Below are 57,671 nucleotides of genomic sequence, written 5' to 3' on the forward strand. Positions count from 1 at the left end.
CTAGCAAGTGGATAACAGAATCGGGCTATGAAGGAACTACATTTTACTTTACAGTAGAAGGATTTAACAAATGGTTTACTTACACTATATCTAGAAATTCATCCTATAATAATAAAAACAGCTATAGCAGAGAAAGCTGTCCTTGGGGAATTGCTTCTGATATAGAAAGCTTCTCTAAATCTAGAATAAAGCTAATTGATGGAAAGATAAATGGAGATTTTAGGTTATCTTCTAGTGAAAATAGCAAAGGAGAAATTGTAGGTACCACAGATATTCAAAGTATTTATCTTAAGGACAAGACATTTAATTCTTGGAAGGATTTATTTTCAGCAGTTTCTAATAACTCAGGATTATATTTTAATGAAAGAGAAGAAAATTATAATTTATTTCTCATAAAGCCAACAAAGTTTGGAGAAAGCAGCTTTGATAAAATACAGCAGCTCTTCAAAATGCCATTATATGATGAAAAAGAAGAATGTGTAACCATTGAGGTTAAGTATTCTAGTCATAATAAGAAGCTTATAGAAAAGCTTGAGAGAATGGAAAGAATGAAAAACTATCCATTTATGCTCTTGACTAAAGTATTCCTTAAAGAAACTGGACTTACAGCAGTCCCTATAACAGCTTATTATAAAAATGGTACATTAGTGAATTTGACTATGTAGATAGTAATTGAGTTAACTTGCCTTGCCTTATTATCTTACAGAAAAGATAGCGTAATATAGCTATCAATATGTATACGGTAGTCTATTTAATTCAATTACATAAAGGATGTGATTTTATGGAAAATAATCAAGACTTAAAAATTGTGATTGATGATATTGAAGTGCTTTTGGATGGAATTTTATTAAGTGGAGTAAGTGTAACTTTGGATAGTACTTTAAGAGAAGTGAATAGACTTGCGGTAAGTTGCGATAAATTTGGATTAAAGGAAGGAGCATCAATGCTTTTTAGGCTGGATGAAGCTCTAAAAATGAAAAGACACACTTTAAACTTTGACCTAGATGAAGTGGTGAAAATTCTTGCGGTGCTTGGAAGTTATGTTAGCTTGATTAAGGAGAAGATGAAAAAGCTTTAAGTTTATAAACAACATTAAATTTATGCCATACTCCACCGAAAGCAGAAACATTGTTATTTCGCAGGACTATGAAAACTTCGCTGAAAGTGCTAAATTGCAGTTTGCATCACTAATGCTTGCTCCCAATTTAATTGTGACAAGCATTAGTAGAACAAACTACAATTAAGAACTTTTAACAGCTTATTTTCAAATGCCTACTGCATAAAAATGTTTCTGCTTTCTAGTTGGGCTATATTTAATAGTATAAATCTATTATTGTTAAACTTTCTGAGTGCTTATACAGAAATGCATGTAAATTCGGTTTATTATATAGAAATATTTTCATAGATAAATATATAATGTTTATCTAAATTTAAAGTCATTTAATTATAGATAAGAATATTTAAGCCTATTCTTATTTTTATAGATTTAGAAATTTTTCATATCTAATTTGATCTCTATTATCAATAAATACTCTGTCTACCATCTTAAAACCATTGAATTCGTAAAAGTTTCTTAACCTATCTCTAAATGTACCACAATTTAACCTTAACCAGTTTACATTATGATCTTTACAAATTAATTCAGCAGATTGTATTAGTTTGCGTCCATATCCCTTTTTTAAAATTTCTCTACAAACAGCTAATTTGTGTAGTATTCCGGATTCATTTTTCTGTAAGTTTGCCCAAAATAGAGGATCATACCATTGCAAAATATATACTCCAATTAAGGTTCCGTTCTCATAGCATAATTTCATATCATCGATGCTATATTTCTTTAGCAATTCTTCACTTGTTATATCTTTATACTTCCACATTGGTTGATTTATAGAATTAAGCCATGTGGCAGAGTCATTTAAAACCTTTGAAAAAATATCGATACTTTTGTGGGTTGCATTTACTACTTCCAAATATATTCCTCTTTTCTATATAGTTTTTAATTTACTTCATTATATAAATTTTGAAAAATCATATTATCCATTAGATTATAGCTTCATATAATAATTATTATATCACTACCAAATGATACAAGCTTATAAAAATAGATTATTAAAAACTACAAAATTGCCACAATCGAAATGAAATATATTGAGCTTTACTGGTGGTTACTTGGAATATATAATTGGGTTATAAAGTAAAACAAGTAATTTGATGGAGGAGATAAATGGATTTTAGGGATTTAAATATTAAAATATTTGCAGATGGGGCAAATTTAAATGAAATGTTGGAGGTTTATAAGGGAGGTATTGTTAAAGGCTTTACTACAAATCCCTCGCTTATGAAAAAGGCAGGAATTGATGATTATAAGAAATTTGCCAAAAATGTTTTAGAAGAAATTAAAGATTTACCAGTATCTTTCGAAGTTTTCTCAGATGATTTCGAGACTATGGAAAGGGAGGCAGACGTTTTATCTGAACTAGGTGAAAACGTTTATGTAAAGATACCTATCATGAATACTAAGGGAGAATCTTCAATTCCGCTAATTAAAAAGTTATCGGAAAAAGGATACCATCTTAATGTTACTGCAATTTTCACTTTGGATCAGGTAAAAGATGCGGTAACTTCATTAAATCCAGAAGTTAAGAGTATTGTGTCTGTATTTGCAGGAAGAATAGCAGATGCTGGAACTAATCCAATGAAGCTTATGATGACTAGTAGCAGGCTATGTAAAGCCAATAAAGGTGTAGAACTTTTATGGGCAAGCTGTAGGGAATTATACAATATTGTTGAAGCAGATGAATGTGGTTGTGAAATAATTACTGTAACTAATGATATATTAAAGAAACTCCCTACTATGGGAAAAGATTTATACGAATATTCTTTGGAAACTGTACGAAGTTTTTATAAGGATGCATCAAGTTTAGGATTTTCTATTTTGTAGCATTAAGGAAGGTGGCGAGGCTATGATTGAAAAGTTATTTAACAAAGAAACAATTGAATTAAATGTTGAAGTAAATGATTGGGTAGATGCTATAAGATTTTGTGGAAGTCTATTTGTTAAGAATGGAAATACTGAAGCGAAATATACTGATGCAATGATAAATACAGTAAAAAATATGGGACAATACATTGTTATTGAAAAGGGAATAGCTATGCCGCATGCAAGACCAGAAGATGGAGTCAAGAAAATTGGTATGGGGCTTATAAAACTTAAGAAGCCTATAGAATTCGGTAATGAAGAATATGATCCTGTTGATATATTGATTTTTATATGTGCAATAGATAAGACTTCGCATTTAAAAGCCTTGGCCGAACTTATGACACTTATTGAGGATAATGAATTTTTAAGCATTGTAAGAAATTCATCTTCAAAAGAAGATGTTCTTAGTTATATTAATTCAAAAAGCTTTTAAATTAGCTTAAAGGATTTTTAGTAATATTATAAAGGAGATAGAAAAATGGAAATATTAACGGTTTGTGGCAATGGAATTGGAAGCAGTTTAATGTTAGCTATGAAGATTGAGGAAATCTGTAGGGAAAATAATATAAAAGCTAATGTTGAATCAACTGATTTTAATTCTGCACAAGGGAAGAAGGCAGATTTGATAATTACTGTCAAGGAACTTGCTCAGCAGTTTGATAATAGAGATGTTGCAGTAGTGAGAAGTTATATAAATAAAAAGAAGATAACAGAAGATGTTTTGGAAGTTATTAAAAAGAAGTATATGGAATTAAATAAATAGGGGGTAAGTATATGTCAGTTCTTGAGTTTTTTAGAGACGTATTGAAACAGCCGGCTTTATTAATGGGAATTATGTCATTCGTTGGACTTATTGCACTTAAGAAACCTGGTCATAAAATTATGACGGGAACTTTAAAACCTATACTTGGTTACTTGATGCTTGGCGCTGGAGCAGATTTTATTACCTCTAACCTAGATCCTCTTGGAAAAATGATACAAGAGGGATTTCATATAAATGGAGTTGTTCCAAATAATGAAGCTATTGTTTCTGTTGCACAAAAAGTATTAGGCGTAGAGACAATGACAATTTTAATTGTAGGACTTTTAATTAATTTATTGATAGCAAGATTTACAAAATTTAAATATGTCTTTTTAACAGGTCATCATAGTTTTTTCATGGCTTGCCTTTTATCAGCTGTTCTTGGGACAACAGGTATGAGCGGAACTGAATTAATATTATTCGGTGGATTCTTACTTGGAGCATGGAGTTCAATATCTCCTGCGATAGGACAAAGATTTACTAGAAAAGTAACTGATGGTGACGATATTGCACTAGGTCACTTTGGTAGTTTAGCGTACTATATTTCAGCATGGGTAGGATCTAAGGTAGGAAAACCTGAAGAAAGTACTGAAAAAATTGAAATACCAGAGAAATGGGGATTTTTAAGAGATACAACTATTTCTACTGCATTAACAATGATGATATTTTATTTAATTGCAGCAATAGCGGCAGGTCCAACTTTTGTAGCAACTATTTCAGATGGTACTTCACCTATATTATTTGCTCTTATGGCAGGATTAAAATTTGCAGTTGGAGTAACAATTGTTTACAGTGGTGTTAGAATGATTCTTGGTGATCTTATTCCAGCATTCCAAGGTATTGCAACTAGAATTATCCCTGATGCCGTACCAGCTGTTGACTGTGCAGTATTCTTTACTTATGCACCTACAGCTGTTGTTATAGGATTTGTATCTTCTTTCATTGGTGGTGTTATTGGCATGATTCTTTTAGGATTTGCAGGAGGAGTATTGATAATTCCAGGACTAGTACCTCACTTTTTCTGTGGAGCAACTGCTGGAATATTTGGTAATGCAACTGGTGGTCGTAAAGGTGCTATGGTAGGTTCATTTGTAAACGGGCTTTTGATTACTTTTGCACCAGCATTACTTTTACCTGTACTTGGTTCATTAGGATTCCAAAACACAACTTTTGGTGATTTTGATTTTGGAGTTTTAGGTATTATACTTGGTAAAGCATCAGAATTAATAGGTAAATTTGGTGTTATAGCTATTGTTGTTATATTACTAGTAGTTTTAATTGTTCCTAATTTCATAAAAACTAAATCAAAAGCAATTAATAATTTAGATTGATATTTCTAATAAATTAAAGGAATTTATCTTAATGACATAATATCCTTTCTCTTCAATATAAATAATATTAGTGGGTTGAAAGTAAATTAAGCTTTCAACTCATTTGCTTAAGTTAATGAATATTTAAGGTATTATCAAAGGAATAGCAAGTCGATGGTATATTTAGGGCAGTTATTTTCTTTCATAGTCATAAAAAAGTGAGTGATCTTATTAAAAGCAGGTGTATAATATGCTAAATAGCAGGTGTTCAGATATACTAAAACTCATAGCAAACAGCAGTGTACCTATAACTATAAAGGATATTGCTCTTAAGTTTAAAATAAGTTCTAGAAGTATAAGATATGATTTAGATAGAATAGATGAATATTTAAAAGAAATAAATTTAAAACCATTAGTTAGGAAACCTAATGAGGGAATATCAATAGATTTAAGGCAAGATGAGAATAAGAGACTTTTAAACTTAATGGAATCCATAAACAGCTATGATTATGTTATGTCTCAAAAGGAAAGAATAATTTATATAATCTATAAGTTATTAGAAAAAAATAGCTATCTAAAAATAAACAGCCTGGCTGAAAATATGTTCGTCAGCAGGGGAACTATTAATAATGACCTTAAAGAAGTAAGAAAATTACTTGAAGGTAATAATATAAAGCTTCAAAGTGAAAAATCCAAAGGAATAAAAGCTATTGGAGATGAGAAAGATCTTAGAAAAAAGTTGTTTCGAATCTTATGCTTGAAAATGTAGCTGACTCAGATTTGATTGGTGTTAATTTTAAAAAGTTATTTAAGGATATGGATATAGAATTTATTGGTAATGTAATAAAGACTGCAGAAGATCAATTGGAAAGTACATTATCTGATTATTCATTTAACAATTTATTAATTCATATTGCAATTGCCATAAAGAGGATTGAACTTGCTAAAGATATTGTGATGGATGATAATGAGCTTAAAAATTTAAGTAAAACTTGTGAATTTTCTATAGCTTCTGCAATGGCAAGAATGCTGGAGAATAGATATGATATAAAAATACCAAAAAGTGAAATTGGGTATATGACAATACATCTTCTTGGAAGTAACGTAATGTTAAAAGAAGAAAAAAATGATGATCTAGTATATATACAGCTTATTTCCGCTACATTGATAAGTGAAGTTGGAAAAAGGACAAAGTATAATTTTGAAGCGGATGAGCATCTTTTAGAAGGATTAATTCAGCATATAAGACCAATGATTTATAGATTAAAACATGGAGTCAGTATAAATAATCCTCTTCTTGATGAAATTATATATAAATATAAGGAAGTTTTTACTTTAGTAGAAGAAAGTCTGATATTTTTGGAAAAGGATTTAAATGCAGAAATAAGCAAAGAAGAAATTGGCTATATAACTTTGCACTTTATGGCATCTTTAGAGAGGATAAAGAATTTAAACAAGATAAAGCCTAGAGTTTTAGTGGTATGCGCTACTGGAGCTGGGACATCAAAATTTGTATCAATAAAGCTTAAATCCATATTTGACATAAACATAATAGATACAGTTTCAAGCCACGATATTGAAAAGATAGCAAAAAGAGAACCTATAGATTTAATTATAACAACAATCCCAATTAATATAATAGGTATAAGATGTATTTTAGTAAGTCCATTTTTGACAGAAAAAAATATCAGTGAGTTAAGCTTATTCTTTTCAAAATATTCACAAGCACTTGATGATATTGAAAATAAGAAAGAGTCTGAAAGTGAAGAAAGTTTTTCTGAATGTTTTAATGAAGATGATGAATATTATAATATGAATTTGGAATCAAAAAGAAGTGTCATAAAAAATATACTAAATATAGTTGATAAGAACTGCATAATAAATAACTACTCAAATTTAGAAAAAGAAATAGTGACATGCTTAAGTTCATACAAAGAAATAATTCAGCCTTCATTAAGTGAAATAATAAATGATAAATACATTAAACTAAATGAAGAAGCAGAAAACTGGAAAGATGCAATAGTAAAAGGTGGACAAATCCTTAAAAGAAACAGTTGCATAAATGACTCTTATATTGATGCTATGATAAATAATGTTGAAAAATTGGGCTCGTATATAGTTATTTTACCAGGAATAGCAATGCCTCATGCAAGGCCAGAAGATGGAGTATATAAAATTGGCTTTAGTATTATGACATTAAAATATCCAATTAAATTTGGAAACCTTGAAAATGATCCGGTAAAGGTAATAATAACTATGTCAGTAATAGATAATAAAAGTCACATGAAGGCTTTGAAGGAATTAATGAAAATAATAGAACAAGATGATTTTATAGATGAAATGAATAGAACTAATTCTGTGGAAGAAGTTTTGAGAATATTTAATTTATCTAGATAAAAAGATAAATGACGATGAGAAGTTCTATAATGATGACAAAAGCAAGTAAGCGTGATTCTTTAAAGCTCAACAGTATAATTGAATAAAACTATTTTTAATATGTAAGCATTGTACTAAAATAATATATTTAGTGCAGTGCTTTTCATTATTTGGGAACTACCTATTAAGGCAAAGCTTTCAGAAACTATAATAATAGCTTTATCTCGTAGTAAATTATAATTTAGTTAAGTTTGCTGCTGTTGTACTTTATTTGAAGTTATAACTTATATAATATGATTTTCAATTGTTTTGAAAAGAACCAATTGAATAAAGATGGAAAAAAGTATTCATATTCGTATTATATGGTATAATAACTACAATAAAAGCGTAACATTAATGATAGATGTTAAGGCTTAAACAAATTATATCTATACTGTTTACAATTTTAATACGCATGTTGGAATCAAGTTTCTACATTCCAGGCTTAAGTAAGCATTTAGTGCAGATTTATTATTTCAATATAGATAACCCAACTAAGACCTGAACTTATGCATATAACTCGCCGAAATGAATAATATACTTTTGTTCCAGTTTCTAGGTAATTCTGATGGGTGATTCTAAGAATATAAAGTTGCACCCAAAGTGCTAGCCTCAAAGAACAAGCTGTGAACTAGCACATTTGGAATAGTTCAAAGGAAACTCGACTCACTTCGTTCACTGAGTGATTTCAATTGACCAAATCATAGATTTGGAATTTCAATTAAGAATCATATCCATCAAAATTACCAATGAAACATTCCACAAAAGTATATTACCTATTTCTAGTTGGAAGATATTTCATAGCTTATGATTGTGTTATCTATAACATATAAAAAGTTTATGATTGAAATAATAAACTATAAAGGAATGAAATACTTCCAGTGTTTGTACACGCAGTGAACAGTAGATATAAAATTACGAATATAAACTAACTTTTATAGATGGAGGGAATAGTATGGAATTTAAAATTAATACAATTAAAGTTAATGAAGCTGACTTAGTTATGCTTCCTGTTTATCGTGAAAATAAAGATTTACAAGATGAAAAGCTTACAGTGATATATAAGCACTTTAAAGAAAGCAATAAATTTAAAGGTAATGCTGGGGAAATATGTGTGGCTACCACTGTAGTTGAAAGTGGAGTTCAAGACATAATATTTATTGGACTTGGAAGCAAGGATGAGTTGACAACAGAAATTATAAGAGGCTCTTTTGGAAAGGCAATAAAAAAGGCAATTGAATTAAAAGCTAAAAAAATAGCATTAAATATGATATCTAATGAGAAGTTATCAGTTGAAGATATTACGAAGTCTATGGTTGAAGGAATTGGTTTTGGAGAATATAGATTTGACAAATACAAGACTGAAGCTAATGAAAATTCGGAAATTGAAGTAAGTATCTGTACTGATGAAAATGGAAAGCCAAACTCAATAGATGAATATATAGATGAAGCTTTGATACTTGTTGAAACAACTAAATTTGCAAGGGATTTAGTTAATGAACCAGCTAATGTATTATATCCAGAAACTCTTGCAGAAAAGGTTATTGGTTCTGGAAACAAATATGGATTTGAAGTTGAAGTATTAGATGAAAAGAAAATTAATGAACTTGGAATGGAATCTTTCCTATCAGTGGCTAAAGGATCAGAACTTCCTCCTCGACTTATTGTAATGCGATATTTTGGAGATGAAAGCAAAAAGGACGAAATATTAGGTTTAGTTGGAAAGGGAGTCACTTATGATTCAGGTGGATATTCTATCAAGCCAACTAGCAGCATGGATTCAATGAAATCAGACATGGGTGGAGCTGCATCAGTTATTGGAGCAATAAGTGCTATTGCAAAGAAAAAGCTAAAGATAAATGTTGTAGGAGTAATTGCTGCATGTGAAAATTTAATATCTGGCAAAGCATATAAACCAGGAGATATAATTGGTTCTATGGCTGGTAAATATATTGAAGTTTTAAATACAGATGCAGAAGGAAGACTTACTCTTATAGATGCAGTACATTATATAATTGAAAAGGAAAAAGCTAATAAGGTTATAGATTTAGCTACATTAACAGGAGCTGCATTAGTTGCACTTGGAGTTACTACAACAGCTGTAGTATCTAATAACGATGAGTTTTATAAAGAGTTAGAAAGCGCATCACTTAAAGCTGATGAAAAAGTTTGGAGATTACCTAACTTTGATGATTATAAAAAACTTATTAAGTCCGATATAGCAGATTTAAAAAATACTGGAGGCAGGCATGCAGGAACTATTACTGCTGGATTATTTATAGGTGAATTTGTACAAAATAAGCCTTGGTTACATTTAGATATTGCAGGTACTGCATGGACTGAAAAGGAAAGTAGCTATTGTTCTAAAGGCGGTACAGGAGTTGGTGTAAGGACTCTTTACTATTTAGCAAAGAATAAGTGTTAAAATCAGTAAAAGCATTCTAATAGTTTATATTAAATTTCTTCGATAAAATAGAACTTATTAGCTTCTAAAAAGCTAGTAAGTTTTTTTATATTTATAGGGCAAACTAGAAATATGATTACATACCTAAAATACTAATTTATAAAAAAATGTTATTGTTGAGCAATTTTATCATGTATAATAGTAATAACATATAAGTTAAAATAGACCAGAGGAGGGGATATGAAGTGGATTTACTAATGACGATATTATTGTTGATGGGATGTTTATTAATTTCAAATATTATTAGTCACTATGTTCCATCTATACCTACAGCTTTGACACAAATTGTTTTTGGTGTAATTATTGCATTTGCATTTAAACACACTTCTTTTGAATTAGAAGAAGAATGGTTTTTTCTCTTATTCGTAGCACCGATTTTATATAATGATGGAAAATACTTTCCAAGAGAAGAGTTATGGAAAATGAGGCGTTCAATATTTGGAAATTCTTTAATATTAGTTTTATTAACAACTATAGGTGGAGGATATTTCATTCATTGGATGATACCAGGAATTCCTCTTGCAGCTGCCTTTGCATTAGCAGCTATTTTATCACCAACTGATCCAGTGGCTGTAAATGGTATAGCAAAGAGAATTCATATACCTGAAAAAGTGCTAAATCTTGTTAAAGGAGAATCTTTGATTAATGATGCATCAGGTATAGTAGCCTTTAATTATGCTATAGCTGCTGTAGTAACAGGCTATTTCTCATTAAAAGACGCAATTTTAAATTTTTCATATTTATTTTTAGCAGGGGCAGTCTTAGGGGTGATTTTTGCCTTGATCTTGACATTAATAAGATTTAATTTGCGTAAAGAGGGAATAAATGATGTTGTCTTTCACTCCCTTCTGCAGATATTAGCTCCATTTGTAATATTTATAATTACTGAGGAATTTTTACACGCATCAGGAGTAATTGCTGTGGTGGTTGCAGGTATTGTTCATTCACTTATCAGCAGAAGATTTGAAACTAGTATAGCGGAAGAGCAGGTACTTACAGAAAATATATGGTCCATTATTTTATTTGTATTAAATGGAATTGTATTCTTATTATTAGGATTAAATATTCCCTTATCAATGAGTGAAACAATAGCTGATCCCAATATAGGAAATTTAAAGGCTATTGGATATGTTATTGCAATTGGATTTGTTATTTTGGCAATTCGTTTTATTTGGTCTTATATTTCAGCTTTTTATGAATATCGCTTAAGCAAAAGTAAAAATATAGAAGTGCCTAATGTAAAAATAGCGCTATTAACTAGTTTAACAGGTGTTAGAGGTACGGTTACAATGGCTGGAGTTCTATCAATGCCTTTTTTCTTGGATAACGGAGATACATTTCCAGAACGCTCACTGATACTTTTTTTAACTGCTGGCGTAATATTATTCACATTAATATGCGCAACAATATTTCTACCGTTTTTATGTAAAGGTGAATTAGAAGAAGACAAACAGATTGGGGATAAAAACCTAATTGAAGCCAAAAATAAACTTTTACTTGCTGGTATTAAAGCTGTTGAGTCAGAAATAAATGATGAAAATGAATCAGTAGCTTATGAATTAATTCATGAATATAAACTTATATCTCAAAATCTTAGATTTGAGCAAACATCAAGCGCAGTCGAGAAAAATTTTAATCATCAAGAAATGGTTGAAATACAATTAATAGCATTAAAGGCAGAACGAAAATATATTAATGAATTAATGGGTAAAAGTGAGATTGATGAGCAAGTATTTAAAGCACTTGATAAATCTTTAGATTATAGAGAAGAAGTCTTTCTAGGAAATCCTAGTCAAGATACTATGTTTCTTGTAAGAAAATTAACGAGAGCAATGAAGATTCTTTACAAAAAGTTCAAAAAGAGGAAAGAAATCAAGCTAAATAATTTGAAATTAGTAAAAGATATTCAATTAAAATCCTTTCAAGCTGCAATTGAAGCCTTAGAGGAATATCTAAGAAGTCATGAAGGATCAAACGCTGCACAAGACGTAATTCTATATTATAGAACCATGATTAATAGATTTAAAGGAAACGTAGTTAAATATAATGAGGAAAGCATAAAACAAAAGGAAGAACTAAGAATTAAAGCCATGGATATAGAGCGTTCAGCAGTTCGTAATATGTATGAATCAGGAGAAATTACTAGAGAAGAATCAAATGAATTAAGAAGGTATATAAATTATATTGAAAGTGTGATTTTGTATAAGCATGCAGAATAATTCATATAGATAAAGCAGTTTTTTATGATATGCAATTGCATTCTCCGTTTTAATGTTAAAGAGAACAGTGAAACGGAGAATAGAGCAGTAGCTTGATTGGCTACTGCTTCATTATGCATTTGTGACAAGCGTTACTCCAATGTCAAAGGCTTTTTGACAATCAGCAGGAAATTGTTCAGCTTTATGTTTTGCTTTTTCTTTTTCAGAGAATTTAGAAGCCTCATATTTATCATAATCAGTGAATTGATAAGTATTATAACTATATAATGATTCTAGTGGATTTCCTGTAGTTCTTGCAATCATATTTTCACGTAAAGTAAAACTTTGCTTAACTCCAAATTGATCAATTTGTTCTTCTGTAGCATTCATAGTGTAAATAAATCCAACTGGTATTTTCTTAGGATAAACAGTTGGTATTTCATCGCTATATATGCTATTAGAAAATAAGAAACGCTCTAAAAGTGCGGTCATTCCAGCTGTAATATTCATGTAATAAATCGGAGAACCCAAAATAACTGCATCTGCTGTTTTTAATTTTTCAAGAATAGGGGTTAAATCATCTTTTAGTGCACATTTACCATGCTCAACATTTTTTCTTTTACATGCAAAACAGCTTATACACCCACTATATTTTAAATCATATAGGTTTATAAGTTCAGTTTCTGCACCCTTTGACGCTGCACCCTCAAGAGACTTATTTAACAATGTTGCTGTATTCCAGTTCTTACGTGGACTCCCGTTAATAGCGATAATTTTCATAAATGTTTTGCTCCTTTTCATTTAAAATAAAATTTATATTATGATATAATTATATTACTAAATCAAAAATATACTAGTACGCAACTTTTTTTGACTAGGTATATTTAATTTTACTAAGGAGATTATTTATTATGAACGATGAAAGAAAGGATAAGTCCATAAATACTCATCTACAATATTTACTTAAAGTAATTGGTGGTAAATGGAAATTGCCTATACTATGTATATTAACCAAAAAAGAAGTAGTACGTTTTAATGAATTAAAAAGAGAACTAAATGGAATTACTAATATGTCACTAAGTAACTGCTTGCAGGAATTAGAACAGTATAAAATAGTGAAACGTATACAATACCTGGAAATGCCTCCTCGTGTAGAATATTCATTAACGGAGAATAGTAAGAAATTGATTCCTTCATTAAAAGGTCTCAGTGATTGGGCAAAGGAGCAAATAGAAATTAATGATGAAGATTAAACGTTAAAATTAATATTGATGAAAGGCAACGAAGGAGCAAATTAAGCTATAAGAATACTTTTATAAAAATAGAATAATAGAGTAGCATAAAAGCTACTCTATTATTCTAAATAAAATGAAATTTTTACTATCATAAATTCAGTTTTAAGATTAATGGGTGTTTAATAAAAAAACTATAGAAATATACAATCTATGGTTTATTTAGAAATTTGTATTTCACTTCCTAGATTATATCTATCTATTTGTTCTATATTATCTCTGGAAATTATATCTAATGATTTATCTTTTTCTACATCATTAAACTCTACGATATATCCAAGAGCAACATTTGGATCTTTATAAAAACTCATATGTTTATCGCTATCATAATTAGAGTAATAAACTTGACCTTCTGTAAAATTATAATACATACTCATGCTACTTGCCATTAATAAACTTGCCTTTTCTGAACTTCCCTTACAATATACTTTTACAGTATTATCATTTCTTTCAATATTATATATTTCTCCTTTACTTCCATCAGAGAAATCGAAAGATTTTGAATAGGTTACATTATTAGTTGTTTCTTTATTTGTATCTTCTTTTTTACTACCATTTTCATATGTTTTTCTAAATTCGTCCCAAGTTATATTACAAGTTAAAGGTATTACACTTATATCTTTTTGATCTTTAAGAATATCATAGGTAGCCGACTTTGATTCATAAGTTCCTTTTGTTTCTTTATCATCTGAAGAACTTCCAGAAGCGCTTAACTTATACATTTTATCGCCAACCTTTAAGATCATTGAAGAATACATATACCTATCATCATGGTCTTTTCGAGGTTCGCTATAAGTAACTGTTGTTCCTAAAACATCAGACTCCAACTTATTTAAGATCCGATCAGATCCAGAGATTTTTGTTGATAAATCTTTTTCAATTATGTTCTTAAATGATTCCGAAAAATCTGCGTTTGCATCCATTCCTATGTTAACTTTATAATTAGGAAATACTACATCTAGCCTTAAATCACCACTTTCAGGAAATTCTTCATCGTCATTGTCTTGATCTATAGTAATTAATAGAGTTTTATCATCTATAAAATCAGTGGACATACCTTCTCCGCCTCGATGAGTTTCACCATAAAGTAATTGAAATATTGAATTATCATTGTATTTGGTTTTATCAAAAGGTTGTGTGCTTTCTACTTTAATTACTGCATTTAACTTATGCTTTGTTACCGTTGCCTTTTCTAATGTTACTTTTAATCCATTTTGAGTAACGCTCTTATTTATATCAACTGAATAATATTTATAAGTTGCAGCAGCTGAAGTTGTACTACTTGTGTAAGAAGAAATTGCTTGTACATTATCATCTGCTAAAGCTGGCATTTCTAATGCACCCATGGTTAACATAAATCCCATAATTCCAAGAACTGGTCCTAATAATTTACTAATTTTTTTGTTTGTCATTGATAATTTTCCCCCTAACTAAATACTTAATAAGTGAGAGTCCAAATTTTATATTTGGTTACTCGAACTTAGTTAAGTCGCGCAAGTGACCTAACTTCCTTTACTATATTTGGTTCTTTGAACTTAGCCAAGAACAGTATGGTATTAGCTTTATTTGTAGTTCTTTTGGTATATGAAACTTAGATAATAATATTTAAATTCGACTAAGTTTGTCTTTTTTATCATACAATTAATTATATCCCTATAATGGAAAACAATCAATTAATTTACATAATATTCATTTTACTATTATACAAAATCCATATATTCAACCATTAATTAAGAAATTGATTGGCATTTACACATATTTTATTTGTGATTGAGGGATTAAGTTAAATAATAGTAATATTTTTATATGATAAATCAAAGCGTTTAAAAGCAAGTCACAAATAAATATTTTTTTGAACAAACATTTTTTAAAATAAAACTTTTTTACAATTTAGAAAGGAAAAAGTTAAGAAGTTAGAAACAAAAAAAGTTAACAATGTAACAATTTTTATTAGATATAGGGTTAAGATGCATTAAAAGATTTTCTAAAAGACAATTATTATGAATTATGAAAATAGTAAAGATAGTTGAAAAATTATTTCTGCTAATTTGAATAATTTTCATGTAATATTGGTTACAATTTTACATTTTTTTTGAGATTTTAAAAACGTGAAATATAAAATATATATGAATTTATTGTAAATTATGAAATTAATTAGAATAAATATTCCGATAATAGAAACTTAGTGATATAATAGTTGGGTAAATTATGTAAAAAAGTGAATTGATATACATAAATTACTAAAGATTTCTTTTGAGGAGGCAATATACGTTGCAAGATATAGATGAACAAGAAGCTGATTATATTATAGAATCAAAAAAGAAGTGTAGAAAATTAGGATTAGATCCCAACAAACCTAGAGTGTCTCCTAATGCTATATCAGAATTCGAATTAGCTAAAAAGAAAGATATATATAAAGAAGTTTTAGATGTTGTTAAATTTTTTGGCAATAAAATGATTAAATCTTTAGAAGGTACTCCTATATTAGTTACTATTACTGATGAGAATGGGTATTTATTAGAAATTCTTGGGGACGAAGCTATAGGCGAAACAATGTTTGAATTTGGAGTTAAGCCAGGTATTCAATTTCGTGAGGAAGATATGGGAACAAATGTTGTTAGTTTGACTCTTAAACAAAATCATCCAATACAGATAATAGGAAAGGATCATTATCATAATTCTTTACAGAAGAGCGCATGTTATGGAGTACCATTTCACTATTCAGATGATGATAATTTGCTTGGAACTATATGTATAATGACTGCTGTTATACTCCATAATCCATTTTTCCTAATGACATTAACTACTGTAGTTGATGCCATAGAACGAGAGCTATTGCTTAGAAAACAAAATCGTAAGATTAATAAGCAAAAAGAACTATTATATGAATCCGAAAAAAAGCAAAGGGAGCTTTTAGAAAAAGACCTTGTGATGAAGGATGAATTTATAACCCTTATTACTCATGAATTCAAAACACCAATAAATGTAATTTATTCAGCTATTCAATTGATTGAACAGGTATATATTAATCAGATTCCTCAATCAGTCAAAAACTTAATAGGAAGCATAAAGCGAAATGCTTTCAGGCAGTTGAGGCTTGTAAATAACTTGTTAGATATTACCAAGTTAAAAGCAGATCAATTTAAATTAAACCAAAAGAACATAGATATTGTATTTATAACACAATTGATTGCAGAATCTATAAAAATATATGCAGATCAAAAAAAGATTATGTTTGGATTTAAAACTAATACATATAGCATAAATACTTCAATAGATGATGAAAAATATGAACGCATAATTTTGAATCTTTTATCAAATGCTATAAAATTCACACCAGAAGGTGGAAATATAACAGTTGAAATTACAGAAAATATGAAGAATAAAACAGTGTCAATTGCTGTGATTGATACTGGGGTAGGGATTCCAGAAGATAAGCGTGAAGTGATTTTTGAACGATTTGGACAAGTTGATAATAATCTTTCAAGACAGGCAGAAGGTAGTGGGATTGGTTTAGCATTAGTAAAGATGCTGGTAGAAATATTAGAAGGAAGCATTGAGGTAGAAAGTGAATTAGGAATTGGCAGTAAATTCACAATAACCCTACCTATTAAAGAAGTTACATTTGAGGAGAAAAATAGAGCATTTATATCTTCAGATAATGGATTAGTAAATGCCATTAATGTTGAATTTTCTGATATTTATTTTTAAAGGGATATTTATAAAAGTAATATATGAAAAAATTTTATAAACTAAGCTATTTAAGTAGTGAGTTATGTATTTAATGTATCTATATAGATTGTGATAGGTATCCAGAAGGGAATGACAGAGTTATTATGGACTATAAGAAGTTATTTACACCATTTAAAATTGGAAGCATGGAGGTTAAAAATAGAATAGTTTTTTCGCCTATAGGAATTAATGCATCCAATAGTGATGGTACTATTTCAAATGATGAAATTGATTATTATGAAGAACGTGCAAGAGGCGGAGCTGGACTTATAATTATGGGCGCTCAGTTTATCTCACATGATATAGCACAAGGTCCTCTTTCAGGTATATTAGAGCATACGTATGTAATACCAAAACTTACTACTCTTTGTGAAACTGTGCAAAGATACGGGGCAAGAATAGCTGCCCAATTATGTTGTGGTACAGGACGTGATGCACTTCCAAACGAATATGGAGAGCCACCGATGTCAGCATCACCTATACCAGCAGCATATAATAGAAAAGTTAATTGTAGGCCTATGAGTCATTACGATATAAAAAAAATTATTAAAAAATTTGCATGTTCTGCCAAAAATGTCAAAAATGCAGGTTTCGATGCTATTGAGATTCATGGACATGCTGGAGATTTAATAGATCAATTTATGTCTCCAATATGGAACAAACGTGAAGATGAGTATGGTGGAACATATGAAAAACGCGCTCGCTTTCCTATGGAGATTGTTAGTTCAATAAGAAATGCGGTTGGACCAGATATGCCAATATTATTTCGTATATCACTTGATCATCGCTTTGAAGGTGGGCGTACTATAGAGGACAGCATGCATCTTATTAAACTACTAGAAGAGGCAGGAGTTGATGCAATAGATATAGATGCAGGGTCGTCTGAAGCAATTGAATATGTTTTTCCACCTTCATATTTAGGAGATGCATGTATGGAATATTTATGTGAGCCTACACGCAAAGCTGTTAATCTTCCAATACTTAATTCGGGAAATCATACGCCTGAAACAGCAGTTAGGTTAATAGAATCTGGAAATGCTGATTTTATCATGTTTGGACGTCCTATAATAGCAGATCCAGAAATGCCAAATAAGCTTATGTGTGGTAATCGTGAAGATATAAGACCATGCATTCGCTGCAATGAGGGATGTATAGGACGTATTGCAGGTAGATTTACTAAGTTAAGCTGTTCTGTAAATCCGCAAGCTTGTAATGAAAATCGTTTTAAAATTAAGCATACTAAAATCCCACAAAATGTCGTAGTTATAGGAGCGGGACCAGCAGGGTTAGAGGCAGCACGTGTTGCTGCAATTGAGGGACATAAGGTTACTCTCTTTGAAAAAGAAAAAGTAATTGGGGGACAGATTGCAGCAGTTTCAATACCTGCTTTTAAGAGTCAGTTGCGCAGATTAATAGATTGGTATGATGTTCAGCTTAAAAAATTGAATGTTAAAATTCAGCTGGACACAGAAGTTTCAGCTACTGATGATATATTGGCAAAGTGCGATAAAATCGTTGTAGGAACGGGAGCAGTCCCAGCTAATCCTCAAATTACTGGCAGCGACGGTTCAAATGTTATTAATTTATTTGAAACACATAAAAATAAAGAATTATTAAAAGGTGAAAATATTGTTATATGTGGGGGCGGCTTATCAGGCTGTGATAGTGCTTTGGAACTCGCTACTGAAGATGGTAAGAAAGTTACGATTATTGAAATAACAGATGCAGTTGCAAATGATGCTTTGTTTGTTAATGCAGCATCATTAATACCTATGCTTTATAAGGCTGGAGTGAAAATTTATACAAATAGTAAAGTTACATCAATTGATAGTAACGGCGTTTATATAGAAACACATGATGGATCATCTAAATTTATAAAAGTTGATAGTGTGATTAACGCTTTGGGCATGGTAGTGAACAATAAACTGGCAGAGGAAATAAAAGCAAAATATTATACAAAAACTAGGGTTATAGGCGATTGTGAAAAAGTTGGGAACGTTGGTACAGCTGTGCGTATGGGATTTTATGCAGCAATTAGTTTGGAATAAGGTAAAACTTGATTCAGGAAGCATATAAGTGTTAGTGTAGCTGGGCATCGGATAAGATGATTAATATTCTAAAATTACTTTTTAGAATATTAATATTAATTATAAAAGGAGAGATACATATGAGAAACATAGCATCTATTTTAGTATCCAATTTTAGAAAATGGGGGATTAATAATGTTTTTGGAGTACCAGGAAGACCTCTTGCTTCTTTGATTATGGAATTGGATAGACAAGATATTAATTTTATTTTAAGTAAACATGAAAGTGGCGCTGGTTACGCAGCAGCAGGTTACTCGTTAATTAACAAGAAATTGGGGGTTGCTCTTGTAACTTCTGGTCCAGGTGGTACAAATGCTCTAACTGCTGCAGGACAGGCTAAAGCTTACCATGTACCAGTACTATTTATTACTGGGCAGCAATCTATGCATAATGTTGGAAAAGCTATAGGACAAGATTCAACAATTTTTGGTACAGATTTAGTTAGGATGTTTGAATCAGTTACTAAATTTAGTGCTAGAGTCGAAAGAGCTGATCAGTTTCAAATATTATTAAAACATGCATTAGAAAAAGCTTATTCAGGTGCCAAAGGGCCAGTTCATTTATCAATACCTCTTGACATACTTGATGAAGAAATAGATGAATTTGAACTTGATTTACCTAACAATATGGATAAACTAATATCCTCGAGATTAGATGAATTTGTTAGTAAACTAAATAATGCTAGAAAACCTGTTATATTGGCAGGCAAAGGAGTACATTCAAGTCTAGCTTACGAAGAAGTTAAAAACATAGCTGAAATTTGGGACATACCAGTTATGACGACTCCAGGAGGAAAAGGAACATTTTCTGAGAACCATCCTTTATCACTTGGCGCATTAGGCTTAGGCGGTACAGATAAATCAAGTGAATATATTAAGAATGATACAGACTTAATGATAGTCATAGGAAGTAAACTATCCGATATGTCTTTAGTAGGAATATCACCAGACAATTATCCTAAAGAAGTAGTTCATTTAGATTATGATAATACATTCATAGAAAAAGCATTACCAGTTAAAACTCTACCTATTATTGGCGATATCAAAGCTAATCTACATCTAGTATTAGATAAAGCTAAAGATAAGAGAAGGAAAGAATATACTTTATTAGAAGAGATTTATGAATTTAAAAATAATATTAAAGAAAACAATAAGTATCTTTCATCTGCTCATGCTATGGAAATAATAAGAAAAGTATTACCAGATGATGCTGTCGTTTTTGGCGATGATGGTAGTCATTCTTTTTATGCAATAAGATATTTTAATATCAGAAAACCAGGTACATTCTTTTTTGATGACGTATTTGGAGCTATGGGACATGCCATAGGTTACTCAATTGGAGCACAACTAGCAAACTATAATTCTAGAATTGTTTGCATAACTGGTGATGGATGTACTTTTATGCAGGGAGCTGAAATTTCAACAGCAGCAAATTATAATATTCCAGTTACCTTTATAGTAATAAATAATGGAAGGTTAGATATGCCAGAAAAAGCTATGATAAAGTTTTTTGGAAAGACAGTAGGGACCAATTATAATGTACCATTAGATGGTAAAAAATTTGGTGAATCACTTGGTGTAAAATCATATAGATGCTGCAATGAACTTGAATTAAAAGAAGCATTAGAAATTTCAAATTTACATAAGGAAGCAATTCTAATAGAAGTTATGGTTGATCCAAATGAAATACCACCAACTATGAAAAGGGGATAGTAAAATGAATAAAGATTATGAAAACGGAATTAATATGTTAAAACAAATGACAGATGAAAATGGTGAACAGATGATAAATTCTGTAGGAGAGATATTTCCAGACTTTTTGGATAAAATGATTTCTTTTGGATTTGGTCAAATATATGCAAGACCAAATTTGGATTTAAAAACAAGAGAAATTGTAACAATAACTGCCCTTATAACACAAGGCGCATTTGAACAATTAGATTTCCATATAAAAGGTGCTCTTAAAGCTGGATTAAAACAAGAAGAAATCTTAGAAATTATTTTGCAATGTGCAGCATATGTAGGATTCCCTAAAGCTTGTAGCGCATTAGGAATTGCAGGAAAAATTTTCGCTGGAAAGCTCTAAATTGAGGATTGCATTCCATAACTTCATGTTTCTACTTTTAGTGTGACAAGTACTAAATGAAATAAGCTCTAGCAGAAAATTTACTCGCGTTTGTTCGCTGATTAAGTCATTATCACACAATCAAAAGTTAGGTTTCTATACTTGGGAGATTTTAAATACAACATATTTTTGCGTACTTCTAAGCCATTAATATAAGTACCAAGTTAAACAAGTGCTTACTAATAAATTTAAGTGGTCAAATTTCAAATGATTATTTCTTGAAATTAAAAATGCATATGATATCTGATTAGGATACACAAAAAGTGTAATAGAAAATTAGTTGAGCTGAGGCTTTCTCGTATTTAGAAAGTCTCAGCTTTATTTATTTTATATAAGTTTTTAGGTTTAAGTTACTTTTATTTGACAAAAAATAGAAAAAATAAAGATATTTCTAAAGATAGAATATAATTTATTGCGTAATAAGTTATAAATAAATGTAAAGTTGAAGGATTTTGGTATTTGATGTAGAAATTATAGTAATATAAAAGAATATTTAAAAATGGGGTTGAGTTTTTATGGAAATGAAATATTTATTTGAGACTATAATCAAAAATATCAAGCAGTCTTTACTAATTACCGATTCTAATGGAAAATTAGAATTCTTTAATGCTTCAACAGAGAAAATGTGGAATTATTCTGAGGAAGAGCTTAAAAATATGAATATTAATGATTTATTTTATTTTGAAAGTAGTTATGCAGAGGATAATAAGATACTTCAAATAAGCGATCTATTTCTATTTGAAAATTGGAATGGTGAAATTTATGCTAAAAATAAAGAAAGTTCTGTATTTTGTCTAAAGGTATCTATATGCCAAATTTTTGAGGAAAATTCAAATGTTAAGAAATATCTTATTATTTCTGAAAATATTGAAGAAAAGGTAAACCTCCTAAGTCAATTGAAACTTAAAGATGAAGAATTGCAAAGGAGTATTAAAAATTTAGAAAATGCTCAATTTATGATGATTGAAGAAGATAAATTGGCAAACTTAGGTCATCTATCTGCTGGAATAGCTCATGAAATTAATAATCCTTTAGGCTTTATCATAAGTAATTTTGGAACTTTAAAAAAGTATGTTGAAAAGCTTAATGAGATAATATTGCTATATAAAAGTTTACTGGCTAATTCAGAAGAAGGAATGTGCTTGGTTAAAGATGAAGTGGCAAATGTTGAGAGTTTAGAAAGAAAATATAATTTAGATTTTATAATGGATGACATTGATGAATTATTAAAGGATACTGAAGGTGGAATTGAAAGAGTTCAAAAGATAATAGCCGCAATGAGAAATTTTGCTCATTCATCTGTAGAAAAGAATTTTGAACAATATGATTTAAACTATGGAATAACAAATACTCTGGTTATAGCTAAAAATGAAATTAAATATAACTCTAATATTGAAATTGAACTAGATGAAATACCACAAGTGGAAGCAATCCCTAGTGAAATAAACCAAGTTATATTAAATCTTATTATTAATTCTTCTCACGCTATAAAGGAAAAACAAGAGAAGGCGGATCTAGACTACTTTGGATTATTAAAAATTCATACTTTTAGTGATGATTTATTTGTAAGTTGTGTTATAGAAGATAATGGTACAGGTATACCTAAGGAAAATTTAGATAAAATATTTGAACCATTTTTTACAACAAAACCTATAGGTAAAGGTACTGGCCTAGGATTAAGTATTGCCTATGATATTATAAAAAATACTCATAAGGGAGATTTGATTGTTGACAGTGTTTTAGGAGAAGGTACAAAGATTACTATAAAACTTCCTATTAGACATGAAGAACAGGGAGAGGTGACCCAAAATGAGTAAGTCTATTTTATTTGTAGATGATGAAAAAGCTATTTTGAATTCAATAAGAAGAGAATTTTTTGATAGTCCTTATGATGTATATATTGCAAATGGTGGAAGAGAAGCTTTAGATATTCTTGAAAAAAACCATATTGATCTAATAGTAAGTGATATGAGAATGCCTGAAATGGATGGGTATGAACTATTAAAAAGAGTTAAATTATTATATCCAGAGGTAACAAGATTAATATTAAGCGGTTTTACAGATGAAAAGACTGTTTTTAAATCTATCTATAATAATTTGGCAAAGCTATTTATAACTAAGCCTTGGAAAAAGGATGATTTTAGAAGGGCTATTGATGAGGTTTTTAAAACTGAGGAATTATTACATAATAATATATCCTTAAACCATATAAAAGAAATGGGCAAGCTTCCGACAATTCCGTCTGTACTACAAGAAATAAGCGATGTTGTTGAACATGATGATCACAATATAGATAGGATAGTAAGATTAATTGAGGCAGATATAACTTTAAGTTCTGAAGTCCTAAGAATTATAAATTCAGCTTTTTATGGGATAAAGACAGCTTCAATAAAGACAGCAGTATTAAGCCTTGGACTGGTAAATTTAAAGGCAATTATGGCAACTGCAGAAGTTTTTAAATCAGGAAATGATTTTTATAATAAAAATGAAATATGGGAGCATTCAAACTTAACTAATAAGATATTAATAGAACTATATAACAAAGCTTTAGGTAAAAAGATCCCTGATTATTACGGTACGGCAGGTCTTCTTCATGATATAGGAAAAGTAGCTTTCTTTAAGATATATGATAAGGAATATGATGATATTTATAAATTAGCAGCTGATAAATCCTTAGGTGAGATAAGTACTTTAGAGAAAGAAAAATTCAAAATAGATCATGAAGAATTAGGCGGATATCTACTACAATGGTGGGATATACCGTATGCAATAGTCGAAAGTGCGTTATATCACCACAATCCTATGTTAAGCAGCGATGCAAATAGAGAGCTCGTATCAATGATTTACATTGCAGATTATTATTCTTGGCATATAATAAATCCAAATTATAAACCAAAGCTTAGCCTAGGGGTTTTGGAAAACTACGGAATATCTGAAGAAAGATGTGAACAGATAGTAAAAAACTTAGTGGAAAGGAAGAATTAGCATGGATAGATTTAATGTACTTTTTGTAGATGATGAAACTAATATATTAAATTCAATAAATAGAATAACTATTCAAGAAGATTTTAAGTCGCTTTTTGCAGGTAGTGGAGAAAAAGCATTAGAACAGTTTCAAGAAAATGAGATTGCTGTAATAGTTACAGATATGAGAATGCCTAAAATGAATGGCTTAGAACTTTTAGAGAAAGTTAAAGAAATATCTCCTAACACAGTTAGAATGGTACTTTCAGGATATGCTCAAATATCACAAGTAATAGCTACAGTGAATAAAGTAGGCGTTTTTAAATATATTACAAAGCCATGGAATAATGAAGAGGAATTTCTTCCGGCTATTCGTGAAGCCTTAAAATATTATAACTTAGTAAAAGAAAATGAGATATTTAAAGTTCAAATAGAAGAAAAGAATAAGTTATATAAGAAGATCCTTGATAGCAACAATAATTTAGTGAAAAATAGTCAAAAAGATATTAATTATATTAAAGTGGTTTCGAAAATAATATTTGATTTGAAAAATAGTATGTATGATGGTTCAAATAATGAATGTTCTACACAAAAACACATTAGTGAATTAATAGATAAAGTATATTTTCAATATTTAGAGACTGTTCCAAGCATTTCTGAAAATTTTAATTTAACTTCACTACAGCCTAGATTTGATGAGTTAAAAAGCAGGAAATTACCTATAATTTATGATAATAATAATACAGCTCAAATTAATTATTTAGGCAACAAGCGAGTGTTTGAGTTAATATTTAATAATGTTTTAGAGATTATTACCTGGGATTCAAAAGAAGAAGAATTATTATTAAATTTCATGCATAACACAACTTTAAATATTAATTTCTTCATTAGAAACAAAAATAATTTTATAAAAACTACTAGTAAGCCAGAAGCTAAGCTTATTTTAAATTTCCTAGATGGCTTAAGCAAAATATTTGGAGGCAAGATTACTATAGTTCCTGACAAGTTCTTAATAAACATCAATACAGGTCTAAAAATTGCAGATTAGGGGTTGGGAATTATGAATATTTTAATTGTTGATGATACAAAGTTTAACATAATGACGGCAAGAGAGGTAATTAAAATCAGTGAAATTAAATGCGATATTATAACAGCAGCATCAGGAGAAGAAGCTATTGAAATTGTAAATACTCAGAATATAGATATAATACTATTAGACATAGTTATGCCAAAGTTATCTGGAATAGAAACCTTAGAGATTATAAGAAGAAATAATAAGAATGTGATTATTTTGATGTTTACATCGCTAACAGATAAAAAATACTTGGAAAAGAGTTTTGAATTTGGAGCTAATGACTACATTAATAAGCCAATTGAGCCTATAGAATTCACATCAAGATTAAAATCAGCAATAAAGATGAGGGAATATCAAAATGCTTTGATGGAATCCTATAATAATTTGAAAAATACTAATGCTCAACTTAAGGAGTCAAATGCAAAGCTTAAAACAACACAAATTGAATTGGTAAATAAAGAAAAACTATCTACTATAGGAAGGTTTTCAGCAGGAATTGCTCATGAAATCAATACACCTTTAGGATATGTTACTTCAAATATATATACAATTCAAAGTTATGCTAAAACTCTAAAAGAATATTTAGATAAATATTTAACTTTTATTAAGGAAAATGAAGAATATTTTTCTGATAAAAAAGAACTTGAAGAGCTATTAGGTTCTAGAGGCAAATTAGAATTTATCCTATCAGACTTTGAACCAGTTATAACGGAGACAAATGAAGGTCTTGAAAAAATAAGCAGCATAATTAAAAATATCATTAGATTTTCTAATGAAGATGCTTACGATAATTTTGAAATGAATAAGTTCAGTGAATTAATAGAAGAATCTATGAAAATTTTGAAGATGGAACTTAAAGAATACAAACTTGATGATTTATTTGACTTAGAGCTAAGCTTAATTGATGATGATTATATTAAGTGTAATAGATTCCAAATTGAACAAGTTATCTTTAATATTATAAAAAATTCAATTTATTACATTGGCATCAAAGATAAAAAAGGTAGCATAAAAATCAAGACTTATAGGGAAGCAGAATATTTTTGTTTAGAAATAAGAGATGATGGTACTGGCATTGAAGAAGAAAATATAAATAAAATATTTGATCCTTTCTTCACGACAAAAGAACCTGGCGAAGGAACTGGTTTAGGTTTGAGCATTTGTTATGATATTGTTGTAGTTAAACATAAGGGACATTTGCTAGCACAAAGTGTATATGGAGAAGGTGCAGCCATTATCATGAAATTGCCACTTTAATGGAGAAAATTATAGTGCCGTGAAGACTAAGTATTTCCCATACTTTTAAAGGTTATACGCTCAAGAAATAACCAGTCCGCAGAATTTACTCAAATATAAATTAATAAAGAAAAAACAAAAGACATTTGTCTAATGACAAATGTCTTTACTATTGACACAACAAAATAAAAACGATACAATAAGTTAGATATCGCTTTTTAATAATATTGTTTATATATCTCTAATTATATTATACACTTTCGGAAAAGCAATGTCAATAGAGTTCGGAATTAGTTCTGTAAAATTATTTTATCATAAGGAGCGAAGTATTATGAAAAATAACGACTTTGAATGGAAACTTGAACGTGAATGGCTGCAGGAGGTACTTAAAGAAGCTCAAAAACAACTTGATGAAAAACGTAACTTTAGAGAAAAGTTTAAAAGTGATGCAATCGAAGTACAAAGGGAGTTATGGGAGAATGTAGGATCAGTTTCTGTAAATAATGGATTAGAACAGATCGTAGACTTTATGCAGTCTATTAATACCATGAAAATACAGAAGAGAACTCATGAATTTACAAGAAAGCTTGAGCAAAAATACGAAAGAGTACTTTTATCTCCATATTTTGCAAGAATGGATTTTATTGAAAAAGGTGAGGAAAGGGCTGAAAAGTGTTATATAGGGATATCTAATCTTATTAATGATAACTTTGATTTTCTAATATATGACTGGAGAGCGCCAATTTCAAGCATGTTTTATGATTATGAAATTGGACAAGCAGAGTTTAAATGTCCTGAGGGTATAGTAGAGGGTGAACTTACACTTAAAAGACAGTATAAAATTAATAATGGTGAAATTGAATATATGTTTGACAGTAATCTTAAGATAGATGATGAAGTATTACAGGATATCTTGAGTAAAAGTACCGACACCAAGATGAAGGGCATTGTAACAACTATACAAAGAGAGCAGAATAAAGTAATTCGTAATGAAGAATATAGAAATCTTATTGTTCAAGGGCCTGCTGGTAGCGGTAAGACTTCTGTCGCTCTTCATAGAATTGCTTATCTTTTATATAAGCATAGGGATAAAATAACTCCTAAAAATATAGTGATATTTTCGCCAAATGATATTTTTAATGAGTATATTTCTGATGTATTACCTGAACTCGGAGAAGATAATATGTGTCAGACTACATTTAAAGAATATATGCACAAAGCTTTAGGTGGAGGACTTAACAAAGAAAACTATAGCGAAATGATGGAATATATTTTAGCATCAAAGAAGGAATCCGACTATCAAATAAGAATCAATAATATTAAGTTTAAATCTTCAATGGGGTACATAGATATATTAAAGAGTTATGTAACCTTTATGGAAAAGGAAGATACAAACTTTAAGAATATTAAATTTAGAGGCGATTTAATAATTTCATCTCAGGACTTAGATGAGTTATTTTTCAAAGATTATATAAATCTTCCACGAAAAAGAAGACTTCAAAAGATAAGAGAGCGGATTTTATTTCTTTTAAAGCCTTATGAAGAACAGCGTATAGAAGAAGTTGCTGGTGAACTTAAAGATTCAGATTCTTATTTAGATAAAGCTGAAATTATAGAACATAGTACAGCTATGGTAAAGAATGAACTGAAAGAGATTTATCATGAAATAAATAGAATGACAAAATTTGATTTAATGGGTATTTATAAAAAGTTATTTGAGAATCTTGAGTTTTTCTTGAAAGATTCAAATATTGAATTCAACGAGAAGAAAATTAGTGAAATAAGAAGATATACATTAGAAAAAATAAAAGTCCACAGGCTTAATTATGAGGATCAGATAGCCCTTCTGTATCTAAAAGGTGCTATGGGAGATCTTCCTAAAACCTCAGAAATCAAATACGTTATTATTGACGAGGCCCAGGACTATTCACCACTTCAATATGAAATATTTTATCAGCTTTTTAACCATGCAAACATGACTATACTTGGGGATTTGAATCAATCAATAAACCCATTTATGAATGTAGGAGACTATAAGAATATATCTCATATATTTGCTGAAGATAATACCTGCATAATAAATTTAACAAAAAGTTACAGATCAACAATGGAAATTACTAAATTTTCAAGAAGGCTCCTTGATAAGGGGCTTGAGGCTCAATGCGTGGAAAGAAGTGGAGAAGAACCTTTGCTTCTTGGCTTTTCAAATGAAAAAGCTATAAAAGAAAGACTTCTTGAAGATATAAAAATATATAATGAGAAAAATTATAAATCCATTGGAATCATAACAAAAACTGCCAAGGAAGCAAATGAGGTATATAATTTCTTAAAAGATAAGACTAATGTTAGGTCAATAATAAAGGATGACGATGAGTATGTGAGTGGCATACTGGTAATACCTGCTTATCTTGCTAAAGGATTAGAATTTGATGTGGTGATTATATATAATGCAGGAGATGAAAATTATAGTTGTGAAGAGGAAAGACTTTTACTTTATACTGCTTGCACTAGAGCACTTCATGTTTTGCGCGTATACTACTCAGGAAATATAACACCATTACTTAAGTAAGATTATTATTGAGTGCTTAACAATTTTTTTAGGAGAGGTTTAATAAAAGGAAATAGAAGACTATGACTCAAATTATATTATAGGGTTCCATATTGATAACAATACATATCCACTGTTTTAATTTCCTGAATAATGGCAATGTTGGAAGTCCATAAGTTTGAATATCATTGTGGAACCCTATAAAATTAGTATGAAGTCCAGATAAATTAAAAAAATAAGAATGACATCTCATATTGAAAGTTAAAATGGTGATATTATAAAAAATTAACTACTGGTTAATTTTTATGAATAAAAGATGAAAAGTCTTCAATTGCTCAAATTATGTAGCTTTGATATCATTTAATTATAAAGTTCCGCGTGAGAATCAAATTTATGTGGATACAGCCTCATTGAAATATTTCAAATATTCAATGAGGAACTCAATAATGTTTTAGTTGATCAATAAGGACATAATAAATAGAGGAGTTAATTTTATGATTATAAGTGAAGTTATTAGGCATTATAGAAAAAGAGAAAATCTTACTCAAGAGCAGGTTGCTGATTATTTAAATGTAAGTACTCCAGCAGTAAATAAGTGGGAAAATGGAGTTTCATATCCAGATATAACATTGCTGCCACCTCTTGCACGTGTCTTAAAAATAGATGTTAATACTTTATTGGCATTTAATGAGGAATTAACAGATACAGAAGTAAAAAAACTTACAAAAGAGGTGGGTGAAACTGCATCAAAAGAGGGAATTAAAAAAGCTTTTGAGAAAGGCAATGATTTAATTAAACAATATCCAGGTTGTGATGAGTTAATATTAATGATATCAGAAGTGCTAAGAATATATTTGTTAGGACTTCAAATTGATGAAAAAGAAAAATATGAAAGAAAAATTATTGCTTGGCTTGAAATTGTAGCAGCTGGTAATAAGGAAAAGACAGCTTCCATGGCAAAAATAGATTTATCAGCGATTTATAGGGAGAAAAAAGAGTATGAAAAAGCTCAAGAAATATTAGATAAAATTCCAGAAGTAGATGTAGATAAAAAAATTCAACAAGCAGTATTATTTGAAAGTATGGGTAAAACAGATGAGGCTTATGGTATTTATGAAGATAAGTTAAGGAAAAATGGCCACGAAACATTTGCTGTTTTATCTCTTATAATAAGACTATTATATAAAGAAAAGAAATTTAGAGAGGCAGAAGAATACATAGAGCGTGCTAAAAAGATTGCTGAGGTATTTGATTTAGGAGCGTACCATAAATATGAATTAGATTTATGGCACTCAATAGAAAGACAAGATTCGGAAAGAACTATAGAAGCAATTATAAATATGGTAAATGAAGCAAGTACAATGGATGACTCTATTAAATCAAAATTATATAGTCATATGAAATTTGATGTTACTAATAATTGGACCAAAGATAAATATAAAGATTTAGTAAAAAGGGTATTAAGAAAAAGAAAGAATATTGATTTTGTTAAAGATGATCCAAGAATAAAGTCTCTGTTGAAATAAACAATATTAAGTCTATTTTATTTTAAGATTAGAAATAAAATGGACTTAATATTTATCTAAGTGATTTTTAATTTTACATAAATTTAAGGATATTGCAGCATACATAATATAAACCCAAAAAGAATTGTATTACTGTAATTTGTAGTAAAAATAATCTTATTAAAGGAGATTTAAATTTGTGGCTAAAAGACAGAGCGAAAAAATTAAGATCAGATATCCCTGCAATATACATAGCATTAAAAAAGAAGGAAACTCCAGTAATTGCAAAAGTTTTTGCGATGATTACAATTATATATGCGTTATCACCAATTGATCTTATACCTGATTTTATACCTGTTATAGGTTTGCTGGATGACATAATTTTACTTCCAATACTTATTACAATAACAATAAAATTTATACCAGAAGAAATACTTAGAAAATGTAGAATTGAAGCAGAAAACTTATGGATTAACGGAAAACCTAAAAGGTGGTATTTTGCCATACCAATTTTATTAGTATGGATAGCGTTAATATTTCTAACATTAAAACTTTTTTAAATGGAACCTTATTAAAAATAAATAAATGTTTAAGGTTTCCATTAAATATTCTTTTAAATAAAACTTTTCATAATTTAAAAGAATATAAGAAGAAAGATGAAAATAACAATATAAAATACCAAATATATCAATAAAATAAGAAGCGAAATACAATTGAATTAACAATATATGTTATAATAACTATAAAGATAGTAGCTTATTATAAAATGATAAGTTATGAGATAGGAGGTATTATAATGGGAATTTTTAATAGGCTTTAATAGTCTATATTTTCGAGTAGTTACTAATTCTCAGGTGTAGACTATAAAGAAAATTTATAATGTTTATTAATGGGAGGTAAAAAATGTCTTATTTTAAATATCAAAATTTTAATATATTCTACAAAGTATATGGTAAAGGAAAACCTTTAATTATAATACATGGGGATACAGCATCTTCGAAAATGTTTATGCCAGAATTAAATTTTTATTCTAAAAACTTTAAGGTGATCTTGCTAGATTTAGTAGGACAGGGAAGATCTCAAAGAGTAAGCGAATTACCTTTAAATTATTGGCATTTTAATGCAATGCTAGTTATTGATTTATGTAAATATATAGGTATTGAAAATGTTAATTTGTTAGGGACAAGCGGCGGTGCTATTATTGCTTTAAATGCAGCGTTAGAGAACCCAAACTTATTTGATAAAATAATATTAGATAGTTTTATGGGAGAAAACTTATCCTGTGAGTTTGCTCAAAAAATTTTGAATGATAGACAAGTAGCAAAAAAGAAGTTAAGTTCAAAGTTATTTTGGTTTATGATGCACGGATTTGATTGGAAAAATGTTATTGATCAAAATACAAATCTAGTCATGAACTTTTCAAGATATAGATGTGATTTTTTAGATGATAGTCTTAACAATATAAAAAATCAGACTCTAATTACAGGAAGTTTGAAAGATGATCTAATACCCAATATAGAAAATAAATTAAAAAACATCAATTTGAAAATAGAAAATTCTAAATTAGTATTTTTTAAGGATGGAAATCATCCAGCTATGTTTAGTAATAGAAAAGAGTTTAGAAATTTAGTACTTAGCTTTTTGATGTAGATTACAAGAATATTTTGTGGTTAAGACCGATATTCCTAATTATAATATTAGATTAATTAAACCACAGTATGCATAAATCAAGATGCCACATTATTCATAATGAGTTTTGTGGCATTTTTTTGTAATGCGAATTATGTTTGTAATACATGCTATAATTGGTGTATAGTGGCAATTGGGGTTGGAGTATTAAACAATATCAATTTCTAATACAATATAAAATTCTAAATTTGAGGAAGATGAATTATGAAAAAAGACGAGTACAATATTGGAAAATTAGTTAGGGAATTAAATATCAATAAAGAGACTATAAGATATTATGAAAAAATTGGATTGCTCTCTGAAACTAAACGTGATAAAAACGGGTATAGGTTATATTCGGACGAAGATATAGAAAAGATTAAATTTATACTTATTATTAAAAAATTTGGTTTCTCATTAAAGGAAATAAGTACATTAATGTATAATGAAGTCTTATGTGGTGATATTACAAGTATTAGGAACCTTGTTGGAAATAAGATAAATGATATTAATAGTAAAATGAATGAACTTATAGAAACAAAAAATCTGCTTGAAAAGGTAAAGAAAAATATATTAGATAAGAATTTAGAATGCTGTGGTGATATGGAAGTTTATCTAAAAATTAAATCTTGACTGTGTAGTATAGTACATGCCTTAAAATATCAATAAAAACTAGTATATGTATTTAAATATGAAAATTTTCATAATAAGAGTTATTAGGAAATTACTTGATTATGTAAATGAAATAGGAGGTTTTTATGATAATAGAAGAGGACGCAATATTATATTTTTCAGGAACAGGTAACAGCTTGCAAGTAGCCAATGATATAGCACATGAATTAGGCAATTTTAATTTGTGCAAAATAACTTCACTCGTAGCAAAAGAAAAAATAAAGATTGAAGGAAAAACACTTGGAATAGTTTTTCCTGTAATCTATAATCGTTTGCCATTGGTAGTAGAGAGAATTATAAAAAAGCTAGAAATTAATAAGGATACGTATGTTTTTGCAGTAGCAACTCATGGTGGAACACCAGCTGATGTGTTAAATAAACTAAAAAAGTTATTGCAAAATAATAATATAATGCTTAATTCTGGTTTTTTACTCCATATGCCATTAAATAATATTTTTGCCTTTGGATCAATTTCTATTGAAAAACAAAACAAAATTTTTCAAAAAGAAAAATATAAAGTAAAACATATAGCACATATAGTTGCAAAACACGAAAATTACAAATGTGAAGTTAGCCCATTAATATTTGATACATTAATTGATAAAATTTTTATCAAAACTACTGACAAGATAGTGAAAAACCTACATCTAAGAGATAAAGATTTTTGGGTTGATGATAATTGTAATGGCTGCAGATTATGTGAAAAAATTTGTCCTGTCAATAACATACAATTTAATATTAATAAGCCAATATGGAAACATAATTGCGAGCAGTGTGCAGCTTGTATTCAATACTGTCCAAAAGAAGCAATTCAATGGAGAACGAAAACTAAGAAAAGAAGAAGATATAGAAATCCTAATATAAGTATTAACGAACTTATAGGGTGTTAGTATTAAGATTTATTTATAATATGACGGTATGTTGTCATATTTAGAAATTTATAATGATTATGGAGGTGTTGATTTTGAAATATGAATGGAGAAAAGAGGAAAAAGAGATCTATCTGCCAAAAGAAAAACCGACTTTAGTTAAAGTCCCTAAAGCAAAATATTTCTGTATTAAGGGAGAAGGGAATCCGAATGATGGAGATTTTTCTAATAGAATTGCTGTATTATATTCTCTTGCCTATGCAGTAAGAATGATGCCTAAAAGTGGCTTTATACCTGATGGATATTTTGAATATACTGTTTATCCTTTAGAAGGATTGTGGGATATGACTGAAGTTGGTAAGAGTAGTGAGGTATTTAATAAAGATGAACTTATATATACGATAATGATAAAACAACCAGATTTTGTAAACGAAGAAGTGACAAAGAAAGCCTTTGAAATTGCTAATAAGAAGAAGTCAGATAAATTATTAGAAGAAGCTTATTTTGATGAAATAGAAGATGGATTATCAGTTCAAATGCTACACATAGGTTCTTATGACAATGAGCCAGAAACTTTTAGTAAGATGAAAGAGTATATTAACGAAAATAATTTAAAAATTAAAAGCTTAATTCATAGAGAGATATATTTATCAGAGGCTAGAAAAGTTGAAAAAGATAAATTAAAAACAGTATTAAGATATACGGTAACTAAATAATAAACTTAAATTTGTACAAGAGTTTAAATTAATAATCATTTATACAATAAAGGAGAAATACTATGGCATATAAATTGAAAGAAATAACAATAAGAACAAATAATTCTGATGAGGGAATAAAAATGATTGATGAACTATGGGGGGATATTGTAAGTGGTAAATTACCTCTTCTTTTTGATAATGAACATATACTTCAAAAAGATGCTTCTCCAATTTCAAAATATAGTAACTATTCTAGTGATGAAAGAGGGGATTATGACCTTACAATAATGAATGTAACACCTAATTTTTTTGAGAAAATGGAAATGAAAGTGAGAACAGGCCTATATAAAAAATATCATGAAAGAGATGAAGATAGGAAAATAGATGTGTGTGCAAAAAAAGCATGGGAAAAGGTATGGAGTGAGCAAAAATTAGGAGATATAAAGAGAGCATTTTCGGAGGATTATGAAATCACTGTTCCTGGTGAATACGCAAAAGATGGAAATGCACATTGTTATTTATATATTTCTGTCCAGTAAAATAAAAAATAAGTTGAAATACATTTTAAAGCATTATATTATGAATTCAGGCACCGGTGTACATTATTAACAAAGAAGGTAAAGTATGAATATTAATATTGAAATGATACCAGAATATAAAATTGCTTATATAAGGAAAGTAGGTCCTTATGGTTTAGAAAATGTGCAAGTAATGGAACAATTGAAAAGCTGGGCTAAAGAAAATAGCTTATTTAATGAAAGATCAATAATCCTAGGAATAACTCAAGATAATCCTGAGATCACAGAACCTGCAGATTGCCGATATGATGCATGTTTAGTTGTTTCTGATGAATTTTATTTTGAAAGTAATAATATTAACGTTGGAAAAACTATGGGAGGAAAATATTGTGTGTTTAAAATAAATCATACAGTAGATGCTATACAAAAAGCATGGCTTGAAATATTTTCGGAGTTATCAAAGAGAAATTATAAAATTGATGATAAAAGAAAGATTATTGAACGTTATACCATGCAAATGATAAGTAACCATTATTGCGAAATTTGTGTGCCTATATTATAAAAAATATTAAAGTAAATTCTAGGTTACCTAAGCAAATAAGATTAGAATAATCTGCTTTAATTGATTTAGAATGTTAATATATTATAGGTGTTTAAAACTTAGAATTAAATATCTGCATATTAGGAAGAAGTATCTAAAAAGACAAAGATACTTCTTCTTTGTGTAGATAAATTGATATTCTACATATAAAGGTACATTGCTTTAAAGAAAGCTTGTTAAAAATAATTAAACTTTTAAAGTTTTCATTAAACATTCATTTAAATGAATATTATTTTAAATAAACCTTTTTTTAAATTTAAAAAGTAAAAAAGTTACGAAGGTTAAAACAAAAAAAGTTAACAATTTAACTTAAGGTGAATCTATATCTAATTAAAAAAGCCCCTCTACTGGGGGCAAGATGAGTACTTTAACTTAATAGAAAATAGACTTATCATAGTATTTAATAAATTTGAAGATATTTTTACAATAAATTAGCGTAAACAACCTAAAATATTATTATGGAGTTATGCTTGTTGGAGTAAAAACTAATTGACCATTACCTAATACAACAAAATTAAAATCCTCTTTCATTGGTCTTAAAACATAATGTATTGAGTTACCTTCTAATCGTATAGATTGCTGTATTACTTTGCTACCATCGAATATAATTAAGAAAACTTCAGTGGGGGAAACATTCTGAGCAGTATACGCAACATTTGGGAGCAAATTCAAATCCTTCATTCTGTAAATACCTTGTGAAAATGTTTTTTGAGCTGGAGACGCAAAAGAAGGAACTGTATTTAGGTTAAGAGATAATAAAAGAAAAATGGAGCAGATAAATATAATTTTTTTCATCGATTTGCACCTCTTCATAATTTTAGTAGCTAAATTTATTATGTGAAAGCGCAAAGAAAATATTCATATTAGGATATCAAGGTGTTATAGTAAAATAGATTAAAAAATGGCTGGTAAATAAGCAGTTTATAAAGTTAGAAAATGCTATATATAATATACATCTATCTGTAGTAAATAATGAAATACTTATCTAATATGCTATAATTAGTTTATTAAAAATTTATATTGTATATAAAGAGGGATTAATTATGATAGTAAAAAGTGTAACAATTTATGTAAAACAAGAGCATGTAGATGAGTTTATTAAAGCAACTAAAGAAAATCAAAATGATTCATTGAAAGAAGAAGGAATTATATGTTTTGATTTTTTTCAATGCAAAGATGATTCAACTAGGTTTTTACTTTACGAAGGCTATAAATCAGAAGACGATGTGAACAAACATATGGAAACCGAACACTTTAAAAAATGGATAAATACAGTTGAACCGTGGTTTTCAGCTCCGAGAGATAAGGCTACATACATACCTGTTCCATAAATAGTATGAACATTCAAGATAAAATGATTACTTTATTTTACTTTAATAGAGAAAATAATTCTTATTAAGTCTAATTTCAGGCGTTCTAAAGTAGTAAGAATAAATTGAGTTAAGCTAAGATTTTCTTAAATTTAGAGAATCTTAGCTTTAAATATTTTATCTTAAACATCAACAGAATTAAAATCTATTTTAAGATAATCATAAATATTAAACTGACTCTTCTTATTAAAGTAATATCATTACAAAATGCTTTTGTAATCATTTGATAGATAAAATGTTAGGTTGTTAAGATATATAAGCAATAGATTATAGATCGTTATACATGACTTGAATCAAACTAACAGATTTTATCAGATCATTTGAAAGCCTAGATACTTGAAGAAATTTTTGCCACATCAAAGTCCCCATACAATTAACTTTTTTAAAATCTTTACTTAATCAAAAGATGATATGTAAGATAGTAAATTTAGTTGCATATATATCTTTTCTGAGAACTATAGGGTTTTATCACATAATATGGTAAAATTAAAATGTTTAATAAGAATTATAATGAAAGAAAGGAGAAAATATGACCGGAATTATAGTGATTTTTGCATTAACGCTAATAACGCTTAGCATCATATTCTTAGATATCACTAAAAGATTAAATTTGCTACATAAAATTTTAATGTATATATATTTTATATTTGCTCCACATATTGTTGCGTTAGGATATTTTTTAATACAACATACCAAATTTGGACAAGATAATGATATATGCAAGTGGATTATTTTAACAGAGATAATTATTTTTATTCTATATATTTTTATAAAAGTAAACATAATTCCAAATAATAAAAAGCAAATAGTAAACCTTAGATTAAGAATAGCGTTAGGCGGAAGAAGTCTCGTTTTATATGGATTATATACAGCATTTTTCCAAATTATTATATATTTAATAGGAAATACGATAATGCAAAGATTAGCAATTCCAGAACACATATTAGTAATTGATAGTATTATTGTTGTGTTAAACATTATTATTTTAATTATCAATGGAATGCTAAGAATTTTATGTACTTCAAGAAGATTAAATATTGTAAAAAGACTTATCGTAGGATTTTGGAGTCTTATTCCAATTGTAAATATTTTTGTGATGTTATATGCTTGCCATACCGCAGCAATAGAGTATGATCATGAGTGTTATAAAGTAATTAATCATGAAGCGCGTGTTGATTCAGAAGTATGTAAAACAAAATATCCTCTTGTATTAGTTCATGGTGTAGGTTTTAGAGACTTAAAATATATTAATTACTGGGGCAGGATACCTAAAGAGTTAATTCGTAATGGAGCCACAGTTTATTATGGAAATCAAGAAGCTTGGGGAACAGTCGAGTATAATGCAAAAGATATTAAAAATAAAATATTAGATATATTGAAAGAAACGGGATGCGAAAAGGTAAATATTATTGCGCATTCAAAAGGTGGACTAGATTCACGTTATATGATTAGTAAATTAGAAATGGGAGATTACGTTGCATCATTAACTATGATATCCTCTCCACACAGAGGATGTAAGTTTGTTGACCTTGCTTGCAAAATTCCTGATGGAATTTATAAATCCATTGCAAGATTTTTTGATAAGCGTTATAGATTTCTAGGTGATAAGAATCCTGACTTTTATACTGCAAGCAGACAGTTTTCAACGTACCATAGTAAAAAATTCAATGAAGAGGTAAAAGACGTAGATGGGGTGTATTATCAAAGTTACACATCTGTAGTAAGAAATCTATTTAGTGATTATGTTGTTGCAATACCGTACATTTTAGTAAAGTTAACAGAAGGTGAAAATGATGGTCTGGTATCTATTCAATCTGCTAAATGGGGAGAATTTAAAGGTGTATTGAGAAATAAACGAAGGCGTGGAATCTCTCATGGGGATATTATAGACCTAAGAAGAGATGACTATAAAGACTTTGATGTAATAGAAAAATATGTGGAAATTGTATCAGATCTTAAAAATAAGGGCTTTTAGGTAGTAGAATAAAATTTATATAGAGCATTATAGCTGGTGAATAAAGGATTAAAAATACTAAGGGGAGTGTATTTAACTTCTCTTAACATTTTTAATCCTTTATATTTTAAACATTTTTATTTTATCGCCTAAAACCAATATTTATTACTTTTTAAACGTGTCATTTTACAATTATATTCTGATTCAAACTTTGAAATTTTGTATTATTAAAAAAACCTAAAAGCAACAAATATTAATAATATTATTATAACTGGAATAGACAAAATAGATGCCATTATACGCCTACCAATTTTACTTCCAAAATTAATAGTGCTTCCTATACCGTTCCTCTTATCAACAGATTCAGATGGATTATTGGATTATAGTAGAAAATTCCAAGTTTCCAATGTCTAGGGTCGTCATCTTTATTCACTAGAAATACATCTCCTTATATTTATATACAAATAGTTAATTTTTATTTATTTGATTATATACCTTTAATTGTAAATATTCAAATGTCTAATGTACCTGCATATAAATTTCGTATATTGCTTTTGAAAACAGGATGCAAAGCTAAAAATATACTAAATGCATAGTGTATTCAACGCAAAGACTCTGTATATATCATTCTTCAACTGAGAATACTGTATAAGGTTTTGAAATTTTGTCAAATAATCAATGATAGTCAAAAATGAGAGTATAGTACCAATACTAGACGTTACTCTGAAAGATAAGTATTCCGTATACTTCACATTATTTCTAATTCATTATTAAAATAAGTAATTGTTCTAAATCAAATATTCTGCTCGTATTAAACATTTCCTCAAGATCATAAAGGGTTTTTTCTGAATTTTCAACTTCCTTAGAATACATATGCATTATGTCTATTTGATCATTTATATCAAAGTTATAATTATTATCAATCCAGCGTACTACATTTAACTCTTTAATAATGAGATAACTCATAACAGCTAGTGTAACTTTAGAGTATAATTCTTCATCAAAAGTAGCTTTCATAAAATATTGAAATATAAAATATACCATTAAATGTTCATATTCATAGATTTTTGTTTCATAATATTCATTAAAAGCATCATATTGTTTTTTATAAAAAGTAACATCGTTTATTTTGTAAAAACATTCAATAGCATGATCTAGTATTTGTGGCCAGTTATCATTAATAGGATCGAGGTTTTTATACTCATTCATACATTTAAGCATATTTTTATACTTATCATATTGTTTTGCTTTATACTTATCAAACTTATTAAGAAGCTCTTTCTTATAAGATTCGCTAGAATATCTATTTACTATATTTTTAATTTTTGATAGCTCATTTTTATTTATTTCTTCTTGAATATCATGAGCAAAATTAATTACTAATGAAATCCTATGATTTAAATCTATAGATCGGTCTTGTAGAATATCTAAGGCCGCTTTCCTAGCTGGTATTAGTTGCACGGAAATATCAAAATTTATATCATCATATTGACTTTCTATTTCATAATCATCTGAAACTTCAAAAGTAATTGGATTAGGAACTTGAAGAATTAATCTTGCAGCCTCAGGACAGGACAAAGATACCCCCATCTCACGTAAATTACTGTATTCCTCTATTAACCTTGGATATGTCTTGCATGTATAACATAAGCTTTTTTCTCCAAGTTCAGTATAGATATCACAAAGGTTATTTTTATTTAAAAACGCGCAGTTATTATTTTGTAATACAAAGCCAGGCTCTCCATCTTCATACAATGTTAAATTTGATCTTAATCTTTCACCAAATTCACCACTTACATTGTTATAATTCTTATATGTTTCATCATCAATTATAATTTCCCACCCAGCACAACAAGTATCAGTACATTTTGAAGCGATGCATTTAAAATCTTTATAATAATGGGGTACTATTGTTTTCATGTAAATTACCTCTTATGTTTATTAATTAGGGCATATAGAAGAAAATAGACACATATAAAAAGAGTAGCTATGATACAATACGGAACTTTTCTGATATAAGAACATCCCATAGTGTCATTGACTTGTTATTTATTTGAATATGCCCAAGTTCCATTATAATATACCACTTAATTGAGCATTGATAAAAGTATTTTAATGAGAGAACAATGTTTTGTGGAATAATACTTGTTTGATTATATGGATAATTTTTTAACTGCAAAGAATAAAAGGATAAGTTTAGGAGGCTTGCGCATATAAAAACGAGTATAATAGCTTTAAATAAAAACCAGAAGGCTTTATATTATTAGAATTAGTAGAGACAGATTTGGGGAAATGACAATTGAGGAATTATTGCATTAGATAATTTAATTTTATTGAATGAAGTAAGAAAAAGAGAGAATAGTTATTCAAAGTATGATTTTTATGAAATTACTTTTGATTTTCATAAAATGTCCCTTAGAGATACAATAGTAGAGAGGACAGTATTTTGAATAATGATTGATATTTAGAGAAGTATTTTATTGTGAGTTGGCTATATATTAGGAAGATTATTGCATTTTTAGATGCAAAAGTTCTCCTTTTATAGAAAAGATTATTTTTATATAATTAAAACATAGGGGATAGGAGAGTGTAGTTCAAATGAGATTTAGTCAGATAATGAGTGATTTCATAGACAATGAAGATTACTGTTCAATTGAATATTTTATTCACAAATACAAAGTATCTAAAAGAACAATTCAAAGTGACATTTCATATCTCATGAGAATTTCAGCTAGTAAAGGATTTGAAATACATACCAAAAGGGGTGTGGGATATTTATTAGAGATTAAGGACGATGAATTATTCGGGAAATTTCTTAAAACTTTAGATGAAAACATTGTTTTTAAGATAAAAGAAAGGCCATCTCAAGTACTGGCATTTTTATCAGTCCAAGATGAATACATTTCAATGGATAAAGTTGCAGACACTTTTCAAGTTTCTAAAACATTGATCAAGCATGACATTAAAGAGGTAGAGGAACTAGCTAAAGGTTATTATCTGGCTTTGGAAAAAAAGAGTCATCATGGAATAAGAATAGTTTCTTCAGATAGAAATCTTAAAAAATACTTATGCCAGGAATATCAAACTAAAAACGTATTTGTTAGAATGGCAGTTGACGGTGTTGTAATTGACTTTTCACATGTTGAGTCTCAATTGATAAGACAGATGAACAAAGAAAAATTAAATATTAATTATAATGAGCTATTAAATATGATAGTTTATCTAAAGTCCATGGTATATATTTCACTAAAAGGAAATAAGCAGCCTGTCCAAGATTATGAATTTCATGAATCTAATCCTATTGAAAAAATTGTTGAATCATTAATTCATATAATGGAAAAGAAATATAAGGTATGCTTTGATAAGGATAGCGTTGAGGAATTGATAGAAGTTATGCAGAAAAATATCCATAGGAAAGATACCTATGTTTCTTTCACTGACAATTTGATTGATGATATAGAAGTTTTTTTGAAAAAAACAGATGAAACTTATGATACTCATTTTTTTGAAGATCAGGACTTGAAACGGCTTTTACTTTCGCATATATCCTTATTAGTAGACAGGCTTCACAATAAAATTTCATATAAAAATGCTCTGGCAAATGAGCTAAGTATCACATATCCCATGATATTTAATATAGCAATACAATTTTGTGATATTCTCCATGAAAAGTATAATGTAGAATTTACCTTTGATGAAATAGGTTTTGTAGCTATGCATTTTGCAGCACATATGGTAAAGGAGAAACAGCTAAAGCTTCAATCTTACAATAAAATCTGCGTAGTATGCTCTTCTGGCGGTGGAAGCGCATATATGATTAAAATGCAGCTTGAATCCGTATTCCCAAAGTCAGAAGTCAAAACCTTCTCTTTTTTGCAGCAGGATGAGATGATCAGCTATAAACCCGATATTATTTTTACAGTTATACCAATATCTTATGATGCCCACATACCTATCATTTATATAAAAGAGCTTTTGGATGACAAAGATCTATATAGAATTAGGCAGATTATCGAGTGCGATGATTATGATCCATATACATTGATTAATGAAAATCCAATATACTATTCCTATTTCTCAAAGGAATTTTTCAATATAACAGAAGAAGATAACTATGAACATCTCATTAGAAATATGGCAGAAGAGCTTGAAAAGAAAGGATATGGCAAGGAAGGATATGCAGACTTAGTTATGGAAAGAGAGGCATTCATAAGTACCATTTATTTAAATGGCGTATGCATACCTCATCCTATTGAAACAGATGCCTTAAGAAATGCAATATCAGTCAGTATATTAAAAAAGCCCTTTATGTGGCTGGAAAAAGAAGTAAGGATCATTTTTATGATTTGTTTAAAAAAGGAACAGGTTGAGGTCTATAAAGACATTACTAAAAAGTTATATCAGCTTATGCAGGAGCCAAAATACTTAGAAAGAGTTATTCGTGTTAAATCTTTTGAAGAGCTTATGGCAGTGATGAAAGAGATGGGAGGTGTTAATTATGAATGATATTTTATTGAAAGCACTAAGTGATGCGGACAGTATAGCTTCAAATGAAAATGAAGTCAGAGAGATTTTATACAAGGAACTTACAAAATATAGTGATGAGGTTTTTTGTGATAATATTGGAAGCATTATATTTCATAAAAAAGGGAAAGGTGAGAATCCACTGAAAATTATGTTCTGCGCCCATATGGATGAAGTGGGCTTTATGGTTCGCAGTATTTCTGATATCGGGTTTATTTATCTTATAGCTGTCGGCAGGGTGCAGGATAAAAGCAAAGAAATGCAGTTAGTTAGACTAACAACCTTTACTGGTAAAAAAATAGAGGGACTGTTAAATGTTACGAAAGATAGTGAAGGAAATATAAAAGATATGTACGTTGACATTGGATGTGACACTTTTGATGAGGTTAAATCACTGGGTGTAGAGATAGGCAATATGGTCTGCTTCGCAAGTGAAGCAAGACAATTATCAAATGAAAAGGTTTATATGGGAAAAGCAATGGATGACAGGACAGGCTGCTATGTTATTGCCGAGGCCATGAAGAGGATGAAAGATGATTTGGAAAACGATATCTATTTTGTTGGAACAAGCAGTGAGGAAGTCGGAACCAGGGGAGGGAAAACTTCAGCTTATATAATAAATCCAGACATAGTATTTGCTTTAGATGTAGCAAACAATCCTGAACTTACAAAAAATTATACAAATCATCGCCTTATTGGAAAGGGACCAATGATTGTGCATTATGATAAGACTATGTCTCCTAATATAAAACTCCTAAGGTATGTTATGAATATGGCGGATGAAAAAGGAATTCCATATCAATGCGATATGTTTAGCGGGGGAGGAACTGATGCTGGAAATGCACATTTAGATCGAGGAGGAAAACTATCATTGGTCTTAGGAATACCACTACGATATTGCCATGGTGCATATTCTTTTGTCCATAGTGATGATTTGGAAAATTTAATTAAACTTGTCTATGAGCTATGTTATCGTTTAAAACGTAAAGATTACGAAAAATTTATAGATTTTTTAGGAGGATATGAAAATGACTGAAGTAGAACAAAGCATTATTATGGAGATGATTTCTTCCGCTGGTGAAAGTAAGGTGAAATCTTTTGAAGCATTAAAAAAGGTAAAGACGAAAGAGTATGATGAGGCTCGTAAATTATTAAATGAAGCCAGAGAGGCAGATTTGGCTGCTCATCAAATTCAAACAAAGATTATAACTGCTGAATTGTCAAATAGCGAAAATAAACCTGAAGTTGGGTTATTAATGGTACATGCACAAGACCATTACATGACAGCTCAATTAGCTAGAGATCTAATTGAGGCGTTAATAAATGTATTTGAAGAAAGGGAGGAAAAGTAAAATGAAGATTGTATTATGTTGCGCAGGAGGCTTTTCAACGACTATGCTTATGGACAGTATGAAAAATACCATTAAAAAAAGTGAAAAACTTAAAGAGGAGGATTTTAAATTCATTGCAATCCCTGTAGATATTCTTGAAAGTGAAGTAGAAGGTTGTGATGCGGTTGTTGTAGGACCACAAATTGCACATAAGCTTGATTATATTAAATCAATTATTGATCCACATGAGATTCCTTATGTTGTTGTAGATAAGGAGACTTATGGCAAGATGGATGGAGCAACAGTATTAAAAAAAGTTCTTATAGAACGTAAAAAAGCTGATATGAAAAAAATAAAGTAAGGAGGGTGAATAATGTTTAACAAGTTTGAAGCTTTTATGAGCAAGTACTTAGCGCCACTTGCTAACAAGATGGATAAAGAAATTCATTTAAGTGCCATTAAAAAAGCCATGGTAGCTTTAATGCCTTTGTTAATTATTGGTAGTTTTTGTTTGATTCCAGAAGCCATCCCTAATATGATTGGTGAGAATAATCCAATATCTCAATGGATATTAGCTAATCTTGATATTATTTATATTCCTTACAACGTAGGTATGGCACTGATGGCCTTATACGCTACAGCTTTTATGGCCTATCATCTTGCCAATTCCTACAAGCTGGATGTACCAGGGTGTATCAGTATGGCGGTTATTTCTTTCCTTATGATGACTGTTGATTATACAAAAGATGGTGGGATTATAACTAAATATTTAGGACCAAAAGGTCTGTTTGCAGCGATGTTTGCAGCAATTATTGCAGTGGAATTATATCGCTGGTGTAAAAAGAAGAAATTCACAATTAAAATGCCTGATTCAGTACCAGATTTTGTTTCAAGATCTTTTGAAATGATTCCAATATCAATTATTATTATTGGTTTCTTCTTAATTATACGTATTGTGTGTGTGAATGTGTTTAATATTATGCCTCCATTAATTTTTACAAGCATATTTGCACCATTAGTAGGGTCTATGGACAATCCGTTGTCTTATACATTCTTAAAGATATTGCAATGTTTATTATTTTTCTTTGGAATTCATCCTTCTGTATTGAGTCCAATAACAACTCCAATTTCTACTCAGTTCCTAGCAGAAAATATAGCTAACTATAAAGCTGGATTAGCCATGACTCATTTCTTCGCCCCAGGTCCAGAGTCTGCATTTGGTAACTTTACAGGAACAGGTATAACATTTGGTCTAGTATTCTGGTGCTTATTATCTAAATCAAAGGCCTTAAAGCAGATAGGACGTGTCGCATTAATTCCTGCATTATTTGGAATAAACGAACCAATACTATTTGGTGCTCCAATTGTATTAAATCCTATATTTTTTATTCCATACGTTATTTGCGGTGGAATTATAGGAACTATCCCTGGTTGGATGATGAAATTTGGAATGTTAAGCTGTTCATTCTTTACACCTCCTTATGTGGGTGTTTTCTTAGAAGGATATCTTACTAATATGGATCCAATGTCCATTGTTGCAAATGGAATTCAATTAGTCCTATCACTTGTTGTATGGTATCCATTTTTTAAGATATACGAAAAACGTTATCGACAAAAGGAAAATGATAAGAATAACATGTCTAAAGAAGATGAAGAAATCTTAAAGGATCTCGATTTGGATTTCTAAAAAGAAGGAGCTGTAGCACAAAGAATAAGGCACAATTAAAAAAATAACATAGCCTATTTTCCATCATACTGCGTCGTCAAATTGTCCTAATAGGCCCACTATGAGACCAATTTATCTCCTTGTCTGATGAAAAATATTCACAGCAACTTTAGACTTGTTATTTATTTTCATGTGCCTAAAGTCACGATATATTGTATTGGATTTTTAAATCTTAAGACAACATATCGTAGTTAAATTTCTTAATGTGACAGCTCCTCATTTTTAAGGATGGTGATAATATGCCTAAAAGAATAGAAAAAATACATGAGTTTATGCATCATAATAATATTGATGCTCTTCTTATTAAAAGTAAAACCATGAAAAAATGGTTATCAACTATGACAGGCAGCGGATGCAATGTCTTAATCACTCAAAATAAAGGTTTCCTTATATTAGATGGGAGATATCTGACTGAGGCTAAAGAAAAAGAACATGATCTTGAAATTATTCTTCACTCACCTCATGAAATGGGATGTAATTATCTAGCGGCAGTTCAAGATATATTGAAAAAAGAACATTGCCGAAATTTAGGGGTTGAAGCTTCTCAGATGTTAGTTAAAGAATACAGAGATGTTGAAAAGATTGGCGTTCAGATTATTTTGTTAGATGAAGAAATAGCTGATTTACGTATTGTTAAACAGCAGGAAGAAATAGATATCATGCAAGAGGCAGTTGATATCACAGACGATATTTATAAAAAAGTGCTTGGCAATATACATGTAGGAATGACAGAGTATGAAATAAGCGCTTTGGTCCAATATTATTCAATTGTGCAAGGAGCGCAGCAAATGTCTTTTGATACAATTGTAACAACTGGGGAAAGGACCGCTTTTCCACATGGCAGGCCAACTGGTCGCAGAGTCAAGGCTCATGAGCCAATTATGATTGATTTTGGGATTCAATATAAAAATTATCAGTCAGATATGACGCGCATGTGCTTTCTAGGAGAGCCTGAACCTAAGATTAAAGAAATTTACGATATAGTTTTGAAAGCACAGCTGGTAGGATTGAACGCTATTAATGCAGGAGTTATTGCAAGTGATGTGGATAAGGCTGCCAGGGATGTTATTGAGAAAAATGGATATGGGCAGTATTTCAATCATGGCCTGGGTCACGGCCTTGGAATCGGTGATGGCTGTGAATTGCCAATTTTGAATTCTACAAGTAAGACCATTTTAAAGGAACATATGATGATGTCCTGTGAGCCTGGAATCTATGTACCGAATATCGGGGGCGTTCGTATTGAAGATGATGTGGTTATCATTGATGGCAGAGGTGTTCCACTAAATAAAACTACAAAGGATTATATAATTTTGGAGGTGAAATAAATGAAATATAATTTTGATGAGGTTCATAATCGCTTGGGAACTTATTCTACACAATGGGATTATATTGAAGATCGCTTTCATAAGAAAGATTTAATACCATTTTCAATTTCAGATACCGATTTTATTACTCCAAAACCAATTACTGAAAAAATTCTTCAAGTTGCCAACCATCAGATATATGGATATACCAGGTGGAATCATCATGATTTCAAATCTTCTATAACAGAGCATTATAAGAGAAGATTTAATACATCCATTGAAGAAGATTGGATTTTATATAGTACAAGCGTTATGTATTCTGTATCATTATTAATCAGGCTGCTAAGTTCTCCAAATGATAAGATTTTGACATTTAATCCTATGTATGATTCATTTTTTACAGTCATAGAGGATAATGACCGTATATTGGTATCAAATGATTTAACTCATAAAGACGGTTCGTTTGAAATTGATTTTGACCTATTTGAAAAACAGGTACAGGACTGCAGAATATTCCTTTTATGCTCTCCACATAATCCTACAGGTATGATATGGTCACAAGATGATATGAAACGCATGGTATCATTGTGTAAAAAATATAATACAAAGATAATTTCGGATGAGATACATATGGATATACAGGTTGGGGAAAAGAAACAAATACCACTTTTATCCTATATCCATGATTATGATGAGTTATATACAGCATCTTCTTCCAGTAAAATATTTAATACCCCTGGTTTGATTGGTTCATATGTGATGATACCAAATGAGACGGTGAGAAATGATTTTTTATATCATACTAGGAAGAGAGATTTTTTGAATTCTGCAAGTATATTTGGAATGTATGCCACAATGGTAGGGTATATGCAATGCGATGATTATATCGATGAGTTAAATGACTATATTCGTGGTAATATGAAGCTGATGGAGGACTTTATTAAGAGTGAGCTTATGGACTTCAAATTTAAAAAGCCAGATGCCACTTATTTGGCATGGATAGACGGAAGGGGAGTTCCATTCACATCTGAACAGATTCAGGATGCGCTAGTAAATGTGGGCGGAGTTGCTATTATGAAGGGCGAGACCTATGGGAAGAATGGTGCGAAATATTTGAGGATGAATTTAGGATGTAGTCGCTCAAAGGTTGAAGATGGGTTAAAGCGATTTAAAAAAGCCATGGATTATTTGTATTCAAAATAGGAGGAATGTTTTATGCATAAATCATGGAGAAAAGTAACATCATGGGTGGATAGGAAGCCGTCTAATGTGAGCATATCAAAACGGCTACTGGCTTACATCATAGATTGGTGTTTGGGAGGAATTATCTCAGGATTCCCTGCGGTCTTAATTTATAGCGCGGTGACAAAGAAAGGAGATATGTTTAGCAATCTCTATGTGTTTGCAAGTCTGGGATATTCAAACGGATGGGCATATTTAGCTGGTGGCCTATGTTTTATTGCAGCTCTAATTTATTATGTATATATACCTTATAAAAAGTACCATGGTCAGACAATTGGAAAGCATTTGGTTAAGATTAAAATCGTAAAAACGGATTATTCAGAAGTAGATTTAAAAACCCTTTTAATAAGACAAATTGTAGGGATCATGGTGATAGAGGGAGCTGCAATTGTTATAACAAGTTATTTAATACAGCTACTTACTCTTGTGACCGGTTTTTATTTTGAATACTATCTTGGAATAGCAGGAAGAATTTTAACAATTGTATCTGGAATTTTGGTTTTAAGTACACTATCACATAGAGCTATTCATGATTATATTTCAGGAACGACGGTTGTATCAGAAAACGCTTAGTATGTTTATGTTATTCATCTTTATCCAGTGAAACTGGATTCGGGTGAGGGGGAATACCAAGCTGGATCTTAGTTGAACTTATCTGGACATCATATGATGCACTCTTGGCAGCAGATCTTCTTGGAAAAGAAATATTAGGTTAAAAATGGAGATACAGAGGATATAATAAATTTATGAGAGTTTATGTGTAGTAAGCTCTCTTTTTTTAGCAGTAAAATGTATATAATTTATATTAAGTATCAAAATTATTAAAAGTATTGGAATATGAAATACAACATTAAAGGTTTATATTTAAGAAGAAAGCTATTCTAATTTTGGTACATGCAGCATACATGTAAGAATCAGTATTATTTAGAACATAACTGTTTTCATGTTAAATATATGGGAAATATTCCTTAGTTTAGTAGAAAATGATATACTGAGAATAAGCGAGATAATGAGTAAAAATTTATCTTATAGCTAGCATCCGTAATACTCTCCAATATATGAAGATCCTCTTCCTTGCGTCAGATTAGGAAGTGATTCACACTAAATCAATTTTTGATGAGGTTAACTCATGAATGAGTTAACTAAGTGACCAAATTGTAAATTTGGACTTTCACTTATCTGCTTAAGTGTGAGATAACGGCTGCATGCTCCTGGATAAGTTCAACTAAATTCAGATGGAGTTTACCATAAAGGGGCACCAAGAAAACTCCACATGAAAAGTTTCACTTTATGAACATAGAGTTAGGGGGAGAGAAATGAGTATAACTGAAATATCAGTAAAAAGACCAGCAGCCATGTGGATGGCAGTAATCTTATTTATTGGACTTGGAATCATGGGTTATAAAAGCATGGGGGCAGATTTAATGCCATCTATGAATATTCCTGTTATATCAATAATGACAACTTATAATGGTGCTAGTGCAGAAGATATTAAGAAAGATATTGTAAAACCAATTGAAGATGCAGTTTCTGGAATAAGCGGTGTTGATGTTTTAAATTCAACTTCTGGAGAAGGCTATGGTACTGTTACAATAACCTTTAAAATGAGTGCAAATATAAATACCGCATATTTAGATGTCCAAAAGGCAGTTGAACTTGCCTCTGCAAGACTTCCTAAAGCCGCAGATAAGCCTATTTTATATAAAATGGATATGAGTTCCATACCTATGATGATAGTTTCAATAAATGGGGATGCCAGTTATGAGGAACTTTATAATCAATCTGATATCTTAAAGCAAAGATTAGAAAAAGTACCTGGGGTGGGGAATATTTCATTGCTAGGTGCTGATAAGAAGCAATTGATGATAAAAATTGATAAAGCAACTATGGAGTATTATGGAGTGAACATTGATACTTTAATGGGCACACTGCAGGCGTCCAACGTTAATGTACCAGCTGGAGAGATTAAACAAGAAGGCTTAGATCAATCTGTTAGAATTATTGGGCAGTTTAGTAGCGTTGATGCAGTTAGAAATCTATTAATACCAACAGGTAATGGAGTGACAATTCGCCTTGGTGATATTGCAAAAGTTGACTTAGAAGTTCCAGATCCTACCGTAGTAACAAGATTTGGTGGTAATAAGACTATAGCAATGATGCTAGGAAAGCAAAGTGATTCAAACGTAGTAGAAGTTGCTGATTCTGTAAAAAAGGAATTAGAAGATGTAAAAAAGACACTTCCAAAAGGAACGGAAGTAAATATTTTAATGGATACTACTACGTTTATTAATTCTTCACTTACTCAAATAAAACATAATCTTGCAGAAGGTATCATAACTACTGCATTTGTACTTTATTTATTCTTCCGTAGTTTCCGTTCTTCACTAGTAGTTTTAATTGCAATTCCAACATCGCTGGTTGCTACGTTTTTTATGATGTATCAGATGCACTTTACTTTAAACATGCTGTCTTTGATGGGCTTATCTCTTGTTGTGGGTACCCTGGTGGATGATTCTATAGTTGTTATAGAAAATATACAGCGGCATATGGATATGGGGAAAAATCCTATAGCTGCAGCCATTGAAGGACGTAAGGAAGTAGGAATGGCAGCAATAGCTATAACTTTATGCGACGTTGTTGTATTTGCCCCTGTTTCACTTGTGTCAGGTTTAGTTGGGCAGATGTTTAGAGAATTTGGACTTACAATAGTTGCAGCTACAATGTTTTCTCTAATTGTATCTTTTACAATTACACCAATGCTTTCTTCAAGGCTATTAAAAAATGAAAGCCTTAAAGAGGTGTTAGTAAAAAAAGAAAAATCTAAATTTTTAAGCAAAATAAATTTTAAATTTATTAAAATAATAAGTTCTAAATTCAGTAGAATAAATGCTAAAACAGAAGGCTCTTTTGAAAAACTAGTAGAAACCTATAGAAAAGCTTTAATATGGTCTTTAGATAACAGGAAAAAAGTTTTAGCTATAGTTGTTGCAGGAGTTGTGCTTAGTGTCATGCTTATTCCAATGGGGGCAATAAAGTCAGAGTTTATACCTATGGCGGATCAGAGTTCTCTTCAAATTAATGTGAAGCTTGCACCGGGATCAACTTTAAAACAAACGGATGAAAAGGTCTCCGAACTAGAAAAATATTTGCAAGGAACAAAAGAAGTAAAAAATTATTTTTCGCTTATTGGACATGATGGAGAAGCAACTGCAGATAAATCCATTGCCCAGATTTTCATTAACCTAGTTCCTAAGGATGAACGTAAAAAAAGTCAAAGTGAACTTGCAAGTGAGATTCGCAGATTTGGTAAAAATATGTCTGGAGTAGATTTAAATTTAGCAGAGTCATCTTCGTCTGGTGGTAGTGGTAAGCCTGTATCAATTAAAATAAAAGGAAATGATTCAGATACTATAAGAGATTTATCCAATGAAGTTGAAAAGTTACTAAACACAGTACCAGGAATCACTGATATAAGTAATTCTACAAGTTCAAGAAGCAGTGAACTTAGGGTAAATATAGATAACCTTGCGGCTACTCAGTACAATATTTCTACTACAAATATAGGAAGTGTTGTTAGAATGGCTCTTGCAGGAACCAATGTTGGAGTATACAGATCAAAGAATGAGGAAAATGATATAACCCTTAAATTTGAAAACGGACAAATAAAGAGTGCTGAAGATCTTAAGTCTTTGAAAATTACAAATTCCTTAGGGCAGCAAATTCCACTTAGTCAAGTTGCTTCTATTCAAAAAATAGATAGCGCCCCTTCTATATCTAGAGAAGATAAACAGGATATGGTTACTGTTGAAGCTAATATTCAAGGAAGGGTTCTTGGAGAAGTTACCGATGATATTAATGCTAAACTAAAGGCGCTTTCGGTTCCTGATGGATATAGTATAAGCTTTGGAGGAAATCAAAAACAGATGGCGGAAAGTTTTTCGTCTCTTGGACTTGCTTTATGTGCATCCTTAGCTCTTGTTTATATGATTTTAGTAGTGCTTTATGAGTCCTTTTTAACTCCATTTATAAGAATGATGGCTCTACCTTGTGCTATTATAGGAGCTTTTGGTTTACTTGCTCTAACTGGACAGACTTTAAATTTAATGTCCATAATTGGATTAATTATGTTAGAAGGATTAGCATCTAAAAATGGTACATTACTTATAGATTATACTAATACCCTTATGAAGAGAGGAATGAATTTAAGAGATGCTCTTATAGAATCTGGTGCTACTAGATTAAGACCGATAATCATGACAAGTGCTACCATGATTGTTTCTATGTTACCAGTTGCTTTATCCATGGGTGAAGGAACTGAGATGAAAAAGAGTATGGCTATAGTAATCATTGGAGGAATGGTTGCATCAACAATACTTTCACCAATTGTATTACCAATTATTTATACATTAATGGATGATTTAAAAAAGGTAGTATCTTTTAAAAAGAAGAAAATTCATACCATAGAAGGAGGTAGCACCTATGAAGTTTAAAGGGTTAAAGAAAAATAAAAAACTTTTAATAGGAGGAGTAGTTTTAGCAATTATTGTAGTCATAGTTATTTCTATCTTTGCTAAAAAGAAACCCATAGAAGTAGTACAAGAGGTTAAAAATGTAAAAACGGAAAAAATAGCAACTGGAACTATTTCTACAAGTGTAGAATATGCAAGTAACCTAAAGCCAGCAAAAGAGGTAGTGGTTTTGCCGAAAGCAGGAGGAAGAGTTGCAACTGTAGATGTAAAGGTTGGAGATAAAGTTAGTGTAGGTAAAACATTATTTACCTTAGATACAACAGATTATGCAGCACAACTTGAGCAGGCAGAGGCTGGAGTGAGTGCAGCTAGTGCTAACTTAGAAAGAACAAGCGACTCAGGGTTTACACAGCAATTATTGCAAGCGGAACAGTTGGTAGGAAAGTTACAAATCCAATATAATAGTGTAAAAGACAGTTATGACAGAACACAAACTTTGTATTCAGCACAAGCAGTAGCTAAAAAGGATTTGGATGACGCAAAAGCTCAATATGATGCAATAGCTATAGACTTAAAAAATGCACAAGATAGCTTAGAGCTACTAAAGAGCAAGTCAGGGCCTCAAGCTACAAAAGCTGCTGAAGCACAGCTTGAACAGGCACAAGCAGGAGTGAGTGCCGTGCAAAATCAAATAAGTAACGCTACCGTTACTGCACCAATAGCTGGAGTTGTGTCAGAAAAAGCTGTAGAAGTAGGACAACTTGCAAGTGCGCAATCAGGATCAGTTACTCTTATAGATTATAATAGTCTAAGTGCAGAAATAAATGTTCCTGATAAGATGCTTGAGAAAATTAAAGTAGGTCTATCTGTACCAGTTACTATAAATACATTACCAGATTCAAAAATAGTTGGAGTAATAGATAATATCAGCCCAAATACAAGTTCTAAAAATAATTTCTACATTGTGAAGGTTAAAATTGATAATACTAATAACAATATACAGGCAGGTATGTTTGCTAAAATATCATTACCAGCTGAAAATAAGGACAACATCCTGATGGTTCCAAATGAAACAATCAAAATGGAGAATGGTGTAAATTATCTTTATGCAGTTGATAATGGCGTGGTTAAAAAGATATCAGTTGAAACAGGAATTTCAAATGAGAAATTTACAGAAGTAACAGGCAAAGTGCAAGAGGGCATAGATGTCATTACTGAAGGCCAGAATTTATTAAGTGATGGAGAAAAGATAAATATAGTACAATAGGAAAATATGAATTTAATCAAAGGTAGTTATAAAAATGAAAAGAGGTTATGTAGGATGTTGATATATTAATAAGGATAAACTTATAAATTTCTTTTCTTATGTTTGTAAACTGAGAATTTCTTGTATTATATTTTAAACATAAGTCATGTTTTTTATGATTCTAAGATTTTTTATAAAAATTTTTATTTTTTTGCAACACTTCTCTAAGTTGGATTGTATTACTAATATAAAGGCAATCAAAAAATAACTAGTCCATCTGCCAATCTATATTCAATCATGCTTTTTAGGCAGATAACACTAATATGTCCGGTCCACTATGAGTGATATCCGCTTTCTTGGTGAATGATATACCCATGGCAATTTTGGACTTGTTATTTTCTTTCAAGTGCCTAAAATGAAAAATTAAGATGCAAGCACATAAAAATAAATACAATATTAGATTGTGCGAGCTTAGAAGGAGAAGATAAGATTATGAAAAAATTAATGATAGGTTTATTAACAGCAGTAACAATTGTGGGGATGTCAGCTCAAGCATTTGCAACAGATGATATATCAAGGCACAAATCTAATCCAGCGAATATTATTTCTGATACTGTTCCAATATCAAACTATGCACCTAAGGATGTCGATATAAACAAGGTAGCAATATGCGGAAAAAATATTGAAATTGGAAGAAACGGAGTTTCAATATATAAGGGAAAAATTATGGTTCCGCTAAAATTTACGGCAGAGAGTCTTGGGTTTAAAGTTGAGCCAGATAAGGATAATAAAGTTATAAGCTTAGATAATGGTACAATTAAGACAAATGTTTATGTGGGACAAGATAGTTATTATTACTCAAGCAGCAAAGCAATAGGATTAACTATGATGCATGAATTAGGTGCAGAACCTATAATAGAGGATAATATGGTGTATGTTCCAATTAATTTTTATAATTTTCTATTCAGTGATCAAAAAACAGTAGGAAGCTTTTTTGTAAGAGATAAAGATGGACAATGGATTTATTCAGCTAATGGGGAGTTAGCAGTAGGATGGAAATTAATAAATAATAAGTGGTATTTCATGAATAATAATGGCATAATGCAAAGAGGATGGGCTCAAACTAATGGCAATTGGTACTATTTATTAAATAATGGAGAAATGGCTGCAGGCACAGTAACCCCAGATGGATATAAAGTAGATGAAAATGGAAAATGGGATGGTAAACCAGCTGCTACTGTAGTAAATAAACCTGAAGATGCAGATGATATAATAAGTCCTATTGAGAGATTTGATACTATAGACGAAGCACAAAAAGCATTAAAATTTAAGATTACAGTGCCAAAAGAATTATTAGGTAAATACAATATAAAATATATAAATACTATATCAAGAGATTTATTTCAAATATGCTATGTAAACAAACAAAATGACATCATATTTAGAATGGGACAAGGAACTTATGATATAAGTGGTGATTATAACAACTACAAAATCAATAATACTGTAAATATAAACGGAATCAATGTAAAAGTAAAAGGAGATGACAATCTTATTAAAGTTGCAGTTTGGAGCGTAAATAATATGTCATATTCTATTTCACTAAATGATGGTATGAAACAAGATGATATTATTAATATTGTAAAAAGTACTTTTTAGTTATACAGAAAATCAACACAAAGACCTAATTTGTGCCTCAAATGATAGAAATTCAATACATATTTCTTCATATGGATTGATGAAATTTTTACTGGAATGTTCGAAGAAGAAGGTTTTATCTATTTATGCATATTTCATAAACAAGTTTTAGAGATGCAATATCTAGGATAACCTCTATCTAAGGATATTTATTAAGATAAATTTCAAGTAACACCATAGCAAATATGTATCTTGTTTCTATCTAGAGGTACAAAACAGGTTTTGTAAAAAAATATAGATACATATTAACCAAGTTTATGATTATATATTCTAGCAAATAATTCTCATTACATATTATTATAATTATAATTAAATAAAGTAAGTTAATCAGAACTTGTATTAGAAAGAAATTTAAATAACAAGTAACATAAGTAGAGACATGAATAATAAGGAAGAGTTTATTTTGGGACTATGGATAAACAGTTTGAAATATAGATTTAAGGAATACTATAACGTTTCATATGGTATTTATTAGATAAAGATATTTAGTTGCTAAAATGGTGAAATCTACACCTTAGAATCTTCGGCGATATTTTCATAGCTTTTCGGAACAAAATATTTATGATTTCGGTAAGTTACCACATAAATTTAGTTTTAAAGTTGAATATCTACAATACATTGTTGTGCTACTGGATGGAAGGATGAGTTTTTTAATGAAAGATGTTTCATTGCGTACGGATGAAATTATTTCACAAGATTTAGATCATTATGGAGATATGCTGCTGAGGCTTGCATATTCATATATGAAAAATATATACGATGCAGAAGATGCTGTTCAAGATGTTTTTGTACAATTGCTTAAAAATATAGAGATATTTGAAAGCGACGATCACAAAAAGCATTGGCTTATTTGTGTTACCAGAAATATATGCAAAAATAAGTTGAAATCAGTATGGTTTAAAAAGCATGTAGAGTTAACTGATATGCCCTATTATGATGAATATAAAGATAACAATGTTTTAAATCAGGTTATGAAACTTCCACTGAAATATAGAGAAATTATTCATTTATATTATTATGAAGGCTATACTACGGTTGAAATATCAAAT

General features: G+C 29.9%; 47 protein-coding genes (2 of these 47 cut by a window edge). 42 read left to right on the forward strand and 5 right to left on the reverse strand.

Features of this window, described 5'->3' with window-relative positions; genetic code table 11:
* A protein-coding gene (locus tag L3B96_RS17860) for a hypothetical protein (RefSeq protein WP_238948220.1) crosses the window boundary here: on the forward strand, window positions 1–665 show its end. 1,102 nt of this gene lie to the left of the window's left edge; the window shows 665 of its 1,767 coding nt (coding positions 1,103–1,767); the start codon falls outside the window, past its left edge; the stop codon is at window positions 663–665.
* Between the two features lie 116 nt (window positions 666–781).
* Window positions 782–1,078, forward strand: coding sequence for a hypothetical protein (locus tag L3B96_RS17865; protein WP_238948221.1), 297 nt, complete (start codon window positions 782–784; stop codon window positions 1,076–1,078).
* 400 nt (window positions 1,079–1,478) lie between these two features.
* Here the strand turns inward: L3B96_RS17865 and L3B96_RS17870 are convergent, their stop codons facing one another.
* Window positions 1,479–1,967 (reverse strand): GNAT family N-acetyltransferase, encoded by a 489-nt coding sequence (locus L3B96_RS17870; protein ID WP_238948222.1) that lies wholly within the window; start codon window positions 1,965–1,967, stop codon window positions 1,479–1,481.
* Window positions 1,968–2,221: 254 nt separating this feature from the next.
* Here L3B96_RS17870 and L3B96_RS17875 point away from each other — a divergent pair, with 254 nt between their 5' ends.
* The 8 genes from L3B96_RS17875 (at window position 2,222) to L3B96_RS17910 (ending at window position 12,187) form a co-directional block, all read left to right on the forward strand.
* Window positions 2,222–2,938 carry a transaldolase gene (locus L3B96_RS17875; protein WP_077856801.1) on the forward strand — a complete coding sequence of 239 codons (717 nt, stop codon included), beginning with the start codon at window positions 2,222–2,224 and terminating at the stop codon, window positions 2,936–2,938.
* 22 nt (window positions 2,939–2,960) lie between these two features.
* Window positions 2,961–3,410 carry a PTS sugar transporter subunit IIA gene (locus L3B96_RS17880; protein WP_077856802.1) on the forward strand — a complete coding sequence of 150 codons (450 nt, stop codon included), beginning with the start codon at window positions 2,961–2,963 and terminating at the stop codon, window positions 3,408–3,410.
* 45 nt (window positions 3,411–3,455) lie between these two features.
* Window positions 3,456–3,740 carry a PTS sugar transporter subunit IIB gene (locus L3B96_RS17885; RefSeq protein ID WP_039768568.1) on the forward strand — a complete coding sequence of 95 codons (285 nt, stop codon included), beginning with the start codon at window positions 3,456–3,458 and terminating at the stop codon, window positions 3,738–3,740.
* A gap of 11 nt (window positions 3,741–3,751) precedes the next feature.
* Window positions 3,752–5,110: a PTS ascorbate transporter subunit IIC gene (locus L3B96_RS17890; protein WP_077856803.1), complete on the forward strand. Its 1,359-nt coding sequence runs from the start codon at window positions 3,752–3,754 to the stop codon at window positions 5,108–5,110.
* Between the two features lie 229 nt (window positions 5,111–5,339).
* The gene (locus tag L3B96_RS17895; RefSeq protein WP_238948223.1) at window positions 5,340–5,858 is read left to right on the forward strand and encodes an HTH domain-containing protein; all 519 of its coding nucleotides are present in this window, start codon (window positions 5,340–5,342) and stop codon (window positions 5,856–5,858) included.
* Window positions 5,843–7,486: a PRD domain-containing protein gene (locus L3B96_RS17900; protein ID WP_238948224.1), complete on the forward strand. Its 1,644-nt coding sequence runs from the start codon at window positions 5,843–5,845 to the stop codon at window positions 7,484–7,486. Before L3B96_RS17895 ends, L3B96_RS17900 begins: the two co-directional genes overlap by 16 nt.
* A 973-nt stretch (window positions 7,487–8,459) precedes the next feature.
* Window positions 8,460–9,929: a leucyl aminopeptidase gene (locus L3B96_RS17905; protein ID WP_238948225.1), complete on the forward strand. Its 1,470-nt coding sequence runs from the start codon at window positions 8,460–8,462 to the stop codon at window positions 9,927–9,929.
* Window positions 9,930–10,153: 224 nt separating this feature from the next.
* On the forward strand, window positions 10,154–12,187 hold the full coding sequence (locus L3B96_RS17910) for a Na+/H+ antiporter (protein ID WP_238948226.1): 2,034 nt from the start codon (window positions 10,154–10,156) through the stop codon (window positions 12,185–12,187).
* Between the two features lie 111 nt (window positions 12,188–12,298).
* Here the strand turns inward: L3B96_RS17910 and L3B96_RS17915 are convergent, their stop codons facing one another.
* The gene (locus L3B96_RS17915; protein ID WP_238948227.1) at window positions 12,299–12,946 is read right to left on the reverse strand and encodes a flavodoxin family protein; all 648 of its coding nucleotides are present in this window, start codon (window positions 12,944–12,946) and stop codon (window positions 12,299–12,301) included.
* 131 nt (window positions 12,947–13,077) lie between these two features.
* Here L3B96_RS17915 and L3B96_RS17920 point away from each other — a divergent pair, with 131 nt between their 5' ends.
* Window positions 13,078–13,419, forward strand: coding sequence for a helix-turn-helix domain-containing protein (locus L3B96_RS17920; RefSeq protein WP_238948228.1), 342 nt, complete (start codon window positions 13,078–13,080; stop codon window positions 13,417–13,419).
* 197 nt (window positions 13,420–13,616) lie between these two features.
* Here L3B96_RS17920 and L3B96_RS17925 read toward each other — a convergent pair whose 3' ends face one another.
* Window positions 13,617–14,870 carry a DUF4179 domain-containing protein gene (locus L3B96_RS17925; RefSeq protein ID WP_238948229.1) on the reverse strand — a complete coding sequence of 418 codons (1,254 nt, stop codon included), beginning with the start codon at window positions 14,868–14,870 and terminating at the stop codon, window positions 13,617–13,619.
* A gap of 859 nt (window positions 14,871–15,729) precedes the next feature.
* On the opposite strand from L3B96_RS17925, the gene L3B96_RS17930 reads away from it, so the two are divergent.
* The 17 genes from L3B96_RS17930 to L3B96_RS18010 all read left to right on the forward strand — a co-directional run bounded on the left by L3B96_RS17930 (window position 15,730) and on the right by L3B96_RS18010 (window position 35,716).
* The gene (locus tag L3B96_RS17930) at window positions 15,730–17,169 is read left to right on the forward strand and encodes an ATP-binding protein (protein ID WP_238948230.1); all 1,440 of its coding nucleotides are present in this window, start codon (window positions 15,730–15,732) and stop codon (window positions 17,167–17,169) included.
* 125 nt (window positions 17,170–17,294) lie between these two features.
* The gene (locus L3B96_RS17935; RefSeq protein WP_238948231.1) at window positions 17,295–19,238 is read left to right on the forward strand and encodes an NAD(P)/FAD-dependent oxidoreductase; all 1,944 of its coding nucleotides are present in this window, start codon (window positions 17,295–17,297) and stop codon (window positions 19,236–19,238) included.
* 119 nt (window positions 19,239–19,357) lie between these two features.
* Window positions 19,358–20,989 (forward strand): thiamine pyrophosphate-binding protein, encoded by a 1,632-nt coding sequence (locus tag L3B96_RS17940; RefSeq protein WP_012058936.1) that lies wholly within the window; start codon window positions 19,358–19,360, stop codon window positions 20,987–20,989.
* Between the two features lie 4 nt (window positions 20,990–20,993).
* The gene (locus tag L3B96_RS17945; protein WP_012058935.1) at window positions 20,994–21,362 is read left to right on the forward strand and encodes a carboxymuconolactone decarboxylase family protein; all 369 of its coding nucleotides are present in this window, start codon (window positions 20,994–20,996) and stop codon (window positions 21,360–21,362) included.
* A 554-nt stretch (window positions 21,363–21,916) separates the two neighbouring features.
* Entirely contained in the window at window positions 21,917–23,218 is a 1,302-nt protein-coding gene (locus tag L3B96_RS17950) for an ATP-binding protein (RefSeq protein WP_238948232.1), read from the forward strand.
* Entirely contained in the window at window positions 23,211–24,386 is a 1,176-nt protein-coding gene (locus L3B96_RS17955) for an HDOD domain-containing protein (protein WP_012058933.1), read from the forward strand. The genes L3B96_RS17950 and L3B96_RS17955 overlap by 8 nt, the downstream gene beginning before the upstream one ends.
* 1 nt (window position 24,387) lies before the next feature.
* A complete protein-coding gene (locus tag L3B96_RS17960; RefSeq protein WP_238948233.1) occupies window positions 24,388–25,413 on the forward strand; it encodes a response regulator in 1,026 nt (341 codons plus the stop codon).
* Window positions 25,414–25,425: 12 nt separating this feature from the next.
* The gene (locus tag L3B96_RS17965; protein WP_238948234.1) at window positions 25,426–26,697 is read left to right on the forward strand and encodes a response regulator; all 1,272 of its coding nucleotides are present in this window, start codon (window positions 25,426–25,428) and stop codon (window positions 26,695–26,697) included.
* Window positions 26,698–27,007: 310 nt separating this feature from the next.
* Entirely contained in the window at window positions 27,008–29,245 is a 2,238-nt protein-coding gene (gene helD, locus L3B96_RS17970) for an RNA polymerase recycling motor HelD (protein ID WP_238948235.1), read from the forward strand.
* Between the two features lie 473 nt (window positions 29,246–29,718).
* Entirely contained in the window at window positions 29,719–30,750 is a 1,032-nt protein-coding gene (locus L3B96_RS17975; protein ID WP_077854436.1) for a helix-turn-helix transcriptional regulator, read from the forward strand.
* 176 nt (window positions 30,751–30,926) lie between these two features.
* Entirely contained in the window at window positions 30,927–31,289 is a 363-nt protein-coding gene (locus L3B96_RS17980) for a DUF1232 domain-containing protein (protein WP_077854435.1), read from the forward strand.
* 343 nt (window positions 31,290–31,632) lie between these two features.
* Window positions 31,633–32,379: an alpha/beta hydrolase gene (locus tag L3B96_RS17985; RefSeq protein WP_077854434.1), complete on the forward strand. Its 747-nt coding sequence runs from the start codon at window positions 31,633–31,635 to the stop codon at window positions 32,377–32,379.
* 243 nt (window positions 32,380–32,622) lie between these two features.
* Window positions 32,623–33,030, forward strand: a complete 408-nt coding sequence (locus L3B96_RS17990) for a MerR family transcriptional regulator (protein ID WP_077854433.1) — start codon at window positions 32,623–32,625, stop codon at window positions 33,028–33,030.
* 125 nt (window positions 33,031–33,155) lie between these two features.
* Complete coding sequence (locus tag L3B96_RS17995; RefSeq protein ID WP_238948236.1) at window positions 33,156–33,959, forward strand: EFR1 family ferrodoxin; 804 nt, start codon at window positions 33,156–33,158, stop codon at window positions 33,957–33,959.
* 74 nt (window positions 33,960–34,033) lie between these two features.
* The gene (locus L3B96_RS18000) at window positions 34,034–34,654 is read left to right on the forward strand and encodes a GyrI-like domain-containing protein (RefSeq protein ID WP_077854431.1); all 621 of its coding nucleotides are present in this window, start codon (window positions 34,034–34,036) and stop codon (window positions 34,652–34,654) included.
* Between the two features lie 62 nt (window positions 34,655–34,716).
* Window positions 34,717–35,175 carry an AraC family transcriptional regulator gene (locus L3B96_RS18005; RefSeq protein WP_077854430.1) on the forward strand — a complete coding sequence of 153 codons (459 nt, stop codon included), beginning with the start codon at window positions 34,717–34,719 and terminating at the stop codon, window positions 35,173–35,175.
* Window positions 35,176–35,260: 85 nt separating this feature from the next.
* Window positions 35,261–35,716 carry a GyrI-like domain-containing protein gene (locus L3B96_RS18010; RefSeq protein WP_077854429.1) on the forward strand — a complete coding sequence of 152 codons (456 nt, stop codon included), beginning with the start codon at window positions 35,261–35,263 and terminating at the stop codon, window positions 35,714–35,716.
* A gap of 495 nt (window positions 35,717–36,211) precedes the next feature.
* Here L3B96_RS18010 and L3B96_RS18015 read toward each other — a convergent pair whose 3' ends face one another.
* Window positions 36,212–36,550 (reverse strand): hypothetical protein, encoded by a 339-nt coding sequence (locus L3B96_RS18015; RefSeq protein WP_077854428.1) that lies wholly within the window; start codon window positions 36,548–36,550, stop codon window positions 36,212–36,214.
* A 248-nt stretch (window positions 36,551–36,798) separates the two neighbouring features.
* On the opposite strand from L3B96_RS18015, the gene L3B96_RS18020 reads away from it, so the two are divergent.
* Window positions 36,799–37,086 (forward strand): antibiotic biosynthesis monooxygenase, encoded by a 288-nt coding sequence (locus L3B96_RS18020; RefSeq protein ID WP_238948237.1) that lies wholly within the window; start codon window positions 36,799–36,801, stop codon window positions 37,084–37,086.
* Between the two features lie 568 nt (window positions 37,087–37,654).
* Window positions 37,655–39,100 (forward strand): triacylglycerol lipase, encoded by a 1,446-nt coding sequence (locus tag L3B96_RS18025; protein ID WP_238948238.1) that lies wholly within the window; start codon window positions 37,655–37,657, stop codon window positions 39,098–39,100.
* Between the two features lie 738 nt (window positions 39,101–39,838).
* Here L3B96_RS18025 and fliB read toward each other — a convergent pair.
* Entirely contained in the window at window positions 39,839–40,999 is a 1,161-nt protein-coding gene (fliB, locus tag L3B96_RS18030) for a flagellin lysine-N-methylase (RefSeq protein WP_238948239.1), read from the reverse strand.
* Between the two features lie 678 nt (window positions 41,000–41,677).
* Between fliB and L3B96_RS18035 the strand changes: the two genes are divergently transcribed.
* The 12 genes from L3B96_RS18035 to L3B96_RS18090 form a co-directional block, all read left to right on the forward strand.
* Entirely contained in the window at window positions 41,678–43,585 is a 1,908-nt protein-coding gene (locus tag L3B96_RS18035) for a PTS sugar transporter subunit IIA (RefSeq protein WP_238948240.1), read from the forward strand.
* A complete protein-coding gene (gene ypdE, locus L3B96_RS18040) occupies window positions 43,578–44,639 on the forward strand; it encodes an aminopeptidase (RefSeq protein ID WP_238948241.1) in 1,062 nt (353 codons plus the stop codon). The genes L3B96_RS18035 and ypdE overlap by 8 nt, the downstream gene beginning before the upstream one ends.
* Window positions 44,632–44,955, forward strand: a complete 324-nt coding sequence (locus L3B96_RS18045) for a PTS lactose/cellobiose transporter subunit IIA (protein ID WP_017210580.1) — start codon at window positions 44,632–44,634, stop codon at window positions 44,953–44,955. Before ypdE ends, L3B96_RS18045 begins: the two co-directional genes overlap by 8 nt.
* Before the next feature lies 1 nt (window position 44,956).
* Window positions 44,957–45,295: a PTS sugar transporter subunit IIB gene (locus L3B96_RS18050; RefSeq protein ID WP_039768523.1), complete on the forward strand. Its 339-nt coding sequence runs from the start codon at window positions 44,957–44,959 to the stop codon at window positions 45,293–45,295.
* Window positions 45,296–45,307: 12 nt separating this feature from the next.
* Complete coding sequence (locus tag L3B96_RS18055) at window positions 45,308–46,621, forward strand: PTS transporter subunit EIIC (RefSeq protein WP_238948242.1); 1,314 nt, start codon at window positions 45,308–45,310, stop codon at window positions 46,619–46,621.
* A gap of 278 nt (window positions 46,622–46,899) precedes the next feature.
* Complete coding sequence (locus L3B96_RS18060) at window positions 46,900–47,988, forward strand: Xaa-Pro peptidase family protein (protein ID WP_238948243.1); 1,089 nt, start codon at window positions 46,900–46,902, stop codon at window positions 47,986–47,988.
* A complete protein-coding gene (locus L3B96_RS18065) occupies window positions 47,989–49,170 on the forward strand; it encodes an aminotransferase class I/II-fold pyridoxal phosphate-dependent enzyme (protein ID WP_238948244.1) in 1,182 nt (393 codons plus the stop codon).
* Window positions 49,171–49,215: 45 nt separating this feature from the next.
* Entirely contained in the window at window positions 49,216–49,782 is a 567-nt protein-coding gene (locus L3B96_RS18070; protein ID WP_238948245.1) for an RDD family protein, read from the forward strand.
* A gap of 743 nt (window positions 49,783–50,525) precedes the next feature.
* A complete protein-coding gene (locus L3B96_RS18075; RefSeq protein WP_238948246.1) occupies window positions 50,526–53,699 on the forward strand; it encodes an efflux RND transporter permease subunit in 3,174 nt (1,057 codons plus the stop codon).
* The gene (locus tag L3B96_RS18080) at window positions 53,689–54,945 is read left to right on the forward strand and encodes an efflux RND transporter periplasmic adaptor subunit (RefSeq protein WP_238948247.1); all 1,257 of its coding nucleotides are present in this window, start codon (window positions 53,689–53,691) and stop codon (window positions 54,943–54,945) included. The genes L3B96_RS18075 and L3B96_RS18080 overlap by 11 nt, the downstream gene beginning before the upstream one ends.
* A gap of 471 nt (window positions 54,946–55,416) precedes the next feature.
* Window positions 55,417–56,583 carry a stalk domain-containing protein gene (locus tag L3B96_RS18085; protein WP_238948248.1) on the forward strand — a complete coding sequence of 389 codons (1,167 nt, stop codon included), beginning with the start codon at window positions 55,417–55,419 and terminating at the stop codon, window positions 56,581–56,583.
* Between the two features lie 692 nt (window positions 56,584–57,275).
* Window positions 57,276–57,671, forward strand: the 5' portion of a protein-coding gene (locus L3B96_RS18090) for a sigma-70 family RNA polymerase sigma factor (protein ID WP_017210572.1). The gene runs 96 nt beyond the window's last position; only the first 396 of its 492 coding nucleotides appear in the window; the start codon lies at window positions 57,276–57,278; the stop codon falls past the right edge of the window.

The organism is Clostridium sp. YIM B02569 (genome assembly GCF_022320765.1).
Taxonomy (GTDB): Bacteria; Bacillota; Clostridia; order Clostridiales; family Clostridiaceae; genus Clostridium; species Clostridium beijerinckii.

Bases quoted from the DNA above. Each gene is read 5' to 3' on its own strand.
- L3B96_RS17865 (WP_238948221.1), top strand. From the start codon at position 782: ATGGAAAATAATCAAGACTTAAAAATTGTGATTGATGATATTGAAGTG.
- L3B96_RS17875 (WP_077856801.1), top strand. From the start codon at position 2,222: ATGGATTTTAGGGATTTAAATATTAAAATATTTGCAGATGGGGCAAAT.
- L3B96_RS17880 (WP_077856802.1), top strand. From the start codon at position 2,961: ATGATTGAAAAGTTATTTAACAAAGAAACAATTGAATTAAATGTTGAA.
- L3B96_RS17885 (WP_039768568.1), top strand. From the start codon at position 3,456: ATGGAAATATTAACGGTTTGTGGCAATGGAATTGGAAGCAGTTTAATG.
- L3B96_RS17890 (WP_077856803.1), top strand. From the start codon at position 3,752: ATGTCAGTTCTTGAGTTTTTTAGAGACGTATTGAAACAGCCGGCTTTA.
- L3B96_RS17895 (WP_238948223.1), top strand. From the start codon at position 5,340: ATGCTAAATAGCAGGTGTTCAGATATACTAAAACTCATAGCAAACAGC.
- L3B96_RS17900 (WP_238948224.1), top strand. From the start codon at position 5,843: ATGCTTGAAAATGTAGCTGACTCAGATTTGATTGGTGTTAATTTTAAA.
- L3B96_RS17905 (WP_238948225.1), top strand. From the start codon at position 8,460: ATGGAATTTAAAATTAATACAATTAAAGTTAATGAAGCTGACTTAGTT.
- L3B96_RS17915 (WP_238948227.1), bottom strand. From the start codon at position 12,946: ATGAAAATTATCGCTATTAACGGGAGTCCACGTAAGAACTGGAATACA.
- L3B96_RS17920 (WP_238948228.1), top strand. From the start codon at position 13,078: ATGAACGATGAAAGAAAGGATAAGTCCATAAATACTCATCTACAATAT.
- L3B96_RS17925 (WP_238948229.1), bottom strand. From the start codon at position 14,870: ATGACAAACAAAAAAATTAGTAAATTATTAGGACCAGTTCTTGGAATT.
- L3B96_RS17935 (WP_238948231.1), top strand. From the start codon at position 17,295: ATGGACTATAAGAAGTTATTTACACCATTTAAAATTGGAAGCATGGAG.
- L3B96_RS17940 (WP_012058936.1), top strand. From the start codon at position 19,358: ATGAGAAACATAGCATCTATTTTAGTATCCAATTTTAGAAAATGGGGG.
- L3B96_RS17945 (WP_012058935.1), top strand. From the start codon at position 20,994: ATGAATAAAGATTATGAAAACGGAATTAATATGTTAAAACAAATGACA.
- L3B96_RS17950 (WP_238948232.1), top strand. From the start codon at position 21,917: ATGGAAATGAAATATTTATTTGAGACTATAATCAAAAATATCAAGCAG.
- L3B96_RS17955 (WP_012058933.1), top strand. From the start codon at position 23,211: ATGAGTAAGTCTATTTTATTTGTAGATGATGAAAAAGCTATTTTGAAT.
- L3B96_RS17960 (WP_238948233.1), top strand. From the start codon at position 24,388: ATGGATAGATTTAATGTACTTTTTGTAGATGATGAAACTAATATATTA.
- L3B96_RS17965 (WP_238948234.1), top strand. From the start codon at position 25,426: ATGAATATTTTAATTGTTGATGATACAAAGTTTAACATAATGACGGCA.
- helD (WP_238948235.1), top strand. From the start codon at position 27,008: ATGAAAAATAACGACTTTGAATGGAAACTTGAACGTGAATGGCTGCAG.
- L3B96_RS17975 (WP_077854436.1), top strand. From the start codon at position 29,719: ATGATTATAAGTGAAGTTATTAGGCATTATAGAAAAAGAGAAAATCTT.
- L3B96_RS17985 (WP_077854434.1), top strand. From the start codon at position 31,633: ATGTCTTATTTTAAATATCAAAATTTTAATATATTCTACAAAGTATAT.
- L3B96_RS17990 (WP_077854433.1), top strand. From the start codon at position 32,623: ATGAAAAAAGACGAGTACAATATTGGAAAATTAGTTAGGGAATTAAAT.
- L3B96_RS17995 (WP_238948236.1), top strand. From the start codon at position 33,156: ATGATAATAGAAGAGGACGCAATATTATATTTTTCAGGAACAGGTAAC.
- L3B96_RS18005 (WP_077854430.1), top strand. From the start codon at position 34,717: ATGGCATATAAATTGAAAGAAATAACAATAAGAACAAATAATTCTGAT.
- L3B96_RS18010 (WP_077854429.1), top strand. From the start codon at position 35,261: ATGAATATTAATATTGAAATGATACCAGAATATAAAATTGCTTATATA.
- L3B96_RS18015 (WP_077854428.1), bottom strand. From the start codon at position 36,550: ATGAAAAAAATTATATTTATCTGCTCCATTTTTCTTTTATTATCTCTT.
- L3B96_RS18020 (WP_238948237.1), top strand. From the start codon at position 36,799: ATGATAGTAAAAAGTGTAACAATTTATGTAAAACAAGAGCATGTAGAT.
- L3B96_RS18025 (WP_238948238.1), top strand. From the start codon at position 37,655: ATGACCGGAATTATAGTGATTTTTGCATTAACGCTAATAACGCTTAGC.
- fliB (WP_238948239.1), bottom strand. From the start codon at position 40,999: ATGAAAACAATAGTACCCCATTATTATAAAGATTTTAAATGCATCGCT.
- L3B96_RS18035 (WP_238948240.1), top strand. From the start codon at position 41,678: ATGAGATTTAGTCAGATAATGAGTGATTTCATAGACAATGAAGATTAC.
- ypdE (WP_238948241.1), top strand. From the start codon at position 43,578: ATGAATGATATTTTATTGAAAGCACTAAGTGATGCGGACAGTATAGCT.
- L3B96_RS18045 (WP_017210580.1), top strand. From the start codon at position 44,632: ATGACTGAAGTAGAACAAAGCATTATTATGGAGATGATTTCTTCCGCT.
- L3B96_RS18050 (WP_039768523.1), top strand. From the start codon at position 44,957: ATGAAGATTGTATTATGTTGCGCAGGAGGCTTTTCAACGACTATGCTT.
- L3B96_RS18055 (WP_238948242.1), top strand. From the start codon at position 45,308: ATGTTTAACAAGTTTGAAGCTTTTATGAGCAAGTACTTAGCGCCACTT.
- L3B96_RS18060 (WP_238948243.1), top strand. From the start codon at position 46,900: ATGCCTAAAAGAATAGAAAAAATACATGAGTTTATGCATCATAATAAT.
- L3B96_RS18065 (WP_238948244.1), top strand. From the start codon at position 47,989: ATGAAATATAATTTTGATGAGGTTCATAATCGCTTGGGAACTTATTCT.
- L3B96_RS18075 (WP_238948246.1), top strand. From the start codon at position 50,526: ATGAGTATAACTGAAATATCAGTAAAAAGACCAGCAGCCATGTGGATG.
- L3B96_RS18080 (WP_238948247.1), top strand. From the start codon at position 53,689: ATGAAGTTTAAAGGGTTAAAGAAAAATAAAAAACTTTTAATAGGAGGA.
- L3B96_RS18085 (WP_238948248.1), top strand. From the start codon at position 55,417: ATGAAAAAATTAATGATAGGTTTATTAACAGCAGTAACAATTGTGGGG.